Raw genomic sequence first — 53,215 nt, 5'->3', positions numbered from 1 at the left:
GTCTCGACGAGGGCCCGGCGCTGCGCGCCGACCACTCCCCCCACGAGCCAGCTGCCTCGGTCAGTTGCCATTTTGGGGGCCCCACAGGGCCGCTCAACCCCTCAAATTGGCAACTCACGAGCGGGCCCCGATCGAGGTGACCCGACCCGGGCCCCAGCCCGCCCGCAGGGCCCACAACGAGTCGCCTCGGCGAGCACGCCCGCGGCGACGACGACGAACGACGCCCCGCACACGGACCCCGCCGAAGCGGGGCCCGCGTGCGGGGCGCGGCTCGTGCAGCGCGGCGCAGCTACAGCTACAGCGTCGCGAGCGCCGCGTTGAACGTCGCCGACGGGCGCATCACGGCCGCCGTCTTCTCGGGGTCGGGGTGGAAGTAGCCGCCGATGTCGACCGCCGTGCCCTGGGGCGCGATCAGCTCGTCGACGATCGTCTGCTCCTGCTCGCCGAGCGAGGCGGCGAGGGCGGCGAACGCCTCCGCCAGCTCCGCGTCGACGGTCTGCGCGGCCAGCTCGTCGGCCCAGTACTTGGCCAGGTAGAAGTGGCTGCCCCGGTTGTCGATCGAGCCGAGCTTGCGGCCGGGCGACTTGTTCTCGGCGAGGAAGGTGCCGGTCGCACGGTCGAGGGTGTCGGCGAGGATCTGCGCGCGCGGGTTGTCGGTCGCCGTCGCGAGGTGCTCGAAGCTGACCGCGAGGGCGAGGAACTCGCCGAGGCTGTCCCAGCGGAGGTAGTCCTGGTCGACGAGCTGCTGCACGTGCTTCGGCGCCGAGCCCCCGGCGCCCGTCTCGAACAGGCCGCCGCCGTTGATCAGGGGCACGACCGACAGCATCTTGGCCGAGGTGCCGAGCTCCATGATCGGGAAGAGGTCGGTGAGGTAGTCACGCAGCACGTTGCCGGTCACCGAGATGGTGTCGGCACCGCGACGGATGCGCTCGAGCGAGAACGCCATGGCCTCGACCGGCGACAGCACCTCGATCTGCAGCCCGTCGGTGTCGAGCTCCGCCAGGTACGAGCGCACGAGGCCGATCAGCGTGGCGTCGTGGGCGCGGCTCTCGTCGAGCCAGAACACGGCGGGCGTCGCGCTGGCGCGGGCACGGGTCACGGCGAGCTTGACCCAGTCGCGGATCGCGACGTCCTTCGTCTGGCAGGCCCGCCAGATGTCGCCCTCGGCGACCGCGTGCTCGATCAGCGACTCACCGGCAGCGTTCACCACGCGGATCGTGCCCTCGGCCGGGGCCTGGAAGGTCTTGTCGTGCGAGCCGTACTCCTCCGCCGCCATGGCCATCAGGCCGACGTTCGGCACGGTGCCCATGGTCGCCGGGTCGAAAGCGCCGTGGGCGCGGCAGTCGTCGAGCACGGCCTGGTAGATGCCCGCGTAGCTCGAGTCGGGGATCACCGCGAGGGTGTCGTGCTCGGCGCCGTCGGGCCCCCACATGTGGCCCGAGCTGCGGATCATCGCCGGCATCGAGGCGTCGACGATGACGTCGCTCGGCACGTGCAGGTTCGTGATGCCCTTGTCGGAGTCGACCATGGCCAGGTCGGGGCCGGAGGCGATGCCGGCCTCGAACGCCGCCCTGATCTCGGCGCCCTGGGGGAGGCGGTCGAGACCCTGCAGGATCGCGTTCAGCCCGTCGGCGGGGTCGAGCCCGGCGGCGGCCAGCGCCTCGCCGTGCTGCTCGAAGACGTCGGGGAAGAAGGCGCGGATGACGTGGCCGAAGATCAGCGGGTCGGAGACCTTCATCATCGTCGCCTTGAGGTGCACCGAGAACAGGACGCCCTCGGCCTCGGCCCGGGCGATCTGCGCCGCGAGGAACTCGCGGAGCGCCGCGACGTGCAGCACCGTGCCGTCGACGACCTCGCCCGCGAGCACGGGGATCGACTGACGGAGCACCCGCGTGCTGCCGTCGGCGCCGACGAACTCGATGGTGAGGGTGTCGTCGGCGGGCATGACGACCGACTTCTCGTTGCTGCGGAAGTCGTCGACGCCCATCGTGGCGACGTTGGTCGCCGAGTCGCTGCTCCACTCGCCCATGCGGTGCGGGTGGTTGCGCGCGTACTGCTTGACGCTCGCCGGCGCGCGGCGGTCGGAGTTGCCCTGGCGCAGCACGGGGTTGACGGCGCTGCCCTTGACCTTGTCGTAGCGGGCCCGCGCCTCCTTCTCGGCGTCGGTCGAGGGGTCGTCGGGGTAGTCGGGCAGGTCGTAGCCCTGCGACTGCAGCTCGCGCACGGCGGCCTTGATCTGCGGGATCGAGGCCGAGATGTTCGGCAGCTTGATGATGTTCGCCTCGGGCGTCGTCGCCAGGGCGCCGAGCTCGGCGAGGGCGTCGTCGACGCGCTGCGCCTCGGTGAGCCGCTCCGGGAACTGGCTGATGATGCGGCCGGCGAGCGAGATGTCGCGGGTCTCGACGTCGACCCCCGCGGTGCTCGCGTACGCCTCGATGACGGGAAGGAACGAGTAGGTCGCCAGCATCGGCGCCTCGTCGGTGAGCGTGTAGATGATCTTGGCCATGCCGCTGGTACTCCCTCGTGTGGCTCTGCGTTCGTGGGCCCCACGCTACTCGCGCAGGTCTCTCGACATGAAGATACAGGCGGCGACCGACGGGCCGCGCCCGTCGCACGACGGAGGGAGCCGCGCGACAGGCCGGACGACGGAGGCGCGGTGCGCGTCGACCGCACACCGCGCCTCCCTGCACCGCGCCTCCCGCAGCGGCGAACCCCGCCTACCGGAGCCCGCGCACCGGCCCCGTCACCGGCCGGCGACGACGGCCGAACAGCACCAGCCCGAGCCCGGCGAGCATCACGAGCAGCGCGACGCCGAGGTCGGCGGCCACGTGGCCCGCCCCGGTGAACGCCAGGCCGAGGATCGCCGGGAAGCGCAGTGTGATCAGGCCCTCGAGGGTCTCGGCCGAGGTGTCGGCGACCCGGTACGCGATCGACGCGACGCCGGTGAAGCCGTCGACGGGGGTGAAGCGGACGCCGTCGGCGCCGACCGTCCAGGTGCCCTGGCCGGGCACGGTGACCGTGCTGGCCGCGACGCCGGTGGCCGGGTCGACGAGCACGAGCGTGCCGCGGTCGAGGGTCTGGCCGCCGCTCGCGACGTCGTTGGCGAGCGGGTCGATCGTGACCGGGCGGCCCGGCGTCGCGAGCTGCGTGTCGTCGGCGGCGACCGCGGCGCTGCGCACGGCGATGGTGACCGTCGCCGTGCTCGTGGCTCCGTCGACCGAGGTCACGAGGTAGGTGAACGAGTCGGTGCCGGTGAAGCCCTCGGCGGGCTTGTAGGTCCACGAGCCGTCGGCCGCGACCGTGGCGGTGCCGTGCGCCGGCTGCGTCGCGATCGACGCGACCAGGCCGGTGCCGAGGTCGTTCGCCAGCAGGCCCGCGTCGGCCGGGACGCGCAGGGCGCGGCCCGCGACGGTGCTCGCCGCGTCGTCGACGGCGACCGGGTCGGTCACGATCGTCAGCGTGCTGCTCGCCGGCAGGCCCTCGGCGTCGACGACGTCGTAGGTCACCTCGTCGCTGCCCGACCAGCCCGGGGCCGGCGTGTAGACGACGGCGCCGTCCGAGCCGATCGACAGGGTGCCGTGTGCTGCGGCGCCGTGGCCGACGACGACCAGGTCGCGGCCGAGGTCGTTGCCGAGCACCGCGGGCGCGGCGACCGCGAGCGTCGTGCCCGCGGCGACGTGCGCCCGGTCGGCCGCCGCGGTCGGCGTGACGGTGACGGTCACGAGCCCGGTGGTGACGCTGCCGCGGTCGTCGATGGCCGTGTAGGTGAACGTGTCGGTGCCGGAGAAGCCGTCGGCGGGCTCGTACGTGTACGACCCGTCGGCGGCGAGCGCCACGGTGCCGTGGCCCGGCTCGACGTCGACGCGGGCGGTGAGGCCCGTGCCGGCGTCGTTCGCGAGCACGCCCTGGGCGGCGGCGACCTCGAGGCGTCCGCCGGCGGCGACCGTCGCGGCGTCGGGCGTCGCGGTGGGGCCGACGAGCACGGTCACGACGGAGTCGGCGGTCAGGCCGTCCTCGTCGGTCACCGTGTAGTCGAAGGTCGCGGCGCCCGAGGTGCCGGGGGCCGGCACGAAGCGCACCGAGCCGTCGGGCAGCAGCGTCGCCGTGCCCGACGAGGGCGTGCCGACCCGGGTCACGGCGAGGCGCGAGCCCCGGTCGTTGCCGGTCAGCTGGGCGGCGCGCAGCACGAGCGGGGTGCCGGCGGGGGTGCTGGCGGAGTCGACCGTCGCGACGGGCGAGACGGTGACGGTGACGGTCGACTCACGCTCCTGGCCCGAGTCGTCGGCCACGCGGTAGCTGAACGTGTCGACGCCCGAGAACCCGGCGTCGGGCACGTAGGTGACCCAGCCGTCGGTCGTCGACGTGGCGGTGCCGTGCGCCGGGGCCGAGACCGAGAGCAGTCGCAGGCCACGGCCGCGGACGTCGGCCATCAGGCTGAACACGGTCTGCTGGCCCGAGACGGTGCGGCGCGCGTCGGGCGACGCGGTCGGCGTGACGGTGACCGAGACGGTCGTGCTGCTGGTCTGCCCGGCCGCGTCGACGACCGTGTAGCCGAAGGTCTCGACGCCCGAGAAGCCGTCGGCCGGCGTGTAGACGACCCGGCCGTCGGTGCCGAGGCGCGTGGTTCCGCCCTGGTCGCCGGCGGTGACGGACTGGATCCGCAGGGCCTTCCCGTGGTCGTTCGCCAGGAGGTCGGCGATGGTCAGGGCCGTGTCGGCGGGGGTGCTCCGCACGTCGGCGACGGCGGTCGGCACGACGGTGACGGTGACGACGGCGTCGGCCGTGCGGCCGGCCGCGTCGGTCGCGGTGTACCCGAAGGAGTCGGTGCCCGAGAATCCGGTGGCGGGCACGTACGTGACCTGGCCGGCCCGGTCGACCGACGCCGCGCCTCCCGCGGTGGTCGACCCGACGGCGGTGACGACGAGGGCCGTCCCGTGGTCGTCGGCGACGAGGTCGGTGAGCGACAGCGCCGTGTCGGCCGGCGTGCTGCGGGCGTCGTCGGCGGCGGTCGGGCGGATCGTCATGGTGACGACCGACGAGACGACCTGGCCGGAGGCGTCGGTCGCCGTGTACCCGAAGGTCTCGGTCCCCGAGAAGCCGGGCGCACCGGTGTGGGTGACGCGGCCGCGCTGGTCGACGGAGGTCGTGCCGCCCTGGTCGCCCGCGGTGACGGAGGTCACGACGAGGCGCTGGCCGCGGTCGTTGGCCGTGACGTCGACGAGGGTCGTCGCGGTCTCGGCCGGCACCTCGTAGGCGTCGGGCGCGGCGCGGGGCGTGACCGTGAGGGTGACGGTCGCGGTGCTCTCCTGCCCGTCGACGTCGGTGACGGTGTAGTCGAACTGCTCGGTGCCCGAGAAGCCGACGGCGGGGGTCACGACGACGGCGCCCGAGGCGTCGAGGGCCACGTCGACCCGGCCGCCCGTGCTGGCGGTGACGGCGGTGACGGTCAGGTCGCTGCCGCGGTCGTTCGCGAGCAGGTCGGCGAGCGTCGTGGCGGCCCCGGTCGGGACGCTGCGGGCGTCGTCGACGGCGGTCGGCGCGACGGTCATCGTGACGGTCGCGGAGCTCGTGCGCCCCGCGGCGTCGGTGACCGTGTAGCCGAAGGTCTCGGCCCCGCTGAAGCGGGCGGTGGGGGTGTACGTGACGGTGCCGTCCTGCTCGAGGCGCACCGCGCCTCCTGCACTGCCCGCCGTGACGGCGGTGACGGCGAGGCCGCGACCGAGGTCGTTCGCCCGGAGGTCGCGCAGCGTGGTCGACTCGCCCGGCGTCGCCGTCGCCCGGTCGTCGCGGGCCTGGGGCGTGACGGTGACCGTGACGGTCGCGGTCGAGGTGCGGCCCGAGGCGTCCTTCGCCGTGTAGGTGAAGGTCTCGGTGCCCGAGAAGTCGTCGCGGCTCGTGTAGGTGACCGAGCCGTCGCGGCCCAGCTCGACCTTCCCCCCGGCCGAGCCCTGGCTCACGCCGGTGACGGTCACGTCGGTGCCCACGTCGTTGCCGGCGAGGTCGGTGAAGGTGGTCGGCGTGCCCGCGACGACGGTCTTCGCGTCGGCGGCGGCGGCCGGGTCGACCGTGACGGTCAGCGTCGCGGTGCGCTCCGTGCCCGAGGCGTCGCGGACGGTGTACGTCACCACGATCGTGCCCCCCGAGGAGGCGGTGGCCGGGTCGAGCACGACGCCCCCGTCGCGGTCGACGGAGACCTTCCCGCCGCCGGAGACGACCTTCGCGCCGACGACCGTGAGGCCCGTGCCGAGGTCGTTGCTGAGCAGGTCGGTGAAGGTGGTGGTCTGGCCGGCCGGGGCACTGCGGGCGTCGTCGCCGGGGGTCGGGGCGACCGTCAGCGAGACCGTGGCGGTCGAGCGCACGCCGGCGGCGTCGGCGACCGTGTAGGTGATGCTCGCGGGGCCGGAGGTGCCGGGCTCGGGCGAGTAGACGAGGTCGCCGCCCGGGGCGACGGTGACGCTGCCGCCGCCGGAGACGACCGTGGCGTCGACGATCGTGAGGCCCGAGCCGGCGTCGTTGCCGAGCAGGGTGGTGGCCGGGATCGTCGTCGAGCTGCCGCTCGGCTGCGCGGGCACGGTGGCGTCGTCGTCGACGGCGTGCGGGGCCACGGTGACGGTGACGGTCGCCGTGGAGGAGGCGCCGCTCGCGTCGGTGACCGTGTAGGTGAAGGTCTCGGTGCCCGAGAAGCCGCGGTCGGCGGTGTAGCCGACGGTGCCGTCGGCGCGCAGCTCGACGACGCCGCGGGCGCTGCCCTGGGTGACGCCGGTGATCTTCAGGCCGGTGCCCGCGTCGTTCGCGCGCAGGTCGGTGAAGGTGGTGGCGACTCCGGAGACGGCCTCCTCGGCGTCGTCCTTCGCCGCGGCCGCGAGCACGTTGACGAAGGAGCAGGTGACCTCGGAGGAGGCCTCGCTCTTCGACGTCGGCTGGGTGTACGTGGCCTTGGTGCCCGTGCCCTCCGAGACGACCGTGCTGCCGTCGGCGCAGGTGTAGCTCGTGGCGTAGTCGGCGGGGAGCGTCGTCGAGTTGCCGGGCTTCTGCTCGACCGTGTACTGCGTGCCGCCGACCGCGAGGATCGGGCCCGCCGTGGCGGTGTCGGAGCCGGGCGCCGTCGTCGCGGTCGCGCTGGGGCTGCCGGCGGGGATGCCGCCGCCGGTGAGCGTGACGCCGAACTGGTCGGAGGGCTTGGCGCGGTCGACGATGGTCGTGCTGGCCGAGGTGGTGTTGGGGTAGTTGCAGGTCGCGAGGTCGACGGTCGCGAAGCCGGGCAGCACCGTCTCCTTGATCGTCGCGCCGGAGGCCGGGTCGACCTCGGTCAGCGTCGTCTGCGGGGCCTGGGCCGTGCCGGTGCTGCGGGAGAGGAACAGCGTGCCGTCGTGCGAGAACGCGATGCCGTTGTAGGCCGCGTTGGTGCCGCCGAGGGTCGCGATGTTCGTGGTCGGGATGGGGGTGTCGCCCGAGGTCGTCGGCACGGGCACGTCGGCGCGCTGCACGAGCGCGTTGGAGACGACGAACATCGTGCCGCTGCGGCTGAAGGCGAGGTCGCCGTTGCCCACGGTGGTGTTGCCCGTGATGCCGATGGTGCCGACGCGGCCGAGGGCGACGCCGGGCTCGGGGGGCTTCGGCGGCACGTAGGCGCTGAGCTGCGGCTGCGCCTGGGCGGCCGCGTAGTAGTAGCTGCCGCTCTGCGGGTTCACGCCGCCGCGGATGATGTTGAGGTTCGCCGCCTCCGGCCGGGTGGTCGGCGTCGAGGTCTCGCCCTCGCGGTCGTAGGTGATGATCTGCGGCACGCCGTTCGAGACGCCCGTGGCGTAGGCGCGGAGCCCGCCCGCGCCGATGCCGAGGCCGTTCGTCGCGCCGGTGAGCGTCGCGACCGAGGCGACGGTGCCCGTGGCCAGGTCGACCGAGCGGACCTGGCCGGTGTTCGTGATCGAGTACACGGTGTTCTGGTCGCAGGCGAGCGGGCTGGCGGCGAGCGCGGGGGCCGCAGGCGTGACGGTGGTGAGCAGGCCCGCCGCGAGCAGGGCGGTGAGCCCGACGGCGACGGTGCGGCGCCCGAGCGAGCGGGCAGACAGGGAGGAGGGCATGGTGGGGGCCTTCGGGTGGGGTGGGCGCGGGTCAGGAGGCGCGGAGCGGGCGGGAGGGAGCCGGTCCAGTCGCGCAGGTGGTGCTGTCGGGGGGGGTCGGGCTGCGCGCTCGGCGTCGCAGGGGTGTCGGGCGCCCTGCGGTCGGGCTCAGGTTATTGACAGGGAGGGGTCCCCCACATGCCCCACAACGGGCATCCCCCGCTCGGGTGCCACGGAACGAGCTGTCCTCTCGGCGCACCCTCGGCAGGGCGACTCGCCCCGACGGCCGGTCTGTGGTCCACTGGGGGCCGACGCGCCGACGGAGGGCGCGAGCAGGGGAGACGACCGTGACCGACGACCTCCTGCCGCCGACCCCCGCCAACCACCCCGACTCGATCAAGAAGCTCGCCGCCACGCTGCGACGGCTCGACGAGGCGCACCGGCGCTACCGGGTGCACGCCGCGAAGGTGGTCGGCATGGCCCCGACCGACCTCTCCGCCCTGCTCGTCGTGAGCGAGAACCCCGGCATCACCCCCGGCGCCCTCGCGAAGGAGCTCGTGCTCAGCACCGGCACGGTGACCGCCGTCGTCGACCGCCTCGAGGCGTCCGGCCGTGTGGCCCGGGTGGCCCACCCGGGCGACCGGCGCAGCCTCCACCTGCAGCTCACCGAGCAGGGCACCCAGATCGCCTCCGCGCTCGACGAGGCCTACTGGTACGTGCTGTCGACCACCGGCACCGACGAGACCATCGCGGGGGCGCTGCCCCAGCTCGACGGCATCACCGAGGCGCTCGACGCCGTCGCGAGCGAGGCCGTGGGCTGAGCCGCCCTCGTCGCCTCGTCATCGAGGTGCCCCGTCCTGGGCCCTCCCGGCTCGGCAGGCCCCAGATGGAGTCACCTCGGCGCGCACAGCAGGGACGCCGAGGAGGCGCGGGGCGCGACGCGCCCCGGCTCAGGGTGCGACGAAGGGGGCGAGCGCCGCGATCCAGGCGTCGTGAGCGTCGAGGTGCGCGTCGTGCGAGCCCCCGACGAGATCGACCCTGGTCACGGCCCGGCCGTGGGCGACGAAGGCGCCCTGCTGCTCGGCGGTGAACATGCCGCCCTCCGCCCACACGACGAGCGTGGGCGCCGTGACGCTCTCCCACTCCGCCCAGCGCGGCACCCCGACCGCCTCGATCGTGGCCTGGAGCACGTCGGCGTCGAAGCGGGGGCGCAGCCCGTCGCGCCCCTCCTCGAGGTCGTCGACCCAGGCCCGCTCGAGCGGCCCGTCGCCGAGCGCGGCGAGCGCGGCCGCCCGGTCGGCGAACGGGACCGCCCACGACCGGAAGAAGTCGCCGAGCGCCCGGTGCGACTCCGGCGTCCCTCCGCCCTGGTCGCCCTCGAGCAGCACCAGCCGGCGCACGAGGTCGGGGCGTGCCGCCGCGACGAGCATCGCCGTGTGGGCGCCCATCGACTGGCCCACGAGGTCGACCGGGCCGGTGGCCTCCGCCTCGACGACGCTGACGACGTCGGCCACGAAGGCCCGCCGGGAGAGGTCGACGGGGCGCCGCGTGCTGCGGCCGTGCCCGCGCTGGTCGACGAGCACCACGCGGCGCCCGACGAGCGCCCGGGCGGTCGGCAGCAGCTCGCGGCCGCTGCCGGCGAGGCCGTGCAGGAGCACGACGGTCGGTTCGGCGCCCTCCCGCACCGCGTACGCGACCCGGGTGCCGTCGACGGCCGTCACGGCCGCCTCCCGCAGCTCGCCGGGCTCCGCGGAGGCGGTGGTCACGCCGCCGAGGCGACGGACGCGGGGCCGCCGTCACGGAGTGCGGGGCAGTGCTCGGGCGTCGGGTGCAGCGAGACGTCGATGACGCGGTCGAGCTCGGCGCGGGCGGCGGTGAGCTCGGCGATGCTCGCCGTGATGCGGTCGCGCTCGCGGCGCAGCAGCGCGAGCGACTCGTGGGTGGCGACGCCCGCGTCGACGCAGGGCAGCAGCTCGACGATGGTGCGGCTCGCCAGGCCGGCGGCGAAGAGCTGCTGGATGAGCTGGACCCGCTCGACCGCGGCCTCGTCGTAGACGCGCTGGCCGCTGCCGGTGCGGGCGGCGGGCAGCAGGCCCTGCTCCTCGTAGTAGCGCAGGGCGCGGGGGCTGACCCCGGCGCGGGCAGCGACGTCTCCGATGCGCACGAGCGCTCCTCCCGGTGGGGCGTCGGGCGGGTGCACGGCGCGGGTCTGGTGGTCGATCTCGGGCAGGACTTGCCCTTGACGTCGACGTGAGGTCCTAGCGTAGCCGCGCAGGCCCGGACGCACCGCCCGGCCGCCCCGAGAAGGAAGAACGAACACCATGGACATCACCGACCAGGTCGCCCTCGTCACCGGCGCCAACCGCGGCATCGGCCGCCGCTTCGTCGACGAGCTGCTCGCCCGCGGGGCCCGGAAGGTCTACGCGACCGCCCGACGCGTCGACTCCCCCGAGGCCCTCGAGCTGGCCGCCCTCGACCGCGTCGAGGTGCTGGCCGTCGACATCACCGACCACGCGTCGGTCGTCGCCGCGGCCGGCGTCGCCACCGACGTCACCCTGCTGGTCAACAACGCCGGCATCGCGACCTCGACGCCGCTCGTCACGGGCGACCTCGCCGAGCTGCGCCGCGAGATGGACACGCACTACTGGGGCACGCTCGACGTGATCCGCGAGTTCGCGCCCGCCCTCGCCGCGAACGGCGGCGGGGCGATCGTCAACGTGCTCAGCGCGCTGTCGTGGTTCGCGTACCCCGGCAACGGCGGCTACGGGGCCGCGAAGGCGGCCGAGTGGAACATGACGAACGGCGTCCGCCAGGACCTCGCCGCGCAGGGCACCCTCGTGCAGGGCGTCCACCTCGGCGCCGCCGACACCGACATCATGGCCGGCTACGACGGCCCGATGATCGACCCGGCGGACGTTCCCCGCGCCTCCTTCGACGGCCTCGCCGCCGGAGCGATCGAGGTCGTCGTCGACGACTGGAGCGCGATGGTCAAGGCATCGCTCGCCCACGACCCTGCGCTGCTCTACGCGCAGATCAGCCCCGCGAGCTGAGGCGGGTGCGGGCCGGGTCCGGCCCGGGCAGGGCGGCGCCGGACCCGGCGGGTCCGTGTCCTCGCGGGCTGCCCGGGGCCCGGGGTGCGGCGGGTCCTCATCCTCCTGGGCGGGTCGGCGCCGACCCACCCAGGAGGACACCGACCCGCCGCACCCTGCGGGCTCCCGTCCGGCGACGGCGCCGGGCCGCTCAGACGCCGCGGCGGGGGCCGGCCTGCCCGGGCTCGGCGTCGTCGGGCTCGTCGGGCTCCTCGTCCCAGGTGACGCTGAGCGAGCTGCCCATCGCGGCCGAGCCGCTCGTCGACCACATCCCCTTCGTCATGACGACGTCCCCGCCGTGGTCGTGCTCGTGGTGCTCGTCGAAGCCGCCGTCGCCGAACCCGCCGGTCCCGTCGCCGTCGAAGCCGCCGTCGCCGTCGTCGCCGAAGCCGCCTCCGTCGAAGCCGTCGCCGTCCTCGCCCTCCTCGCCCGCGCCTCCGGCACCGCGACCGCCGAGCAGCAGGCGGGTCAGCGCCTCGCCCGACGAGAGCAGCGTCTCCAGGGCCGCCGCGAGGTCGTCGTCGTCGGGGGCCGTGCCGCGGAGGGCGGCACCGAGCACGCTGCGGCGCATCAGCTCCTTGGCGAAGGAGCCCGTGGTGCCCTCGGCCTGGTCGGCGGCCGCGTCGAGCGCCTCGTCGCTGAAGGGCAGCGCGGCCGCGTAGCGCCGGAAGAGACGGCGGCGCGCCTCGAGTCCCGGCAGCGGGATCTCGACCCCGAGGTCGACCCGGCCGGGCCGCGCGGCGAGGGCCCGCTCGAGCACCTGCACCCGGTTGGTCGTCATGACGAACGCCACGTCGGCGTCGCCGTCGAGCCCGTCGAGGGCGTCGAGCACCTCGAAGAGCAGCGGCTGGGGGCTGTAGCTGCGCTCCATCGCGACCAGGTCGATGTCCTCGAGCACGACGAGCGAGGGCTGGAAGGTGCGCGCGACCTCCGCCGCGGCCCGGACGAACTGGATGCTCGACCCGGTCAGCAGCACCGTCGTCACGCCCGGCGTCCGCGAGAGCAGGTGCCGCACGGTCAGCGTCTTGCCCGTGCCGGGAGGGCCGTAGAGCAGCAGCCCGCGCTTGAGGTGCTGCCCGGCCGCGAGCAGCTCGTCGCGGTGCTCGCCGATGCCGACCACGTGGTCGACGACGGCCTCGAGCACGCCCTCCTCGAGCACCACGTCGTCGGCGGAGACGGAGGGGCGGGGCAGGAAGGCGGCACCCGCCTCCTGCCCGTACTCGGTCGCGGTGAACGAGAGCACGTGGCCGCGCAGCACGCTGTGCTCGACCATGAGGGCCCTGAGGCGATCGAGGAAGGCGGGCACGGCCGACTCGTCGGCGGCGAGCACGTCGAGGCTCGCCGACGAGCGCCCGAACTGCGGCGCGGCGTCGCGCTGCAGGACGACGAAGGGCACCCCGTCGACCTGCAGGAGGCGCACCCCGAACGCGACGACCCGACGACTCGTGTCGGGCCCCGTGGCCCGGCTCGCGTACGAGACCGGCCCGGCCGCGAAGGGGGTGTGCGGGTTCGCCATCAGCTCGCTGACCGACGAGTGGAAGCGCTGCTCGCCGCCGCTGACGCCGACAACGCGGCCGGCGGCGGGAGCGTCGAGGCCCGCGAGCACGTCGAGCGCGATGTCGGCGTCGACCAGCCGGTGCGGCGCGACCTCCTCGGTGATCGTCGCGAGCGTGGTCGCGTCGACCTCGAGGTGGTCGGTCATCAGGTCGCCGAGCGGGGTGCGCCGCCTCGCGTGCTCGGAGCTGGAGAGCTCCTCGACCCGGCGCAGGTAACGGGCGACGGCCCTCATCAGCTCGTGGTCGGTCTCGTCCAGCGACACGGCGCCTCCTCAGCTCGCGCGGCGACCTGCCGCTCGCCAGACGCTAGCGGTGCGCGGCCTGCACGTCGACGACCCAGGTCACCCCGAAGCGGTCGGTGAGCATGCCGAAGCCGGGGCTCCAGGCCGACGCGGCGAGGGGCTCGACCACGTCGGCGCCCTCGGCGAGACGCTGCCAGAGGGCCTCGACCTCCTCCAGCGTCTCGCCCTGGAGCGACTGGAAGAAGGTGCGGTCGGTGACGGTCGCGCCGTCGACGCGGCGGGTGGTGCCCGCGACGGCGGCGGGGTTGGTCGTGTCCAGCCCCGGCACGTCGTAGGCGAGCAGCCGGAAGCCGTCGGCCGCGTCGACCCGGCCGAAGACGACCTTGTCGGCGCCCGGCAGGTCGCGGGGCATGCCGACGTCGCCGTAGGTGGCGGCCGCGGTCACCTCGCCGTCGAAGACCGAGGCGTAGAAGTCGAGGGCGGCCCGGGCCGTGCCGGGGAAGTTCAGGTGGGTGGTCGTGGTGACGGTCATGGAAGGGTCCTCCGGTCGTGGTGGTGCGCGGCGACCTGCCGCACGCTCACCGTCCCGCCCGATGCGGACAGCGGCGGTCCGCTCCTCACGGCAGACTCGGCACATGGTCGGGAACTCGTCGCGGATGCTGTCGCTCCTCTCGCTGCTGCAGACGCGGCGCGACTGGCCGGGGCCGCTGCTCGCCGACCGGCTGGGGGTCACCGCGCGCACCGTCCGGCGCGACGTCGACCGGCTCCGCGAGCTCGGCTACTCCGTCGTCGCCACGCGCGGGCCCGAGGGCGGCTACCGCCTCGCCCCCGGCACCGACCTGCCGCCGCTCCTCTTCGACGACGAGCAGGCGGTCGCGATCGCGGTCGCCCTGCAGGGCGTGACGGCGAGCGGCGTCGACCTCGACGAGGCCGCGTCGCGCGCGCTCGCGACGGTGCGGCAGGTGATGCCGTCGCGTCTGCGGCACCGGGTCGACGGGATCCGCTTCACCGCGCCTCCCCCCGTCGACCCGGTCGACCCGGCCGTGCTCGAGGCCGTCAGCGCCGCGACGCGTGACGCTCGGGTGCTGCGCTTCCGCTACGACCGGGTCGCGGTGCCCGGGGCCGACCCGGCGCCGGGCGACGAGACGGCCGGCACGACGGCCGTCCCGTCAGCCGGCGACCTGCCCGCCCTGCCCCGCCGGGTCGAGCCGCACGGCGTCGTGCTGCGCGGCGGGCGCTGGTACCTGCTCGCCTGGGACCTCGACCGCGACGACTGGCGCGTCTTCCGCCTCGACCGCGTGCACCCCCGGAGCCCGGGAGGCGCCCCCTTCGCCCGCAGACCGCTGCCGGGCCCCGACGCGGCCGCGGTCGTCGCCGCGCGCGCCAAGGGCTCGGCCGACGCCGACCGCTGGCCCTGCGAGGGCGTCGTCGACCTCGAGCTGCCGCCCGGCGAGGTCGCCCCCTGGGTCGCGGACGGCCTGCTGGAGGCGCGGGGCGAGCACCGCAGCCGCCTCACGATCGGCTCGTGGTCGTGGGCGGGGGTGCTCGCCGCGGCGCTGCGCTTCGACGCACCGTTCACGGTGGTGGGCCCGCCGGAGCTGCGGTCGGCGGCCGAGGTCGCGGCGGCGCGGCTGCGCGGCGGCTCCGCGTGAGGGCCGCCAAGTGGTGCGCGGGCGGGCCCGGGGTGCGGCGGGTCCCCGTCCTCCTGGGGGGGTCGGCGCCGACCCGCCCAGGAGGACACCGACCCGCCGCACCAGGCCTCAGCCCGAGACCGGAGCCCCGGGTCAGCCGCAGGTGACGACCAGCCCGAGCCCCACGACGGAGACCACGCTGATGCGCACCGCGTTCGGGACGGGCTTCGTCCACTGCCCCACGAGCTGGGTCGTGACCGTGAGCTGCTGCGACCCGAGCACGAGCACGCCGCCCGGCTTGAAGTCGACGGCGCGGTCCGTCGACGCCGTGGTCGTCGCGGTCGTCGTCCCCGACGACACGCTGAAGCGCAGCGTGGACGGGGTCTCGCCCGCGTAGCTCCAGCCGATGCGGACGCCCCCGGCGATCGGGGCGCAGGTGAAGGCGGAGGCCGCGTCCACCGTCCCCGCCGTCAACGACGCCGACGTCGCCGTCCGGGCGAAGAACGGCGCCGCCGCCGCCTCGGTGGGCAGCGTCGCGAGCGGGGCCGTGACGAGCATCGCGAGCGCGAGGGCGGACGACGCGGTGCGCAGGCGCCGCAGCCTCCGCGCCCGGTGGCGGATCGACCGCCGGCTCGGCCAGGCGACGAGCGCGGGCAGACCCGGGCCGTCCCGCGACTCCCCGGTGCCGGCCGCGGCCGCGGCCTCGGCCTCCACCTGGGCGCAGATCCGCCGCTGCTCGCGGTCGACCGTCGTCAGCGCCAGCAGCACGAGCACCCCGAGGGCGACCATCGCGAGCGGCACCCACCTGCCCTCGCGGGCCCAGACGACGGGCATGCCGATCGACGGCACGCGGAGGAACCCGACCCCGTGCACCGCCGACGCCCCGATCGGCGTCGAGTCGGCGGCGGCGTTGGCGTCGCCCTTGGTCACCATCAGGCCGCCGGCCAGCGCCTCCGCGTAGCGGTGCAGGCGCAGGTGCCCCGGCTGGTCGGGGTCGTCGGCGAGCAGCACGTGCCCGGTCTGGACGAGGTCCATCGGCACGGGGCGCGAGACGACGACGTCGCCGACGCGGATGCGCGGCTCCATCGATCCGGTCACGACCGTCGTCGGGTGCCAGCCGAGCACCGCGGGCGCCGCGGCCCAGAAGGCGAGCCCCAGCAGCGCGACGATCACGCCGCGGGCGACCGTGGCGACGACGATCCGCGACCAGTCCTCGACGCCGGTCCGCGCCGTCGGCAGGGTCGACAGGGTCGGCGAGGAGGCGCGGGTCGAGCCCTGCAGCGGGCTCGCGACGTGCTGTGCCGTCGCCGACATGGCGGCCTCCCCTCTCGACGTGGGGTCCGTGACGCGGGGCGGGCGGCGGCGCGGGACGAGCCGCGCAGCCGCCCGGGGACTGGCTAGTTGTTCTGGGCTTCCCAGGTGAAGCCCTGCTTGACGTTCAGGCCCTGCGACGCGTTCAGCAGGTCCGGCGCGACGGTGTAGGTGAACTTGTACAGGCGGTTCTCGGCGGTGGAGTCGGCCCCCGTCGGGTTGCCCGTCGTCACCCACGCGTCGGCGCCGTTCGCGTAGCTGGAGCGCGCCGTCTGGAACGCGGCGAGCGTGCCGTCGTAGACGGTGCCGCCCGTGCCCGCGGCGACGAACGCCTGGCAGGTGCCGGTGCCCTGCTCGATCTTGAGCGTGGTCTTGAGGCCGAGGTCGCTGCTGACGTTGACGGCACCGGTGCCGTAGAGCTTCACGGTCGAGGGCAGGCTGCCGGTCGAGGTGACGGTGATGCAGTTCGTGCCGGTCGAGCCGGGCTTGAGGTTGACGGCGCTGAACAGGGCGACGTCGGCGTCGTTGTCGGTGAGCTTCACCGAGCCGGTGGTCCAGTTGCTCGTGGGGTTGCTCGTCTGCGCGCTGAACGCCGAGTACGACGCGTTCGAGACGACGAGCCCGGAGGCGACGAGGGCGAGCGGGACGCCGATGACGGCGGCGAGGCGGGCAGCACGGGGCGTGGCGGTGCGCATGACGGGGTGTCCTGATCCTTGGGTGCAGCATGTCCGGTCGACGGAGTGCCACGGAGGGGCGCGGGAGGCGGCTGGTGAGACCGCGGTGCGCCGACCGCACGGGCGTGGTGAGGGCCCGACGTCGTCCGGTTGTTACGGTCACCAAGATAAACCTGTGAGCCCTCCTCAGCAAGGTCGCGGGCGACCCCCGAGGGAGGGGGGCTCGCGCATCGGCCAGGGCCCCGGGGAGGCGCGTGCCTGGGCGTCGGCAGCGCCCGCGTCGGTACCGTGGCGGGCATGCAGCAGCCCGACGCCCCCGCCCCGTCCGACGCCCCGAGCCCGGGCGTGGCCCCCCCGTCGAGCGGCGCCCCGGCCTGGACGGAGCACGTCGTGTGGTGGCACGTGTACCCCCTCGGGTTCGTGGGGGCCGACACGACCGGGGCGGACCGCTCGCCGGCACCGCGCCTCCTCGACCTCGTGCCCTGGCTCGACCACCTCGTCGCGCTCGGCGCCAACGGGCTCGCGCTCGGGCCCGTGTTCGCGTCGTCGACGCACGGCTACGACACCATCGACTGGATGCACGTCGACCCGCGGCTCGGCAGCGACGACGACCTCGTCACGCTGATCGACGCGGCGCACGGGAAGGGCGTCCGCGTGATGCTCGACGGCGTCTTCAACCACGTCGGCCCCGAGTTCCCGCCGCTGGTCGAGGCCCGCGCCGACCCGTCGTCGCCGGCGGCCGCGCTGTTCCGCCGTGACGGGTCGGGCGACCTGGCGACCTTCGAGGGCCACGGCGGGCTGATCGCCCTCGACCACTCGTCGCCCGAGGTGGCACGGCTCGTCACCGACGTGATGACGCACTGGAGCGACCGCGGCGCCGACGCCTGGCGCCTCGACGCCGCCTACTCGGTGCCGACCTCGTTCTGGGCGACGGTGCTGCCCGCCGTCCGCGAGCGCCACCCCGACGTGTGGGTGGTCGGCGAGGTGCTGCACGGCGACTACGCCGCGATCGTGCGCGAGGCCGGCCTCGACGCGGTCACCCAGTACGAGCTCTGGCAGGGCGTCTGGCACGCGCTGCAGAGCGTCAACCTGCACGAGCTGGCGTGGGCCCTCACCCGGCACGACGAGTTCCTCGACGCGTTCGTGCCGCTGACCTTCGTCGGCAACCACGACGTCACCCGCATCGCCAGCCAGGTCGACGACGAGCGCCACCACGCGCACGCGACCGTGCTGCTGTTCACCCTCGGCGGGGTGCCGTCGGTCTACTACGGCGACGAGCTCGGGCTGCGGGCCGTGAAGGAGGAGCGGGTCGGCGGCGACGACGCGGTGCGCCCGGCCTTCCCCCGCTGGTCGGGCGACGACGTCGTGTCGCTCGTGCCCGACGCCGACCCCGTCGCCCTGGCGCTGCACCAGCAGATGATCGGGCTCCGTCGCCGTCACCCGTGGCTGCACACGGCCCGGTCGCGGACGGTGTCGGTGACGAACGAGTCGCTCGTGCTCGAGCTGCGGCCCGGCGCGGGCGGGGACGCGGGTGCGGGCTCGGGTGCGGGCGCGGGCGACGTCGCGCTGGTCGTCGCCCTCTCGCTCGGCGACGAGCCGCTGCGGGTGGCCGACCCGGCGCCGGGCGAGTTCCTCGCCGGGCGCGACGCGGGGCTCGACGGCGACGAGCTCGTCGTCGGCGCCCACGGCTGGGCGGTCGTCGCGCGACGGTAGGCGCGGCGGGCCGAGTGGTCACGAACTGTTCGTCCCCCGCCTCGGGAGCAGCAGTTCGTGACCACTCGACCACTGCGCGCGGGAGGCGCGCGCGTGGTGGACTGGCTCCGTGCTCGACCCCTTCACCACGCCCCTGCCCGACCGGCACTTCGAGGACTACCCGCCCGGCCTCCACGCCGAGTACGGCCCCACCACGGTCACGGCCGACGAGATCGTCGCCTTCGCGACCGCCTTCGACCCGCAGCCGATGCACGTCGACGCCGAGTGGGCCGCCGCCGGCCCGTTCGGCGGGCTCATCGCCAGCGGCTGGCACACGACCGCGATCATGATGCGGCTGCTCGTCGACCACTGGCTGAACGGCGAGACGAGCCTGTCGTCGCCCGGCGTCGACGAGCTGCGCTGGCACCGCCCGGTGCGCCCCGGCGACCAGCTGACCGCCCGGTTCACGGTGCTCGAGGCGCGGCCGTCGGCCTCGCGGCCCGACCGGGGCATCCTCCGCACGCGCATCGAGCTGGTCGATGCCGACGAGCGGCTCGTCATGTCACAGGTGATGACGAACTTCGTCCTGCGTCGCCCGTAGCGCGCGCCACGAGCCCGGGCGTCAGCCCTGCAGGTCGCCCGCGTGCCGCACGACGTCGTCGGCGGTGAGCCGTTCGGCGTCCGACTCGGCGACCCCGGTCACCCGGAACGTCGCCGACTCCCCCGCGAGCAGCGTCACCATGCCCGTGTCGACCACGGCCCCGGGGTCGACACGGTCGACGAGCAGGGTCACGTCGCGGGCGTAGCTGCGGGCGGTGACGGTGACCAGCGCGACGCCGGGAGCGGTCTCGGCGAGGGCGACCACCGCCTCCACCGCACCGGGGTCGAGCTGCTGGTCGACGACCTCGGCGGCGTCCCACCGGGCGCGGCCGGCGCCGAAGCCGGGCAGGTCGGCGACGAGCAGCTCGGCGGCGGGGTCGAGGCCGTCGACGAGCGCGGCCGGCAGCGCGACCGTGGTGCTGCCCCGCGCCTCCACCGTGACCGGCAGCGCGACCTCGTCGCGGCGCCCGCCGTCGAACGCGGCGGCCGCGACCGTGGCGGTGCCGCTCCACGCGTCGTCGGTGTCGTTGAGCAGCACCAGGGCCAGGCCGGAGGCGCGGGGCTGGATCGTCGCCAGCCGCGCCTCGTAGACGGCCCGGAGCACGTGCCAGAGCGGCTTGCGGTGCCCCGCGAAGTCGACCGCCGCCCACGACACGACGGGCCAGTCGTCGTTCAGCTGCCAGACGACGACGCCGGTGTTCCGCGGCGCCAGCGAGCGGAAGTGCTCGACGCCGAAGCGGATCGCCGCGGCCTGGTTGAGCTGGGTCGCCCAGTGCCAGTCCTCGATCGTCGAGGGCGCGGGCAGGTGGCCGTCGAGGCCCCGCTCGAGCTTGAGGTTGCCGTCCTCGGCCTTCTGGTGCACGAGCATCTCGTGGCCGTACGGGTCGAGCGGCTCGTCGTGCACGACCGAGGTCAGCGTCGACCAGGCGGGCGGCCCCTGGAAGCCGAACTCGGGGACGAAGCGCGGCTCGTGGTCGCGGTAGGCCGTGTAGTCGAGGCGGTTCCAGACGTCCCAGATGTGCATGGTGCCGTTCGCGGCGTCGTTCGGGTGCAGGTACTCGCCGAACGACCACGGGCTGCCCGGCGAGTACGGCCGGGTGCCGTCCAGCTCGGCGACGACGCGCGGCAGCAGGTCGAAGTAGTAGCCCTCGCCCCAGGTGCGGCCGGCGAGCTGGCGACGCCAGTCCCAGTCGACGTAGCCCCAGATGGCCTCGTTGTTCCCGTTCCAGATCACGAGGCTCGCGTGGCGGCTGAGGCGGGTGACGGCCTCCCGGGCCTCGGCCTCGACCTCGTCGGCGAGCCAGGGCTCCTCGGCGTAGGCGCCGCAGGCGAAGAGGAAGTCCTGCCAGACGAGCACGCCGGCCTCGTCGCACGCGTCGTAGAGGTCGTGCGACTCGTAGACGCCGCCGCCCCACACGCGCAGCAGGTTCATGTTCGCGTCGGTCGCGTCGGCGACGCGGAGGCGGTAGCGCTCGGGCGTCATCTCGGTGAGGAAGGCGTGGTCGGGGATCCAGTTCGCGCCCCGCACCTGCACCGGCTGGCCGTTGACGCTCAGCACGAAGGGCGCTCCGTGCTCGTCGGGGGCGGTGTCGAGGGCGACGGTGCGGAAGCCGACCCGCGCCTCCCACGGCTCGGTCTCGCTGCTGCTGCCGACCGTGACGGTGACGGGGTAGAGCGGCTGGGCGCCGTGGCCGCGGGGCCACCAGAGCTCGGCGTCGGGAACGACGACCGTGAGCCGCACCTGCGTCGTGCCGGGGGCGACCGCCGAGGAGGCGCGGTGCCCGTCGACGAGGACGGTCACCTCGGTCTCGGCGGCGGTGGTGGTGTCGGCGCCGCCGTCGGCCGGGGCGACGGGGGTCGCCCACTCGAGCTCGACGTGGGCGTCGAGCACCCCGCCCTCGTCGGTGACGTCGACGAGCGGCCGGACGGACGCGATGCGCACGCCCGACCAGCTGTCGAGCCCGATCGGTCGCCAGATGCCGCTCGTGGCGACGTCGACGCCCCAGTCCCAGCCGAAGTTGCTGGCCGACTTCCGCAGCATCGTGAAGGGGTGGTGGTTGACGTGCGGGAGCGCTCCGTGGCGCTCGACCCGCGACTCCACCTCGGGCACGGGCGCGGCGAACGTCACGACCAGGTGGTTGTCGCCGTCGGTCAGCGCGTGGCGCACGTCGACGCGGTACGAGCGGTGCTGGTTCTCGGTCTCGGCGACGACGACGCCGTTCAGCTCGACGCGGGCGACGGTGTCGAGCCCCTCGGCGACGAGGTCGTGGCGGTCGGAGCCGTCGTCGTGCCACTCGAACGTCGTCCGCCAGCGCCAGACGGTGTCGCCGATCCACTGCTGAGCGGCCTCGGCGTCGCCGTCGAACGGGTCGGTGACCATCCCCGCGGCGAGCAGGTCGGTGTGGGCGACGCCGGGCACGGTGGCCGGGACGAGCCGGCCCGCGACCTCGGCGGGCACCGGGCCGCTCACGGCCTCGAGGGTCCAGTCGTCGTGGAGGGGTCGGAGAGCCATGCGTGCGTGTCCTCGTCGTCGAGATGCGGGTGGGCCTCGCACCACGCTAGCGGGAGGCGCGGGGCCGCGGGCGCCCGGCGGGTGCGGCGGGTTCCCGTCCTCCTGGGCGGGTCGGCGCGGGCCCGCCCAGGAGGACACGGACCCGCCGCACCGGCGTGACCTCCCCCGGCGGGCCGACCCGCGCCTCCCCGGGCCCTCAGAACTGGCGGGCGGCGACGTCCGCGCGGTGCGACGCGGCGACCAGCTCGCGGAGGCGCTCCGCCGTCACGGGCGCGCCCGGGTCGGCGAGGTGGTCGACGGCGAGGGCCGCGGCGTCGGCCGCGTAGATCGGGGTGTACGCGCCCGACTCGGGCTCCGTGCGCCACGACTCGGCGAGCGAGCCCGCGTCGACCGGCTCGAAGCCGAGCAGGTCGACGAGCTCCGAGACCCGGGCCTTGGCCGTCGCGTCGTCGCCCTGGACGGCGAGCGCCGTGCGCGGGGTCGAGCCGGTGAGCGCCGGGATGTGGTGGGCGAGGATCCCGTTGAACGCCTTCACGACGAGCGCGCCGGGCAGCAGCCGCTGCTCGAGCTCGGCGGTGGCGAGCTCGAGGCTGTCGAGCTCGGGGATGCGCCCGTCGCGGTGCGGGTAGTAGTTGCCGGTGGAGAGCACGACGCGGTCGGCGAGGGCGTCGACGGGCAGCGCCGGGTAGGCGCCGAGCGGGACGGCGAGCACGACGAGGTCGCCGGCCTCCGCCGCCTCGCGGGGAGCGGCGGCGCGGGCGCGGGGGCCGAGCTCCGCGACGAGGCCTGCGAGCGACTCCGGCCCGCGCGAGTTCGCGACGACGACGTCGAGGCCGGCCGCCACGGCGAGGCGGGCGAGACCGCTGCCGATGTCACCGCTGCCGATGACGCCGATGCGGGTGAGGGGTGTGGTGGTGGGGGTGGGGGTGGTGGTGTCGGTCATGGTGCCTCCTGGTCGTGGTCTTGGTCTTGGTCTTGGGGGCCGGCGGCCGCCGTCAGGCGTCGTCGCCCGCGGCGGCCGGACGTGCCTGCCACCCCCGGCGGGCGAGCGCCGCGAGCCCGTCGGCCGAGTCGTCGTCGGCGAGCGCGGCGCCCCGGACCCAGCTCGTGGCCAGGGCGGCGAGGAAGAGGTCGCGGGCGCGCACGTCGCTCCGGGCGGCGCCGTCGCGGCGGGCGGCGTCGAGGAACTCCTCGGTCACGGTGACGAATCCCTGGCAGGTCGTCGCGAGGGGCGAGTCGCTCGTGAGCGTGGCGGCGCGCAGGGGCCCGGGCAGGCCGTCGAACGCCCCCGCCCAGTCGATCACCGCGTCGAGCCAGCCGTGCAGGGCGTCGCCCGCGTCGACGGTGCCGTCGTCGCGGCCGGCCCTGAGGGAGTCGCGGCGTGCGACGAGCGCGTCGTCGCGGGCCGTCAGCAGGGCCGCGAGCAGGGCCTCACGCGTCGGGAAGTGGCGGTACAGGGTGCCGGCGCCGACGCCCGCCCGCTTCGCGATCGCGTCGAGGGAGCCGCCGACGCCGTGCTCGGCGAAGTGCTGCTCGGCGGTGGCGAGGAGGTGCTCGCGGTTGCGGAGCGCGTCGGCGCGGGGAGCCCGAGCTCCGCGGGTGGTCGTACCGGGCACGGCGTCCTCCTCGTCGCGATGCGGAGGACCTCTCCGCATCGCGAAGAGGAGACTATCTCCGTTCGCGCGGGAGCGCACCCCCGAGCACGGCCAGCGCCTTGGCGTGTCTCACCGCCGGCGCGGCTCAGCGCTCGCGCGGCTCAGCGCTGGCGAGGCGCGACGACGAAGGCCGCCGCGGCGTCGAGCACCGGGTCGGCGCGGTCGCTCACGACCGTGCAGACGCCGAGGCCGAACGAGCGGCAGAGCGAGACGACGCCGAACTTGCTGCTGTCGGCGAGCACGACGGTCTCGCGGCTGTGCGCCTGCACGAGGCGCTTCTTGTTGGCCTCGCGGATGTCGAAGGTGGTGACCCCGGCCTCGGCGTCGATGCCGGTGACGCCGATGAAGGCCCGGTCGAAGTAGAGGTCCTCGAGCTGCCGGTCGGTCATCGTGCCGGCGACGGAGCCGATGTCGGGCAGGTAGTCGCCGCCGAGCGCCGTCACGGTCACCCGGGGCCGGGGCACCATGCCGAGCACCTGCGTGTTCGAGGTGATGACGTGCACGTCGATGTTCGGCAGAGCCACCATGAACTCGGTCAGCGACGTGCCCGAGTCGACGTAGATCGTCTCGCCCTCGACCACCATGGCGGCGGCGGCGCGGGCGATCGCGACCTTCTCGTCGCGGTTGATCTGCGACTTCATCGCCGCCGGCAGCTCGGCCGAGCGCTCCTCGGCACGGATCGCCCCTCCGCGCAGGCTCACGACGTGCCCGGACTGCTCCAGCTCGCGGATGTCGCGGCGCACGGTCGAGGGCGACGCCCCCGTGGCCGTGACGAGGTCGTCGATCAGGATCGAGTCGCCCGAGGCGACACGGTCGAGGATCAGCTGGTGCCTGGCGAACGATCTCACGCCTCGAGGTCCTCCCGGGTCGGCATGCTGGACTGTGCCCCCATCCCCGCGACGGTGATCGAGGCGACGAGCGCGGCGGTGCGGGCGGCCGAGAACGGGTCGACCCCGTCGGCCAGCGCGACGGCGAAGGCCCCGATGAACGAGTCGCCGGCGCCGGTCGTGTCGACCGCGCGGGCGGGCACCGCCCCCACGAACTCCACCCGTCGGCCCTCGAGAACATAGCAGCCGCGACTGCCGAGGGTCAGGACGACGGAGTCGCAGAACGCCGCCAGCTCGGCGACCGCGGCCCGCATCGCCGCGTCGTCGGCGACGTCGCCGAGGGGGCGCCCGAGGTACTCGGCCGCCTCGTCCTCGTTGACGACGAACCAGGCGCAGGCGCGAGTCACCTCGAGCGGCACGGGCCGGGCGGGCGCGGCGTTGTAGACGACCGGGACGCCCGCGGCCGCGGCGAGCGCCACCGCCCGCTCGTTCGCCGACGCGGGCACCTCGTTCTGCAGCACGACGACCGCCGACGACGCGACGAGGTCGGCGTTCTCGTCGACCCACTCGCCGGTCACGACGGCGTTCGCCCCCTCGACGATCGTCGCGTGCACCTCGCCGTCGCCGACGACGTGCACGATGCCGAGGCCGGCCGCCGCGCCGGTGGGCCGCAGCCGGCACTCGATGCCCTCGCGCTCGAGGGCGGCGCGGCAGATCTCGCCGTGCTGGTCCGCCCCCGCGGCGCCGACGAAGCGGACGGAGGCGCCGAGGCGGGCTGCCTGGACGGCCTGGTTCGCGCCCTTGCCGCCGGGGTCGGCGCGGAACCCGGTGGAGACGAGCGTCTCGCCCCGCCGCGGCAGCCGCTCCTGGCTGACGATCAGGTCGTAGTTGATGCTGCCGACCACCAGGATGGCGTGCGCCGTCATGCGGTCCTCCACTTCGTCGTGTCGACGACGTGCCGCCGCCAGGCCCGACAGTAGGCGGCGATGACGACGGTTGTCAAAGACGATCAGCATTCTGGTGCGGCGAACGCGCTCATCCGGCCGCTGAGCGTGACTAAGAATGACACTGCTTGACAATCCCGGTCATGCTCCGTACGGTCGCCACCATGAAGTTCGCCACGCGCCTCAACTCGTTCATCGCCGGTGGAGACACCGCCGCAGCCCTCCGCCGCATCAGCGCGACGAAGGGCATCGACCACGTCGACCTCAACTACCCCGAGCACTTCGTCGGCATCGAGCCCGCCGACATGAAGCCCCTCCTCGACGAGCTCGGGCTCTCGCTCAACAGCGTCGCCATGCGCTTCCGCAAGGACTTCGTCCACGGCGAGTACAGCAACCGCGACGAGGCGGTCCGCCGCGAGGCGATCGAGCTGACGAAGGCCGGCATCGACGCCGCGGCCCTCGGCGGCAGCGACCTCGTGACGGTCTGGCTCGGCTACGACGGCTTCGACTACACGTTCCAGAAGGACTACGCGCGTGACCTCGGCCGCATCGTCGAGGCCTTCCAGGAGCTCGCCGACCACCGCCCCGACGTCCGCATCAGCATCGAGTACAAGCCCTACGAGGAGCGCGTGCACTCGGTCATCCGCAGCGTCGGGCAGACCCTGCACGTCCTCCAGCTGATCGACCGGCCCAACGTCGGCGCGACGCTCGACTTCGCGCACATGCTGATGGCCGGCGACGCACCCGGCTTCGGCGCCGCGCTGCTGCTCGCCGAGGGCAAGCTGTGGGGCGTCCACCTCAACGACGGCAACAACGACCACGACGACGGGCTCATGATCGGCTCGATCCACCCCTTCGAGACGATCGAGTTCCTCTACTACCTGCTCCGCCACGACTACGACGGCGTCATCTACTTCGACACGTTCCCCATCCGGGAGGACGCACAGGAGGAGGCGGAGACCAACCGGGCCACCGTCGAGCTGCTCATCGCGAAGATCGAGGCGGTCGGCGTCGACCACATCACCTCGGTCATCGACCAGGCCGACGGCATCGCCTCGCAGCGCCTCCGCAACGAGCTGATGAGCGTCGCCGTCCCGGCTCCCGGCGCCTGACCCCTCGTCGAGGGCGTCCCGAGACTCCTCGGACCCCGGCCGGTGCCTCCCCGCGACCCGCGCGTGCGGAGGCACCCGGCCCGCGACTCCCCCGGGCCCCCGCCCGACCCCGCACGACCCGACCGACCCGCACCACCCCGCACGACGAACACCCCCCGACCCCTTCTCACACACAGGTGGACACGCAATGGCGCGATCTAGAACAGTCTTCTCCCTCTCCCTCGTGGCGACCATCGCCCTCGTCGCCCTCGTCGGCGGCGTCGTCGGCGGCAGGGCCACGGTCTCCGAGGCGGCATCGAGCGGAGGGGGTGAGGGAGGCGCGGCGTCCGGAGTCAAGGTCGACGTCATCATCCGGGCCAGCGACTCCGCCTACTGGCAGACCCTGCTCGCCGGCTCCGAGGCCGCCGCGGCCGACTACGGCATCGAGGTCGCGACCTTCGGACCGACCTCCGAGACCGACATCGCCGGGCAGGTGCAGCTCGTCGAGAACTCCGTCTCGCGCGGCGCCGACGCCATCCTCATCGCGCCCAGCTCGAGCGAGGCCCTGAACGCCTCCATCGACCAGGCGCGGGCGGCCGGCATCAAGGTCATCACGGCCGACACGAAGGTCACCGCCGACATCGAGGGCCACATCGGCACGAACAACGTCCTCGCCGGCACGGCCGCCGGCGAGCGCATGTGCCAGCTGCTCACCGACGCGGGCACGACCACCGGCAAGGTGCTCGTCGAGGCCCCGATCGCGGGCATCGAGGCCAACCAGGACCGCGACGCGGGCTTCCGTGCCGGGCTCGCGGCCGGCTGCCCCGACATCGACTCCAGCCTGCAGAGCTACAACAACAACGACATCGGCACGGCGGCCTCGCAGGTGAACGACGCCATCTCGGCGAACTCCGACCTCGTGGGCGTCTTCGCCGACAACAACAGCTCCGGCGTCGGCGCGGCCACCGCCATCAAGGACAACGACGCGTCCGACGACATCGTCGTCGTCGCCTTCGACTCCGACCCGGCGGAGAACGCCGCCCTGGCCGACGGCAGCATCGACGCACTGGTCGTGCAGAACCCCTGGTTCCTCGGCTACCAGGGCGTCGTCGAGGCCGCGATGGCGACGCAGGGGCGCATCCCGCCCGCGAGCCTCGACCCCGGCGTCGCGGTTGCCGACCGCGACAACATGGAGAGCCCCGAGATCAAGTCGCTCCTCGAGCCGCAGACTGCCGAGACCAACGGATGACCGTCCGCGAGCCCGAGGGCGCTGCCGTGCTGCAGCTCACCGACGTCTCGAAGGCGTTCGGCGCCGTCCAGGCCCTCAGCGGCGTCTCGCTCAAGCTCGTGGCGGGGCAGGTGCACTGCCTCGCCGGCGAGAACGGCGCCGGCAAGTCGACGCTGATCAAGGTGCTCACGGGGGCGCTGCCCCGCGACTCGGGCGACTACGACATCGACGGCCGCACGGTCACGACGGCCACCCCGGCCGCCCTCCGCGGCGCGGGCGTGCAGGCCGTCTACCAGGAGCTCAGCCTCCTGCCGCACCTCTCGGTGGGCGAGAACATGTTCATGGGCCGCCTGCCGGCGCGCTCGGGCGTGATCCGCTCCCGAGACCTGCACGACCGCTGCCGGTTCGTGCTCGACTCGCTCGGCCTCGCCGACGTCGACCCCGACGTCGTCGTCGAGCGGCTGCCCGCCGCGACGAAGCAGCTCGTCGAGGTCGCGAAGGTCGTCACCGCCGACTCCGTCAAGGTGATCGTCTTCGACGAGCCGACGACGGCGCTGACCGAGGCCGAGTCCGACCGACTGCTCGACCAGATCCGGAAGTTCAAGGCGGAGGGCGTCGCGATCCTCTACGTGACCCACCGCCTGGAGGAGATGTTCGCCGTCGGCGACTGGGTCACGGTGCTCCGCGACGGCGAGCTGTCACAGAGCGGGCCGATGAGCGACTACACGGAGGACACGCTGATCAACGCCATGGTCGGCCGTGAGGTGTCGAGCCTGTACCCGGACGAGGCGCGCGAGGTCCACCCGGCGCGCCTCAGCCTCCGGGGCCTGCGGCGCACGCCGGACAGCCCGACCATCGACCTCGAGGCCCGGGGCGGCGAGATCCTCGGCATCGGGGGCCTGCTCGGCTCGGGGCGCAGCGAGCTGCTGCTCAGCGTCTTCGGCTCGGAGCCGGTCGCGGAGGGCGAGATCCTCGTCGACGGCGTCGTGGTCCGGCCCGACGGGCCGCGCACGATGATGGACGCGGGCGTGGCCCTGCTCACCGAGGACCGCAAGGTGCTCGGCCTGCTGCCGGAGCTGTCCATCCGCGAGAACGTGACGATCGCGAGCCTGCGCGTCGGCTCCCGACGGGGGCTGCTGCCCGGCCGGGCACAGTCCGACGAGGCCGACGCCCTGCTCGACAGCCTCCGCATCCGCGCCGGCTCGTACGACCAGCCGGTCTCGACGCTCTCCGGGGGCAACCAGCAGAAGGTGCTGCTCGCCCGCTGGCTGCTGACGAAGCCCGGGGTCATCATGTTCGACGAGCCGACGAAGGGCATCGACGTCGGCGCCAAGGGCGAGCTCTACGACGTGATCAACGACCTGGCCCGCCGCGGCCTCGCGGTCGTCGTCGTCTCGTCGTACCTGCCCGAGCTGCTCGGCCTCGCCGATCGCGTGGTGGTGCTCCGCGAGGGCGCCGTCGCGGGCGAGCTGCCGGGCGGCGCCTCCGAGGAGGACGTGCTCCGCCTCGCCAGCGGCGGGGTCGACGACCCCGCCGACCACCTGCACGGCGTCCCGCCGCTCAGGCACGACCCCCGCACCGACCCGGTCACCCGACAGAACATCGAGGAAGTCCCCCATGCCTAAGTTGATGTGGCGCGAACCCATCGAGACGACGACCATCCGGGTGGTGCGGAACGGCGACGACGCCGCGGCCGCGGCCGCCCGGGCGTCCACGAAGCCGCGGGTCACGACCCTCGGCAGCATCGCCGGCCGCGAGAGCGGGGTGCTGATCGTCCTGCTCGTCGTGTTCGGAGCGCTGACGCTCGCGAGCGACGACTTCCTGACCGGCAACAACCTCGCGAACCTGGCCCGCCAGGTGTCGATCTTCGGGATCCTCGCCATCGGGCAGCTGATGGTCATCCTCACCGGGGGCATCGACCTCTCGGTCGGGTCGATCCTCGGCCTCGCCGGGGCGGTCACCGCGCAGCTGCTCGTCGCGGGCGTGCCGATCCCGCTCGCGCTGATCCTGGGCGCGCTCGTCGGGGCGGTGCTGGGCATCATCACGGGGCTGCTGGTGACGAGGTTCAAGCTCCCCCCGTTCATCGCGACCCTCGGCATGCTCGGCATCGCCCGGGGCGTGGTGCTCGTGATCACCGACGCGAACACGATCCAGGGCCTGCCCGAGGGCTTCCAGACGATCGCCAACGGCTCGGTGGTCGGCGTGCCGAACCTGCTGATCCTGTTCGTCGTCATCGCGGCGATCGCGGCCTTCGTGCTGAAGCGCACCGTCTTCGGCCGGTACGTCTACGCCGTCGGCTCGAACCCGGAGGCGGCGCGCCTGGCCGGAGTGCCGGTACGGCTGGTGACCATCACGGTCTACGGCATCGCGGGGCTGCTGTCGGCGGTCGGCGGCGTGCTGCTGACCTCGCGGCTCGGGGCCGGCGTGCCCACGGCGGGCACCGGCTTCGAGCTGCAGGCGATCGCGGCGTGCGTGATCGGCGGCGCGAGCCTCTCCGGAGCACGGGGCAGCGCGATCGGCGCGGCCTGCGGGGCGCTGCTGATCGGCGTGCTGAACAACGGCGGCAACCTGCTGGCCGTGAACTCGTTCTACCTCCAGATCGCGATCGGCCTGCTGATCCTCGTGGCCGTCGCGTTCGACCAGCTGAACACCCGGGCCGCCGCCCGGGAGTGAGGCACGGCGACGGCCGGGCCGGTGCCTCCTGCGGGAGGTGGCCGGCCCGGTCGTCGTGCACCGCGACTCCCCCCGTCCCCTCCCTTCCTGAAGGAGCCCCTCGTGCTCAAGGGCATCGACCCCGTCCTCACCGCCGAGCTGCTGTCGGTGCTCATGTCGATGGGGCACGGCGACCAGCTGCTGCTCTGCGACGTGAACCACCCGGCCGCGTCGATCGCGGCCCACACCACCCACGGCACCGTCGTCGACCTCGCGGGCTGCGACCTGCCGCGGGCCGTGGGCGCCGTCCTGTCGCTGATGCCGCTCGACACGTTCGTCGAGGCACCCGTGACGCGGATGGCGGTGGTGGGCGACCCCGACCGGCTCGTGCCGGTGCACCACGCCGTGCAGGCCGCGGTCGACGCCGCCGTCGGCGGGGCCGTGCCGGTGGAGGCGCTGGAGCGGTTCGACTTCTACGCCGCGGCCCGCGGGGCGTTCGCGGTCGTGCGGACCAGCGACTGGGGGCCGTACGGGTGCTTCCTGCTGCGGAAGGGCGTGGTGGAGGGCAGGGCGTCGGGCGGGGCAGAGGCCGCCGCAGGGGCGTGAGCCTCCGGGCTCGTCACCCGATGCGGGTGGCGTGCTCCAGCACCGACTCGGCGAGCGCGGCGCGGGCTCCGACGACCTCGATCCCGAGCAGGCGCCCCTCGGCGTCGAAGTCGAGCACGACGGTGGCGCGGTCACCGGGGGCCTCGACGACCTCCTGGGCGACGGCGGCGCCGCGGCCGACGCGCGGCACGAGCTGGATGTAGGCGCAGTCGGCGGACGCGTCGTAGGTCACGGGGAGGTCCATCGCGCCACGCTAGCGCGCGGGTGACGTGCCGGAGTCGGCCCTGCGCGCCGCGGCCAGGGCCTTCCAGAGGTCGTCGGCGACGAGGTGCGCCTCGGTGCTGACGACGGGCAGGGGCTCGCGCCCCACGATCTCGAGCACGACCCACCGACCGCCTCGGAGCCGCCGACGGTGGTCGACCGGCTGCACGCTGACGGTGCCGACGGCGTCGAGCGGCCACTCCTCGGGGCGGGAGCCCCGCCACCGGGCGGAGGCGCGGGGCACCCACCGCAGGCGCGTGGTCGAGAGTGCGAGCACGCCGGTCAGCCCGGCACCGCCGGTCGGCCGGACGATCTGGGCCGTGGTGCCCCAGACCAGGCGCTCACCCGCATCGACCGGGAGGCGACGCCACGCCCCCGGGGCCCGCAGGTCGATGACGACGGCGACCAGCGCCAGCAGCCCGATCACGACTCCGGCGATCAGGGTCATGACCCAGAACCACCCCCGGTCCCGGTCGTGATCGAGGAGCTGCAGGGCGACGACGCCGCCGAGGACGACCGGCGGCGCGGCACCCCACCACGCCCGTGAGCGCAGCGCTCGCTCGGAGGGAGAGGCGGGAGGGTCGAGGGCTGCGGCCATGTGCCCATCCTGGTCGAGAGCGGTGCGGTGCGGACGTTGGCGGAGGCCTGGAGCCCGATCAGCTCAGGCGGCGGCGGCCACGATCGGCACGATGATCGTGGCCGAGATGATGCCGGCACCGAGCCCGGCCAGGACGGTGACCGACCACCACTCTCGACTCAGGACAGCTGCGCCGCCTCGCCGGCGTACAGCCAGGGCGGCGAGTACGCCCGCAGCCAGGAGCAGCGTTCCGATGATGAGCAGGACGATGCTGGCTGGACCCATGCCCGAACTGTAGTCAGCTGGTCACGAGCGAGGTCCGCCCCCGGCGGCAAGTACGGTCGAGCAGCGCTGATCCACTCCGGAGTGGATCAGCGATGCTGCACCATGACTCCCGTCCCTGCCGCACCGAGGCGAGCCCCCCGACCCCCGACCGCGGCGCTGCGTAGGCTCGCGGCGGGGGCAAGCTCACTGCCGTGCCCGAGGGGGGAAGCGCGATGGGGAAGAGAACGCCGTTCATCAAGGGCCAGGGGGTCCGGTTCGTCAGCGTCGGGGTCGGCATGTTCGTTGGAGTGGGCGTCGTCCTGCTCCTCTGGGCCGTCGACGACGACCCACTGCCGGTCGGGATCCTCGTGGCCATCATCGCCGTCGTCCTCGTCATCGGCCTGGCGGCCACCGTCGTCGGGCTGCTCATCGCCCGCTCGGTGTTCGGTGACCGCGTCGAGGTGGCGCTCCGACGAGCAGGTGAGCGGAAGTGGCGGCACGGACGGCTCGAGCTGGCGCCCGGCCGCCTGACGTTCACGCCCTACCGCTGGCAGATGCGGTTAGTCTCCGGTGATCCGCTCGACTTCGAGGTGCGCGAGGTGGGGGCCGACACGGGCCGTCGCCCGTCTCCGACGCAGAGCCTGACCGTGAACCCGGCCCTCCACCTCGTCGACGTCGAGACCGACCAGGGCACGCTGGAGCTCGGGGTGCAGGCCCACCAGGTCGACGACCTGCGCGGGCGGCTGCAGCCGACCCGCGCCTCCTCGTGACCGGCTCCTCCTCGTGACCGGCACCGACGGAGGTCGCGATCCGGCGAGCGGCCAGGTGCGGGAGGCCCGTCGGCTGATGGTCGCCGGGGCCGTGTGCGTGGTCGTCGCGATCGTGCTGCTGTTGCAGCCCCAGGACGAGCTGCCCGTGCTGGGCGACATGTCGTCCGCCGCACGCATCATCGGCGGTCTCGGGGCTGTCTTCGTGATCCGAGCTGGCATCGGCCTCTGGCTCGTGCGCCGGGACCGACGGAGGCGCGGGCCCGACGAGCAGACCTGACCGGGATCGTGCGGAGCACTGGACTCGCGGGGGGTACGGTCCACGGACGCTGATCCACTCCAGAGTGGAGGAGCGATGCGGGGGCGCACTCCCGGAGCCGCCCGCCGCGGGCTCACGTCGCGACCGACCTGACCCGACCTGACATGACCTGACCTGACCCGACACGAGGAGCACGACATGGACGCCCGAGACACGACGAAGCGCGGAGCACCCGGCGGCCTCCTCGGGGCGTGGTTCAACGTCGCCGTCTGCACCGCCATCGTGGTCGGCGCGGTCGTCTACACCGTGACCGGACCGGACGTCCTCTCCGACCGGCTCATCGGCGGAGGCGTCGCCCTCATCGGCGTCGGCATGCTCGTCTTCTTCATCTCGGTGCTCCGCCGCGAGCTCGCCCGCCGTCGGGACCGCTGAGTCCCCGATCCGCGCGAGCCGGCACCGGCACCGGCACCGGCACCGCCCCCGGCACGCGAGCCCGACGCCTGCCGTGAGCGTCGCGGGTGGCACGGTCGCCGTCCCGGCCGCTAGCCTGCCCGGATGAGCACCGACGAGTGGGAAGACCGCGTCGCCGCCCTCTGGGCCGACGAGACCGTCGACGACGAGCGGCGGATCGCGCTGATGCGCGACCTCGCCGCCGACGCGCCGCACCCCGCCCTCGGAGCGTTCGAGCTCGGCGGGGCGCACGACTCCGGCGGCCGGGAGGCCGACGCCGACGTCTCGTACGCGGCCGCGACCGCCGCCGGGCTCGCCGCGGTCGACCCCGACCGGGCGGCCCGCATGGTCGTGCAGCACGCCTCGACCCTCCGCAACCTCGGCCGCATCGACGAGGCGATCACGATGCTCCACGACGCCCCTCCGCACCCCGCGACCGGTGCGGCACCGAGGGTGTTCCTCGCGCTCGCACTCCACAGCGCCAGCCGTGTCGACGAGGCGCTGCGCGTCGCGATCGAGGCCGTCGAGCCGACGCTGCCGCGGTACCACCGCTCGGTCCGCGCCTACGCGGCGGCCCTCACCGGCGACTGAGCGCGGGCGCGACCTCCCTCGCGGGCCCGCACCGCGACTCCTGCCCGCCCCGGGCTCGACGACTCGGTCGGCCGACGGAGGAGGCAGCGGAGGAAGACGGTCGCGGACCGCTGATCCACTCCGGAGTGGATCGAGCTCCTCAGCGACCGTCTCCCCGGCGACGACGAGCGAGCAGCCCCGCGGCGAGCGACCAGCCCCGCGGCGAGCGCGACCGCGAGCGCCGCGCCGCGCCGCGCCAGCGACCCTCAGCCGCGCGGCAGCCCCACTCCCGTCTCGCGCTCGAGCGCCGCGAGCACCTCGCCCTGGAAGCCCTCGTCGGCGACGGAGGCGTGCGGCTGCTGCTGCTCCTCGTGGAACCAGTAGGCCCCGCTGACGTCGCCGAGCTCGCCGAGGGCGAGCAGCCGCTGCGTGCGGTGGCCGAGCTCGAAGTCGTCGGGCGCGCCCGCGCCTCCCATCTTCGTGGCGACCCAGCCCGGGTCGACCGCGTTGCTCCGCAGGTCGGGCCGGAGTCGCGCGACGGCCGCCGAGAACGCCGTCACGAACAGCTTGCTGTCGGAGTACGACCCGGTCTCCCGCGACCCCGACCAGTCGACGTCGCCCAGCACCGAGGCCGTGCCGCTCTTGTGCATGCCGCTGCTGAGGTACACGTGCCGCGTCGGCGCCGTCACGAGGGCGGTGAGCAGGTACGGGGCGACGACGTTGACGGGCATCATCGCCGCGCCGCGGATCAGGCCCGCGTTGTGGATCACCGCGTCGAGCGGGGCGTCGAGCCCGTTCAGCTCGTCGGCGAGCGCCGTCACCGCGTCGCGGTCGCCGAGGTCGGCGACGACGAGCCGGGCACCGCGGTCGACGAGCGGCTGCAGCACCTCCCCGCGCGAGTCGCTGCGGGCGTGGACGACGACGTGGTGCCCCTGCTCGAGCAGGGCTTCGGCGGCGCCGCGGCCGAGGCCGTCGGTCGAGCCGGTGACGAGGATGTGTGCCATGCCCCGATCCTGGCCCCGAGGGCCTGTGACCGACCGCACCGCCCCCCTAGCGTGGAGGGCATGACCTCCTCGCCCGCGACTCCCGCCCGACCTGAGCGCCCCGCCGACCCCGACCGCCCCTCCCAGCCCGGCGTCGACGTCCCGGATCACCGGGGCCGCACCGACCTCGACCAGGTCGGCCGCGACCTGGCGCGCAACCCGGACGTCGTCGTGCGCGACGTCGAGCTCACGAGCACCGGCTGGCACGTGCTGCGCCGCACGACCTTCGACCTGCGGGGCCGCGACGGGCGCTGGACGACCCAGCAGCGCGAGACCTACGACCGCGGCGACGGCGCGACGATCCTGCTCTACGACGCCGAGCGCGGCACCGTGCTGCTGACGCGGCAGTTCCGCTTCCCCGCCTACGTCAACGGGCACCCCGACGGCATGCTCGTCGAGACGGGCGGCGGCCTGCTCGACCCCGACGACGCGGGCGACGCGACGGCGGCGATCCGTCGCGAGGCCGAGGAGGAGCTCGGCGTCCGCGTCGGCGAGGTCACCCCCGTCTTCGCCGTCTACATGAGCCCCGGCTCGGTGACCGAGCGGGTGCACTTCTTCGCCGCGCCGTACACGGTCGACGACCGTGTCGGCCCGGGCGGCGGCCTCGAGGAGGAGGGCGAGGACATCGAGGTGCTCGAGGTCGACCACGAGGAGGCGCGCCAGATGATCCGTGACGGTCGCGTCGTCGACGGCAAGACGATCATGCTGCTGCAGTGGGCGGCCCTCGACGGCCCGTTCGCGCCGCGCGGCCCCGAGCGCGACACGCCCGCTGGGTAGGATCGCGCCGTGCCCACCTCCCTCTACGAGCAGATCGCCGACGACCTGCGCCGGCGGATCCTCGGCGGCGAGCTCTCGGTGGGCGACGACGTGCCGAGCGAGGGCGAGCTCGCCGAGCAGTGGCGCACCTCGCGGGGCCCCGTCCGCAACGCCCTCGCCGCCCTCCGGTCGGAGGGCCTCGTCGAGACGCGGCGCGGCCGGCCCGCCCGCGTCGTGGCGCGCAAGGCGCACCACCCGGTCGACGTGTCGATCCCGTTCACGAAGTGGGTGCACGACGTCGGCGGCGAGCCCGGTGCCCGCACGCAGGAGGTCTCGCTGCGACGGGCCGGCGAGGAGAAGGCGCGGTCGCTCGGCATCGAGCCCGGCGACCTCGTGGTCGACGTCGTGCGGCTGCGCCTGGTCGACGGGCGCCCGACGATGCTCGAGCGGCTCACCTTCATCGAGGAGGTCGGCCGCGTGCTCTTCGACGTCGACCTCGACACCGTGTCGATCACGGAGTACCTCGACTCGCGCGGCTTCGGCTACGCCGACGTCGACCACGAGATCGACGCCGTCGCCGCCGACGACCTCGACGCCGAGCTGCTCGACGTCGAGCCCGGCACCCCGATCCTGCGCCTGCACCGCGTGACGCGCGGGGCCGACGGGCGCACCTTCGAGGCCTCCGACGACCGCTACCGCAGCGACATCGTGCGCTTCACGGTCGCCGCGTCGGGGCGGGCCCGCGAGGGCGGGCACTTCATCCGGGCGCTCGGCGCCTGAGCCGCCGCGCCGACCGTCGACGCCCCGCAGCGGACGAGCGCGGGAGGCGCGGGAGGCGCGGGAGGCGCGGAGAGCGCACCACCGGAGGCTCGGCGGGTGCAGCGCGGGAGGCGCGGTCCAGGATCGCTGATCCACTCCGGAGTGGATCAGCGATGACGGCGTGCTCTTCCCGGCCGGTCGACGTCCGGCCCGGCGCCCCTCGGTAGGCTCGCGCCGTGCCCGACCCCACCTCGCCCGACGCCCCCAGCCCTCGCCCCCGCACCCCCCGCCGCCCCGACGTGACCGCCCTCGAGCTGATCGGCGGCCCCGAGCGCGTCACCGTCACGCTGCACGAGCCCGACGAGGCCTGGGCGGCGACCTACCTCGAGCACCGGGCGCGCATCCTCGACGCGATCCGCGCCTCCCCGGCTGCCGGCTCCGACGACGACGGCGACGACGAGAACGACGGCACCACCCCGTCCGTCGACGTCGAGCACATCGGCTCGACCTCGGTGCCCGGGCTCGCGGCGAAGCCGATCGTCGACGTCGTCGTCGCGGTCGACGACATCACCGCCGAGGAGGACCACGTCGAGCGCCTGATCGCCGCCGGCTACGAGCTGCGCGTCCGCGAGCCCGGACACCGGCTGGTGCGCACGCCCGAGCGCGACGTGCACGTGCACCTCTACGAGCGCGGCCACCCCGCGGTCGACGACTACCTGCTGCTGCGCGACCGGCTCCGGTCCGACGACGCCGACCGCGCCCTCTACGAGAGCACGAAGCGCGAGCTGCTCGACCGCGACTGGAGCGACATGAACGACTACGCCGACGCCAAGACCGCCGTCGTCGAGGCCATCAAGGCGCGAGCGAGAGAGGCGCGAGAGGCGCGGGAGGCGCGGGCCGGGTCGCCCGCACCGGCCCCGCACCCCGGGGGCGCCGAGTAGCTCGTACCCCATCTCGGGGCAACCCCGGGCACGACGTGACCCGACGCGCCTACCGTCGACGTCACCCGCACCGCACGACCGCCACCCGAGAGGCACCCGCATGGCCCTGCACGACCCGAACGTCGCCCTGACCGCTCCGATCCATCCCGAGACGCGCCTCCCGCTGCCCGCGACCGAGAAGGTCGACATGGCGCCGCTGCTCGCCGAGCGCGACTGACCCGTGCCCCGCTGACGCACCGCCGGGCTGACCCACTGCCGAGCTGACCCGCCGACCGGCGCGGAGAGCCCGGGAGGCGCGGCTCAGCGCAGCCGGTGCCCCTCAGTGTCGAGGTGGTCGCGCCACGAGCGCGTGGCCGTCCAGCCCAGCAGGCGCCGGGCCTTCTCGGTCGAGATGCCGGAGGCGTCGACGCGGTCGATCGCCCGCAGCTCGACCTGGTCGCCGTGGTGCTCGCGCAGCGTCGCCGCGAAGTCGTGGCCGCCGGCGTTGTCGGCGGCGGCGATGTAGAACACCTCGTGGCCGGGCAGGTCGCTCTCGGCGGCGAGCAGGAGCGCGTCGGCGAGGTCGTCGGAGTCGATGTAGCTGCCGAAGTTCGCGCTCGTCGGCGACGCCTCGCGCACCTGCGGCCCGAGGTTCTCCTCGTAGTTGCTCTCGTCGTGCACCGTGCTCGGCCGGATCGAGATCGCCCGCAGGTCGGAGCGGCGGACGGCCGCGTCCATCAGCTGCTCGCCGAAGGCCTTCGAGAGGGCGTACGGGTCCTGCGGGTGCAGCGGGTGCTCCTCGTCGACGGGCACGTAGTCGGGCAGGAAGGGTCGTTCGGGGAAGAAGTTGCCGACGATGCTCTCGCTCGACACGTTGACGAAGCGGGGCACGCCGAACCGGACCGCCGCCTCCACCAGGTTGAACGTCGACATCAGGTTCGTCTGGAAGACGACGTGCGCGGGGTTCGCGGTCGGCTGCGGGATGGCCGCGACGTGCACCACGGCGTCGGCCCCGGCCACCGCGGCGTACGCGGACCCCGCGTCGGTGAGGTCGGCCATCATGTACCGGCCGGGCGCGACGGAGCCGGCGTCGAAGACGGGCCGCACGAGGTCGACGCCGAGCACGTCGTGCCCCGCGTCGACGAAGCGACGTACGGCGGCGCGGCCGACCTTGCCGCGTGACCCGGTGATGACGACCTTCATGCAGTGCTCCCTCGACGGGCGACGGTGTCGCCACCGGCCGTCAGGCCGACCAGCGCGACGCTACGCCGCCGCGGACCTGTGGGCATGCTCGCCGTGGCCCGGGCGGCGCCGTGGGTCAGGCGGGCGGACGACCGAGGCCGCCCGCTAGCCCTCCGTGCGAGCCGCCGTGCCGAGGTGAGCGGCGAGCACGTCGCGCACGGTGGTCCACTCGTGGGCCCCGAAGCGGTCGTTGTCGACGTGCCGCAGCTGCGCCTGGCCGCTGAACATGTTGACGAAGTACTGCATGCCCTGCCACGCGGGGAAGGCCTCGTCCGGGTCCCTCGAGAGGCGTCGGCCGACCTTGCTCATCGCCGACAGGGTCGCCGTCGTGCCGGCCCACTGCAGGCCGAAGGGCTCACCGGTCAGCTCGGTCATCGTGCTCGCGATCTCGCGGGCCGTCATGCGCGACCCCGCGACCTCGACCACCCGCGGGGCGTCGGGGTCGAGCGCCACGAGGGCGGCGACGCGGGCGACGTCGTCCTTCGTGGTGAAGTCGAGGACCTGGTCGGGGCTCGACCAGTACAGGACCTTGTGGCGCCCGAACAGGATGAGCGGCGCGTCACCGGTGAGCAGCTCGGTGAACATGCCGTTCAGCACCGACGTCGCCCGCACGGGCGCCGCGTCGACGTCGGCGGCGAACTCGCGGCGGAGCTCGAAGTTGCGGTTGCTGCCCACGTCGATCGAGCGGTAGTCGGCCGACCAGTCCGAGGGCACGAAGCGCGGCACGCCGGCCGCCACGGTCGCGGCGAGCAGGGCACGCTGCGCGTCGACGATCACCGACCGGGTGCCGCTCACCGCCGAGACGACGACGTCGACGCCGCGGGCCGCCTCGGTGAGGGCGGCGTGGTCGCCGTACGCCGCGACGACGACGTCGACCCGGTCGTCGGTGCCGAGCGCCGCAGCGCTCCGGCTGCCCGGGCGGGTCAGCACCCGCACGCGGGCGTCGTGCGTCAGGAGTTCACGGAGGATGCGCTGGCCGAGGTCGCCGGTGGCGCCGGCGAGGAGGACGGTGGTGGTCATGACCTCGAGTCTCTCCCTGTCGCGGCGCGGCCGCGCACTCGCCGCGGCCGGTCAGGGGCGGTGAGGGGCTGGTCCTGTCCGGAGCCTGTCGGTGGCGGCGGTCGCGGCCTCGACCATCCGCCCGAGGAAGACGGCCGACGTGGCGAGGTCCGGGAGGTCCGTCTCGTGGAGGGCTCCGGCGATCTCCGTGACCGACGCCTCCGTGAAGGCCCGCGCCCGCTCCTGCGCCGCGGGCGTCGGGCGGAGCGTGACGCGTCGGCGGTCGGCGTGCTCGCGGCTGCGCTCGATCAGGCCGGCTGCCTCGAGCCTGTTGACGAGCACGGTCACCGACCCCGACGTCATCCCGATGCGCTGACCGAGGCGGGCCGGCGACAGCGGGTCACCGTCGGACGCGGCCCACAGCACCTGCCCGAGGGCTTGCGCATCCGTCGTCGGCAGGTCCATCCAGGTCGCCATGTGCTGGTTCAGCTCGGCGAAGGCCACGGCCCAGCCGCGCAGCGCCTCCATCACCTCGATCTCGGGAGCCCGCCAGGCGCCCTCGAACACGTCGGTCATCATTCTCCTTCACTGTGCAGTAGCTTTACTGTAAAGCTCATCCGGACCGAGGAGAACTATGAAGAACCGCACTGCCGTCATCTCAGGAGCCAGCATCGCAGGCTTGTCCACGGCGTGGTGGCTGCGGCGGACGGGGTGGGACGTCACCGTGATCGAGCGGGCCCCCGCCTTCCGCGACGGCGGCCAGAACGTCGACGTCCGAGGAGCGGCCCGCGACGTCCTCCGGGAGATGCACCTGTTCGACGCCGTGGCGGCACGGAACACCACGGAGACCGGCACCGTCCTCGTCGACGCCTGCGGCGTCGTCACCGCCGAGCTGCCCTCCGACGGGAGCGGCGGAGCGACCGCCGAGCTCGAGATCCTCCGCGGCGACCTCGCGCGCACCCTCCTCGACCACCTCCCCGACGACGTCGAGTTCGTCTACGGCGACACGATCGCCCGCGTCGACGACGAGGTCGACGGCGTCACGATCACCACCGCGGGCGGCCGGCGCCTCCACGCCGACCTGCTGGTGGTGGCGGAAGGGGTCCGGTCGAGGACGAGGGCCCTGGTCTTCGACGAGAGCGAGGTCGAGGAGCGGGACCTCGGCGTGACGATGGTGTTCGGCACCATCCCGCGCCTCGACCGGGACGACGACCGGTGGCGGTGGCACACCGCCGTCCGAGGCCGCCAGATCCACCTCCGCCCCGACCCCTACGGCACCATCCGGGCGATCCTGGCCTACTCGCCGGGCGACGACGTCCTCGGCACGACCCGCGACGAGACGCTGGAGCTGGTGCGGGCGCGCTACGCCGACGCCGGGTGGGAGGCCCCGCGGATCCTGGACGCCCTCGCGACGTCGCCCGACGTCTACGTCGACCAGCTCCAGCAGGTCCGCATGACGACCTGGCACCGAGGCCACGTGGTGATGGCGGGCGACGCGGCGTGGTGCGTCACGCCCATGGGAGGAGGGGGCGCCTCCCTCGCCCTCCTCGCCGGGCGCGTCCTCGCCGCCGAGCTCGCGAGCACCGACGACCACGACGCGGCCCTCGCCGCGTACGACGCCTGGATGCGCCCGCTCGTCGACGACGTCCAGGACCTGCCCCGCGGCCTCACGGCGTTCGCCTACCCCCAGACCCGTGCCGGCCTCGCCCTCCGCAGGGTCGTCGACAGAGTGATGACGTCGCGAGCGTTCCGGCCCCTGACGGCGAAGCTCACCGCGGTCGCCGAGACCGACCGCAGCCTGCCGCCGCTCACCGTGCGCTGACCGGATCGGAGATCGCCGACGACCACGATCGCGAGGACGGCGGCGTCACTTGCTGTCGACGTGCCCGATCGGGTCGGCGGCTCGGCGGAGGGCGTCCCGGGCCGCGGGCCAGGCGCCCCCGTCGACGCGGAGGGCGGTGCGGAGGTAGGCGGTGCTCAGGCGCTGGACGACGGCGACCCGCTCCGGGTCCTCGTCGGTCGTCTCGGCGACCTCGTAGCCGACGATCCCGCCCAGGGAGTGCTCCGCGCCGTGCAGGGTGAGGAGGTCGCTGGCGCCGGGGCCGTGCGCGTAGGCGTCGGTGAACCAGTCCGGTCCGCGGCTGGACATCCGCGACTGGTCGTGGTCGCCCGCGACGACGAGCGTCGGGGTGGCGAGCTCGCCGAACGAGGGGCGCATGAAGGGGAAGTTCGCCTGCGCGAAGGGGTGCAGGTCGTCTCCGCCGAGGCCGGTGGCGGCGAGGAGGACGCCCGCGGTGACGCGGCCGTCGGACATGTCGTCTCCGACGTGGCCCTCCTCGTCGACGATGCGCGCGCCGAGCAGCGCCTGCGCCGTCTGGCCGCCCCAGGAGTGGCCCGTCGCGGCGATCCGGTCGCGGTCGACCCGGCCGGCGAGACCGGGGACGGCCGCCTCGACGGTGTCGAGCTGGTCGAGCACGCGGGTGAGGTCGGCGATGCGCTCGGTCCAGATCGAGGGGAAGACCGGGTGGTCGAACCCGAACCCGTTCCGCCTCGAGTCGAGGTGCGTGGGCTGGACGACGACGAAGCCGCGCGAGGCCCAGAACGCCGCCAGGGGCGCGTACCCGTCGAGGTTCCAGCCGTTGCCGTGCGAGAACACGACGACAGGCAGGTCGCCTCCCGTGGCGGGTGCCGACACGCGGACCTCGAGCGGGACGGCCCGCCCCGGGGCCGACAGGGTCACCGGCGCGACGGAGACGACCGGGTCGCCGTCGCCGACGATGTCGTCCAGGGCGATGACGAGTGATGAGGGCATGGAGGGTTCCTTCCGTGAGGAGTCGCGCTCTGCGATACTGGTTATCGGAGCGCCGCTCCGCAACGTTACGGAACGTTGTTCCGTTAAGCAAGCACCGGTTCGACCCGATCGAGGAGGCGCCATGCCCGACACGCAGGGAGGCGACGCCCCAGCCGCGCCGTCACGGCCGGTGGGCCGCCCCCGCCGCAGCCAGCAGGCTCTCCTGGACGCGGCGGCGGAGGTGTTCGTGGAGTCCGGCGTCGACGCCCCCGTGCGCGAGATCGCGGCGAGGGCGGGCGTGGGAGTCGGGACCGTCTACCGGCACTTCCCGACGCGGCCCGAGCTGGTCGTCGCCGTCTACCGCCACCAGGTCGAGGCCTGCGCCGAGGCCGGGCCGCGACTCCTCGCCGAGAGCGCGACCCCGGAAGGAGCCCTCCGCGCGTGGGTGGCGCTGTTCGTGGACTTCCTCGTGACGAAGCACGGCCTCGCCACCGCCCTCCAGGGTGACGCCGCCGGCTCGGACGCACTCCACGCGTACTTCGTGGGCCGGCTCGTGCCGGTCTGCGGGTCGCTCCTCGCCGCGGCCCGCGCCGATCTCGGCCCCGCGGGCGAGGAGGCGGCCCTGGACGGGTACAGCCTCCTGAAGGGCGTCGGCAACCTCTGCATCGGCGCCGCGAGCGACCCGGGCTACGACGCCGAGCGGCTGGTGCAGGCCCTCGTCTCCGGTGCGCTCGCCCCCGGCCGGTCCCCGGGCACGAGCCCGGGGTAGTTCGTCCCCGACCGGACGACCGCCGCGGCGGCAGCGCTCCCGGGCTTCCGTCCGGGGCGGCGATCCGTGTACGGTGTCGTCCACTGAGGTAAAAGGCGTCGCGCTCTGCGACGCACCCGCACGCGGCATCGAACGAGTCGCCACTTCTTCCCAGAAGGAGTGCGCCCCTCGTGCTACCCAGTCCCTCTCTCACCCGCGGTCGGCTGCGTGCCAGCGACGCGCCTCCCCGGCTGTCCGACGCGGGGATCGCCCTGGCCGGGCTCTCCGCGGTCTTCCTGTTCGAGATGCTCGACACCTCGGTGCTGAACGTCGCCCTGCCGACGATCGGTCGCGAGCTGGGCTCGTCGACGACGGGGCTGCCGTGGGTGTCCGGCGCCTACGCGGTCGCCTTCGGCGGGCTCATGCTGCTCTTCGGCGCCGTCGCCGACCGCGTGGGTCGTCGGCGCGTCATGCTCGCGGGCCTCGTGCTGCTGGCCGTGGCGAGCCTCGCCACCGTGGCGGTCACGACGACCGAGCAGCTCATCGCCGTCCGGGTGCTGACGGGCGTCGCCGCGGCGATGACCACGCCCGGGTCGATGGCGCTGGCGTTCCGGCTGTTCGACGACGAGGGCCTGCGCGTCCGGGCCCTCACGGTCATCTCGACCGCGGGGCTCGTCGGCCTGGCCGTCGGCCCGACCGTCGGCGGGTTCGTGCTCGCCGTCGCCCCGTGGCAGGTGCTGCTGCTGGCCGACGTGCCGATCGCGGCGCTGGCGTTCGTCGGTGTCCTCGTCGGCGTCGGCCGCGACGACGCGGCGGGGCTGCGACGCGACCCGGTCGACGTGGGCGGAGCGCTGCTCGGCACCGCGACCGTGGCGGGGCTGCTCGTGACGCCGACCGTCCTCGTCGGGCCGGCCACCGCCTCCTCGTGGGGGTGGGCCGCCGTCGCCCTGACCGTCGCGTGCGGCACCGGGTTCGTCGTGCGCCTGCGGACGGCGCGGCACCCGGTGGTCGACCTGCACCTGCTCGCCCGCCCCCTGGTGTCGAGCGGCCTGGCGTTCAAGGCCGCGTCGGGCCTGGCCGTCGCCGGACTGTCGTACCTCGTGACGCTGCAGCTGCAGTTCGCCTGGGGCTGGCCGCCGGCCCTCGCCGCCGTGGGCACGCTGCCGCAGGTCGTCGTGCTCCTGGCCGGGGGCCGCCTCGTGGGGCCGTTCGTGCAGCGGGTCGGCCTGGGCCGGGCGGCGTGGGTCAGCGCGGCCGCGGTCGTGTCGGGCCTCGCGGTCTTCGGAGCCCTGAGCCGTCACGGGTACGTCTGGGTGCTCGTCGCCCTCGTGCTCGTGGCCGCCGGCATGCGCGTCGTCGGCGTCGTCGCCGGAGCCTCCGTGCTGACGGGCCTCCCGGCCGACCGCACCTCGGTCGGCGCGGCCCTCGTCGACACGTCGAGCGAGCTCGCGGGAGGAGCCGCGGTCGCCGCCGCGGGCACGATCGTCGCGGCCTTCGTCACCGGCAGCATCACCACCACCCCGTGGACGCCCCCGCGGCTCGCGGGCTTCGAGGACGCCCTCACCGTCGCCGGGCTCGGCCTCGCCACCGTCGCCGCCGCGCTCGTCGTGGTCGGGATGCTCCGGGCACGAGCCGCCGACCCGGCCCCCGATGTCACCACTCCCGCCCCCTCGACCACCCTCACCGCTTCGACCACCATCACCGTCTCGACCCAGGAGTCTTCCCGTGCCTGACACCACCGCCCTGCCCCGCCCCCCGTTCGACCCCGAGTTCGTGCCCTTCCTGGAGGCGATGGACGCCCGCGGCCGCTTCCGCCTCGAGACCGCGATGCTGCCGCAGATGCGACAGCTGGACACGACGGAGGCGCGGCTCGACGAAGGGCTGCGCGCCCGCGGCCTCGAGAGGCGCAGCATCACCGTCCCCGGGCACCTCGGCGACCCGATCACGCTCGCGGTCGTGCAGCGCGTCGGCCGCACCGGGACGGCGGCCTGCGCGTACGCGATCCACGGCGGCGGGATGATGTTCGGCCACCACCTCGGCAACCTCGACGCGTACGACGACTGGCTGCTCGTGCACGACGTCGTCCTGGTCAGCCCCGACTACCGTCTCGCCCCCGAGCACCCCGACCCGTACCCGGTCGAGGACTGCTGGGCCGGCCTGGCCTGGGTCGCGGAGCACGCCGACGAGCTCGGCGTCGACCCCGGGCGCATCGTGCTCGTCGGCCAGAGCGCCGGGGCCGGGCTCGCGGCGGGCACGGCGCTCCTCGCCCGGGACCGGCAGGGGCCGGCCGTCATCGGGCAGGTGCTCGTCAGCCCCATGCTCGACGACCGTGACGCGACGCACTCCGCGCGGCAGTTCGACGGGGTGGGCGTCGCCGACCGCGAGATGACCCGGTTCGGCTGGGACGCCTACCTCGGCGACCGTCGCGGCGGCGACGACGTGTCGATCTACGCGGCCCCCGGCCGGGCGACCGACCTGACCGGCCTGCCGCCGGCCTACGTCGACTGTGGCAGCACCGAGGTGTTCCGCGACGAGACCGTCGCCTACGCGAGCGCGCTCTGGGCGGCGGGCGTGCAGGCGGAGCTGCACGTGTGGCCGGGGGCGTTCCACGGGTCGACGAGCATGGTGCCGGGGGCGACGCTGTCGCGGCGGGCCGTCACCGCCCTGCGGGACTGGACCGGGCGCCTCCTCGGCTCCACGCCCTGACGGCTAGTCGGTGATCGGTGTGCTGAAGAGGTTGACGACGTTGCCGTCGGGGTCACGGACGAGTGCGGAGCGGTTGCCCCAGGGCATCGTGGTCGGCTCGAGGACGACGTCCTCGCCGCGGAGCGCGAGCGTGCGCACGAGCTCGGCGAACTCGTGGTCGACGTCGGCGACCTCGAACTCGATCACCACGGAGCGGTTCGTCGCGGGGGCGAGGGCGCCGCCGAGCATCGCGACGGTCGCGGTGCTGGCGATCGCGAGGGTCGCGCCGGGGCCGGTGAACTGCGCGAAGACCGGGGCGGGGCGCTCGGCCTGCTGGCCGGTGACCTGCTCGTAGAACGCGACGAGGCCTTCGAGGTCGTCGGTGACGATGCGGACGGATGCGAACGACATGGGGCTCCTTCAGGGGCGCTGGTGAGGCTGGAGCACCAGCGTCGCTGGTCGTCGCGACGACGTCCTGTCGGTGTTCGACGAAGACGTCGCCGCCGATCAGTCATCGACGACGGACCGGAGTCGCCCGTACGGGATCGCGAGGTCCTCGGCGCGGAGCACGCGTCGCGGGGGCCGTTCGTCGGTGACCCTGACCGCGAGCATCCGGTCGGCGCGGAACGCCCGCACCCCCTGTCGGAGGCGGCACCACGCGATCAGGTACCACTGGCCTCCGTTCTCGATCGACCCCAGCGGCTCGACGTCCCGCACGGACTCCGCGCCGCCGGCGTCCTGGTAGCGCAGCTGCACGACGCGGTCCGCCCGCAGGGCCTCGGCGAAGTCGACCGGGGCGGGCACGCGAGCGGTGCTCTCGTCGCCCTTCGCGCCTCCCTCGCTCTCGTCGCTCTCGAGGAAGTGCACGCGGGACGCGAAGGCGCTGGCCCGGGCGGCGTCCCGCTCGGGCATGACCGCGAGCAGCTTCCGCTCGGCGGTCTGGGCTGGCTGCCGGAACGGGCTGCGGCGGAGCCCGCCGAGCCCGATCAGCACCGCGAGGGCCTCGTCGAGGGTGAACCCCGCCGGGCCGAGCGTCGCCGACGCGTCGATGACGTACCCGCCGGCCCGGCCGGGCTCCGCCCAGATCGGCAGCCCCGACTGCTGCAGCGCTGCGAGATCCCGCTCGATGGTCCGCATCGACACCTCGAAGCGCGCGGCGAGGCGGCGCGCGCTCCGTGGACGCGGTGACGCAGCTCGCAGCTCCTCCACGAGACCGTAGAGACGATCGGTCCGGTTCACCGACCCATCATGCCCCGGGGCGAGGTCGGCTCTTCCGGTCGGGGCCATCCCCACTCCGGCAGCAGATCGCGGAGCGGCGCGGCCCGGCCGTGGCCGAGCACGACGGTCGCCCCGAGGTTGGAGTCGTCGATCTGCCTGATGAACTCGCGGCAGCGACCGCACGGTGGGAGGACGGTCACGCGGTCGTCGTCGTCCAGCCAGACAGCCACGATGCGTGCGATCTCGTACTGGCCGCTGGTCACCATGGAGGCGATGGCAGCGTGCTCGGCGCAGAAACCGGTCCCGGAACCGGTGTCGATGCAGACACCCGTGTGGATCGTTCCGGTGGTCGTCTCGAGAGCAGCGCCGACGTCACCGAAGAGACGATCGCCCACGCGGTGCGGGTTGACGACAGCTCGGGCGGCCTCGATGAGATCGGCGTGTTCGCTCATCGGCCAAGGATAGGCAGACGCGCGCGCGCCGTCGTCCGCGGACGCAGTTCGCCGTCAGCGCGGAGACGGCCGGAGCCCCGGACCGATCGGCCCGGGGCTCCGGCTGTGACGACGGCGTCCGCGTCAGTAGGTGACGGTGAGGGTGTTGGTCACGGACACGAGCGTCACCACCGCGGCGCTGATGAAGCCGCCGACGTACGGGTTCCCCGTCACGCGGTAGAGCTTGCGCGACAGGACGGCCGTGGCCGCGAGGATGACGATGACCGGGAACAGCCAGATGCTGAAGATGCCGCCGAAACCGGGGATCGTCTCGCCCGTGATGAAGAACGTCGTGTACTGAGCCACGACCAGCACGATCGGTGCCGACGCGTTCACGAGTGCCAGCACCGCCGTGTTGACCCACTCCCGACCTCGGAACGTGAACCGGTTGAAGACGTTGATCGCCACCGAGTTCGCGACGAAGTACACCAGGAAGAAGGGCAGGTAGAGCAGAGCCACCCACAGCTTGTCGGGCTCGAAGTCCTTCACCGCGACCACCCAGAAGCGGTAGTCGGTGTGCAGCAGCCAGTCGGACAGGAAGACCAGCCCGAACGCCGCGGCGACAGTGACCGGGGCGAGGCCGACGCTCTTCAGGAGCTTCTTCCCGCCGGGGAGCAGCCCGAGCTCGCGCACCTTCACCCCGTTCTTCCGACCGAAGAGCAGGTAGGAGATCACCATGATCACGATCGCCGCGACACCGTTGACCGCCGCCCAGAAGGCGATGAAGAAGGTGGCGCCTTGCGTGAACGGGGTGGGTGCGGCGTTGAACGCGATGCTGTTGATCCACGGCGCCTGGCTGAGGGCGACGTAGCTGACGCCCGAGACGACGGCGGAGACGATCATGCCGCCCCAGAACCATCCGAGGCCCCTGCGGGTGTTCGCGGCGACGGGCACGGCGTCGGTGCGCAGCTCCGCGAACGCCCGCGTGGTGAGCAGTGCTCGCGCGAACGCGAGCAGGAAGATCATGAACCCGATCAGGCCGAGAGCGGTGAAGGCCTCCTTGACCTGCCAGATCTGCGAGCCGGAGTCGGTGGGCTCAGGAGCACCGAACGACGCCTCCCAGAACTCGAGCTGGTCAGACACCGTCTGCTTCGAGATCGTGCCCCACGGGTGGGTCTGCGCGGGGGTGTAGACCACGCGGAGGGAGTCGTCGTCGTAGAGGGTGTTCGCCTCCCGCACGTCGCCGTCCTCGGCGGGGTCGACCCCGTGGTTGAGGAACGACTGAGCGTTGGGCGTGCCGATGTAGTCGCGAGGCGCCGTCAGGGCGACACCGTCCGCGTCGTAGCTGCGGAAGAAGAACTCGTCGTACTGGTCGGCCACGAGGCCGGTGTCGCGGTCGCCGTAGATGTTCGTGTACGCGCCGTCCGCGTCGGCGTAGACGGGGTCGTTGTCGACGAGGAAGACGGCGTCGATGAGCTGCTCGTCGGCCTCGTTGTCGAGGGCGACCGAGAAGTTGGCCGCGCGTGCACCGTTGGAGTGGCCCGAGACGCCGATCTTGTCGGGGTCGACGTAGGGCAGGTCGGCGACGAGCTTCACGGCGTCGTACATGCCGGTGCCGCCGAGCTCGAGGTTCGTAGCCGGCAGGTAGTCGGAGTCGCCGTGACCGTACATGTCGATCGACACAACGACGTAGCCGCGACGGGCCAGTTCGACGTAGTTGGCGTCCTGCATCTCCTTGTTGTTCCACCAGCCGTGGGAGACGACGATGGCCGGCGCCTGGTCGTCCGCGGAGACGCCGTTCGGCTTGTACAACAGGGCGCTCATCGATTGGCCGGACGCCGTCTCCCAGTTCATGTCCTTGACGGACACGGCGTAGCCGGACGTCTGCACCGCAGACGACACGATCGACGACATCGCCATCAGTACGAGCGACAAAGCTAGCCAGAAGCCATTGCGCCTGATCAGTGTCGGTTTCATCTTCACTCCTTCGTGAGAACGCAAGCCCAGTTACTGCGGTCGATCTAAGAGCGTAAGCACAGCGATAGCGCTGAACTGCAGTCAGTGCACGTATGCACACATGTGCAGAGGCAGGCGTTAATGTCGCCGATGAAATGCGGTAGCGGCGCGCAGATGTGCATTGCCCGTCTTGCATGGACATCCAGTAGCGCCTGTCGTCGCGCGGTGCCTCCTCGGTCGGGAAGCGATCACCCCCCGGGGCGTTGCTCGTCGAGACCTAGAGACCGCGTCTGCGCTGCCAGCGATTGATGAAGAACACGGCCACCCCGAGAACAGCAAGACCCGAACCAACGTAGATGAGCAGGGGATCGCCACCACCCGCGAGCCCCGCGACGGCACGTACGGCCAGGAACACCCCGACGATGACAGCGACGATGGGCAGGACGTCTCGCAGCGGGTTGAACTTCAGCTTCTGGAATCGCTTCGGGACTCGCCTGTCTCCGGCGCCATCTTCGGTCATGCTTCCAGCGTCTCAGACCAGGGGGAACAGTGGCCGATGCCCGCTGGTCGAGCGGCTACCGGACGCCCCGGAGGGACCTGGTCGACGCTCGCCTTTTTCGACGGATGGAAAAGATTGGAAACGAGCGCTGCACCCAGCATCCTGGTCCCATGACCACAACACCGGACGCTGACAGCAGCGTCGTGCTCTGGCGGCCCACCGGCCCGGAGGAGCTCGAGCTCGTAGAGGCGAGTGGCTGGTCAGCATGGCCGCCGAGACTGCCGGACCAGCCGATCTTCTACCCGGTACTGAACGAGGACTACGCCGTGCGCATCGCCCGCGACTGGAACGTGAAGGCATCGGGCGTTGGCCATGTCACCCGGTTCTCGGTGCGGCGGAGCTTCCTCGAGCGCTTCGATGTCCAACAGGTGGGTGGTCGGAGCATCCTGGAGTACTGGATCCCAGCGGAACGCCTCGACGAACTCAACGCCAATCTCGTGGGGCCCATCACGCTCGTCAGCACGTTCCGTCGCGACGACGCCAGCGGCCGGATCACGCAGTTCCGCGAGGAGCGGCCCGCCCCTAGTGCCCCGTGAGGCTGGGGCCGGTAGTCGATCTCCTACTGAGGCTCCTGATCACACCCTTCTGCACCGAGGTGCCGTCGGCCGCGCCACAACCCCGAACGCAGCAGTGAGAAGGTGATGCATGAGCTCTGAGGAAGAGGCCTTCGCCCCGGACCCCTCGGAACAGACACGAGCCATGCAGGAACTCCTGCCGTACCTGTACGACCTCGTCGGCGGTACCGCAGAGATCACGACCGAGGACTACTGGTCATCCGAGCGCGACGGCAGCGTGGACTACGACGAGCCGCCGTCCATCCGCTCCGTCTACATCAGGACCCACAACGCAGCAGCCCTGCCCATGGACGTCACATGCGAACAATGGATCGTCATCGAGCTGGGCCGGATCGGCGGTCGATGGGAACTGGGCTACGACAGCGGCGACCTGGGCCGCGCCAAGGCACTCCTCGGCGCTGCTGTCGCCGGCCGCGTCACGGAGACCACGGCACTGGGGAGGTCCAAGGTCGACGTGACGTTGACGGACGGGACCATCGTCACCGAGGCCGGGTACGACGGCTGCCTGACTATCCTCATCCCGCTTCCCGGCTGGACGACGTGGGGATGCACGAGGCAGTACGAGCCGTACCGCACGAAGGCGGCCGACTAGCCAAAGCCCGTGCCAGGCTCCCCTGTCGGGCGTGAATAGGCTCTCGAGCGGGAGGCTTGCTCGAGGACAGCGCACACGACAGAGTTGCCGTCGTGAGCGACATCATCTTGGAGATCCATGTTCCCCTCTCGGCGTCACCGCAGGACGATCCGGAGGACCTGTCGTGGATCGACACTGTGGACGATCACCTCGCGAGCCTGGCCGGCCCCGCCGAAGCACTCGACGACAGCGAGGAATGGCACACTAAAGAAGGCCAGCCCGAATACCTCTTCTTCCTCAGCAACACCTCGGAGCAGGACCTCATCTCAGTGGCACGTCATGTCTCGCACCTTCCCGGGGTCCCTTCGGGGGTCTACGTAACGCTGAACACACCTGACGGCGACATGGGCGAGGGCCGACGCCTCGACCTCGCTACTTCCTAGCCAGGCAGCCCCGGAGCCGCTAGCCGAGCCCCCATCGGACAGGCGCTTGCTCTTCGTTCGCAGCTAGACACGACTGTGGGCCAGAATCAACGCATGGTCGACGCTCAACGTGACGCATGGTCAGAGTTGACGGAACTCATCGCAGCCTCGTCTCTGAATGTCGTGGCGTGCCCACCACACGAAGACTCATCCACCGCGGCGACGCTGGGACTCGGCACGGGTTCGTACCTCGGCGCGGTCGCGCGCAACACCTCCGGCGTCATCATGGACGACGGGTGGCTGCGCCTCCTCGGTGGTAGCTCCACCCCCGAAGGCCTGCCTGGTCTCGACCAGGCCAGTTCTGGCACCACCGGGTTGCTCGTCATCGCGTACGACGTACTGGGCGGCGTCTTCGCCCTGGACGGAGGTGCCCTCGGCACAGGCGACGGCTCCGTCCACCATTTCTCGGTCGACTCCCTGTGTTGGGAGGACCTAGAGCTGGGCCACGCCGCCTTCGTGACCAGGATGCTCGCTGGTGCGACCGCGAGCTTCTACGAATCCCTCCGGTGGCCGGGGTGGCAGGACGACATCGCCACTCTGCAACCGAGGCGGGGCTTGTCGCTCTACCCTCATCCGTTCACGGCAGAGGGCAAGGACGTCGGCAGCGCCAGCAAGCGGGCCGTGCCCATGGCGGAGTTACTCGCCATGCACAACGACGTCGCCATCCAGCTCGGAATTGATGACGGGCCCGCCTGCTCCGTGGTCCTGAGTGGTCCGTACCGTTCCGGAGGCCGATGGGCTATCGAGACAGCGGCGGCCTGAACTGGTCGAGGGATGCTGCCGTTCGCGTTGCGCTAGCTACTTCCCCCTGCGTAGCTGACGAACATGCTCGCGCGTGTGAGCAGACGAATTCGACCCAAGGCCTGAGGTGGCCAGTAAACGATCCTTCTCCGGGCGCAGGCAGCCACCTAGGCGCTGCGACGGAAGACGCACTCGGTCGAACACCGCTCAGACCCGTCAGGACACTCGGCCAGGTCGTGCTCGGCACGACCAAGGCGCGACCGGAGCCGGTCGAGCCGGGCCTGCTTCTCCTCGATCTGACGCACCTGCTCTGCCAAGAGCGGCCGCAAGGCCTCCCGGACATCGGTGCAGGACGTCGACTCCATGGCGCTGAGGTGCGCGCCGACCTGATCAAGAGGTAACCCGAGTTCCTTGCTGGCTTCAATCAGGTCGAGCCGGCTGAGAACGTCCGGGGTGTAGTCCCGGTACCCGTTCGAGGTCCTGGCAGGGGTCAGGAGCCCGATGGACTCGTAGTACCGGAGCGCCGTGGCGGAGACGCCGCTGCGTTTACTGACCTCGGAGATTCGCACACCGCGACCCTAGAGCCGCCGCTGCCGCTTGACCTTCAAGCGGCTTGAACCTCTACGGTCGCTGACGTGCCCTTCTTCTCCACACCGGTCCAGCCGTGAACGCGGTCGTCTCCTGGCTCGAACACCGGCAGATCGGCCTCTACCTGGTCGCTATCCTGGCTGCCGGCCTGGTCGGCCTCACCGTGCCAGGGGCACATCACCTAGAGGGAGCGATCGAGCCTGTGCTCGCGCTGCTGCTGTTCGCGACGTTCCTCGGGGTGCCGTTCGCGGCGATCGGGAGGTCCCTCCGAGACGGGCGGTTCCTCGCCGCGGTCGGGGTGCTGAACTTCATCGTCGTCCCCCTCGTCGCGTACGGGCTGTCCCGGTTCGTCGCGGACGAGCCGGCACTGCTGTTCGGGGTGCTGCTGGTGCTGTTGACCCCGTGCATCGACTACGTCATCGTGTTCGCCGGCCTTGCCGGCGGCGCGTCAGAACGGCTCCTCGCTGCGGCACCGCTGCTGATGCTGGCGCAGATCCTTCTCCTGCCGCTGTACCTGCTGCTGTTCATCGGCCCCGAGGGCGTCGCCGTGGTCGAGGTCGGCCCCTTCGCCCGGGCGTTCCTGCTCCTGATCGTCGTCCCGCTCACCGCGGCCGCGCTCGTGCAGGCACTCGC

Annotated in this window: 52 protein-coding genes and 1 pseudogene; 26 read left to right on the top strand and 27 right to left on the bottom strand. The window is 73.4% G+C overall.

The features are described 5' to 3' along the window. Positions 1-295 precede the first annotated feature (295 nt). Both IFT45_RS15295 and IFT45_RS15290 read right to left on the bottom strand, forming a co-directional pair. A complete protein-coding gene (locus tag IFT45_RS15295) occupies positions 296-2,506 on the bottom strand; it encodes an NADP-dependent isocitrate dehydrogenase (protein WP_192129184.1) in 2,211 nt (736 codons plus the stop codon). Between the two features lie 211 nt (positions 2,507-2,717). Next, on the bottom strand, positions 2,718-8,081 hold the full coding sequence (locus tag IFT45_RS15290; RefSeq protein ID WP_192129182.1) for an S-layer family protein: 5,364 nt from the start codon (positions 8,079-8,081) through the stop codon (positions 2,718-2,720). 326 nt (positions 8,082-8,407) lie between these two features. Here IFT45_RS15290 and IFT45_RS15285 point away from each other — a divergent pair, with 326 nt between their 5' ends. Continuing rightward, a complete protein-coding gene (locus tag IFT45_RS15285) occupies positions 8,408-8,881 on the top strand; it encodes a MarR family winged helix-turn-helix transcriptional regulator (RefSeq protein ID WP_156370141.1) in 474 nt (157 codons plus the stop codon). A gap of 129 nt (positions 8,882-9,010) precedes the next feature. Here the strand turns inward: IFT45_RS15285 and IFT45_RS15280 are convergent, their stop codons facing one another. Both IFT45_RS15280 and IFT45_RS17560 read right to left on the bottom strand, forming a co-directional pair. Then, positions 9,011-9,826: an alpha/beta fold hydrolase gene (locus tag IFT45_RS15280; protein WP_371811048.1), complete on the bottom strand. Its 816-nt coding sequence runs from the start codon at positions 9,824-9,826 to the stop codon at positions 9,011-9,013. Continuing rightward, positions 9,823-10,224, bottom strand: coding sequence for a MerR family transcriptional regulator (locus IFT45_RS17560; protein WP_056057755.1), 402 nt, complete (start codon positions 10,222-10,224; stop codon positions 9,823-9,825). The genes IFT45_RS15280 and IFT45_RS17560 overlap by 4 nt, the downstream gene beginning before the upstream one ends. 157 nt (positions 10,225-10,381) lie before the next feature. Between IFT45_RS17560 and IFT45_RS15270 the strand changes: the two genes are divergently transcribed. Beyond that, the gene (locus IFT45_RS15270; RefSeq protein WP_192129180.1) at positions 10,382-11,110 is read left to right on the top strand and encodes an SDR family oxidoreductase; all 729 of its coding nucleotides are present in this window, start codon (positions 10,382-10,384) and stop codon (positions 11,108-11,110) included. Between the two features lie 190 nt (positions 11,111-11,300). On the opposite strand, the gene IFT45_RS15265 is transcribed toward IFT45_RS15270, so the two are convergent. Both IFT45_RS15265 and IFT45_RS15260 read right to left on the bottom strand, forming a co-directional pair. Beyond that, on the bottom strand, positions 11,301-12,968 hold the full coding sequence (locus IFT45_RS15265; RefSeq protein ID WP_371811047.1) for an AAA family ATPase: 1,668 nt from the start codon (positions 12,966-12,968) through the stop codon (positions 11,301-11,303). A gap of 43 nt (positions 12,969-13,011) precedes the next feature. Further along, positions 13,012-13,479: a VOC family protein gene (locus IFT45_RS15260; RefSeq protein ID WP_192129178.1), complete on the bottom strand. Its 468-nt coding sequence runs from the start codon at positions 13,477-13,479 to the stop codon at positions 13,012-13,014. 103 nt (positions 13,480-13,582) lie between these two features. Here IFT45_RS15260 and IFT45_RS15255 point away from each other — a divergent pair, with 103 nt between their 5' ends. Then, a complete protein-coding gene (locus IFT45_RS15255) occupies positions 13,583-14,599 on the top strand; it encodes a YafY family protein (RefSeq protein ID WP_192129176.1) in 1,017 nt (338 codons plus the stop codon). Between the two features lie 132 nt (positions 14,600-14,731). Here IFT45_RS15255 and IFT45_RS15250 read toward each other — a convergent pair whose 3' ends face one another. Both IFT45_RS15250 and IFT45_RS15245 read right to left on the bottom strand, forming a co-directional pair. After that, complete coding sequence (locus IFT45_RS15250) at positions 14,732-15,892, bottom strand: hypothetical protein (protein WP_192129173.1); 1,161 nt, start codon at positions 15,890-15,892, stop codon at positions 14,732-14,734. Positions 15,893-15,975: 83 nt separating this feature from the next. After that, positions 15,976-16,584, bottom strand: a complete 609-nt coding sequence (locus IFT45_RS15245) for a hypothetical protein (protein WP_192129171.1) — start codon at positions 16,582-16,584, stop codon at positions 15,976-15,978. Between the two features lie 276 nt (positions 16,585-16,860). Between IFT45_RS15245 and IFT45_RS15240 the strand changes: the two genes are divergently transcribed. Then, positions 16,861-18,276 (top strand): alpha-amylase family glycosyl hydrolase, encoded by a 1,416-nt coding sequence (locus tag IFT45_RS15240; RefSeq protein WP_192129169.1) that lies wholly within the window; start codon positions 16,861-16,863, stop codon positions 18,274-18,276. 109 nt (positions 18,277-18,385) lie between these two features. Further along, positions 18,386-18,856 (top strand): MaoC family dehydratase, encoded by a 471-nt coding sequence (locus tag IFT45_RS15235; protein WP_185230559.1) that lies wholly within the window; start codon positions 18,386-18,388, stop codon positions 18,854-18,856. A 21-nt stretch (positions 18,857-18,877) separates the two neighbouring features. On the opposite strand, the gene IFT45_RS15230 is transcribed toward IFT45_RS15235, so the two are convergent. The 5 genes from IFT45_RS15230 to IFT45_RS15210 all read right to left on the bottom strand — a co-directional run bounded on the left by IFT45_RS15230 (position 18,878) and on the right by IFT45_RS15210 (position 24,775). Continuing rightward, positions 18,878-21,367, bottom strand: a complete 2,490-nt coding sequence (locus IFT45_RS15230; RefSeq protein WP_192129167.1) for a glycoside hydrolase family 2 protein — start codon at positions 21,365-21,367, stop codon at positions 18,878-18,880. Positions 21,368-21,563: 196 nt separating this feature from the next. Then, on the bottom strand, positions 21,564-22,310 hold the full coding sequence (locus tag IFT45_RS15225) for an NADPH-dependent F420 reductase (RefSeq protein WP_192129165.1): 747 nt from the start codon (positions 22,308-22,310) through the stop codon (positions 21,564-21,566). Between the two features lie 52 nt (positions 22,311-22,362). Continuing rightward, on the bottom strand, positions 22,363-22,983 hold the full coding sequence (locus IFT45_RS15220) for a TetR/AcrR family transcriptional regulator (RefSeq protein ID WP_371811046.1): 621 nt from the start codon (positions 22,981-22,983) through the stop codon (positions 22,363-22,365). Positions 22,984-23,123: 140 nt separating this feature from the next. After that, entirely contained in the window at positions 23,124-23,870 is a 747-nt protein-coding gene (locus tag IFT45_RS15215) for a DeoR/GlpR family DNA-binding transcription regulator (protein WP_167260621.1), read from the bottom strand. After that, positions 23,867-24,775 (bottom strand): ribokinase, encoded by a 909-nt coding sequence (locus tag IFT45_RS15210; protein ID WP_192129161.1) that lies wholly within the window; start codon positions 24,773-24,775, stop codon positions 23,867-23,869. Before IFT45_RS15210 ends, IFT45_RS15215 begins: the two co-directional genes overlap by 4 nt. 182 nt (positions 24,776-24,957) lie before the next feature. Here IFT45_RS15210 and IFT45_RS15205 point away from each other — a divergent pair, with 182 nt between their 5' ends. From IFT45_RS15205 to IFT45_RS15185, 5 genes are all read left to right on the top strand, one after another. Further along, positions 24,958-25,905 (top strand): sugar phosphate isomerase/epimerase, encoded by a 948-nt coding sequence (locus IFT45_RS15205; protein ID WP_056059192.1) that lies wholly within the window; start codon positions 24,958-24,960, stop codon positions 25,903-25,905. 223 nt (positions 25,906-26,128) lie between these two features. After that, a complete protein-coding gene (locus IFT45_RS15200; RefSeq protein WP_197981568.1) occupies positions 26,129-27,133 on the top strand; it encodes an ABC transporter substrate-binding protein in 1,005 nt (334 codons plus the stop codon). Then, positions 27,130-28,737, top strand: coding sequence for a sugar ABC transporter ATP-binding protein (locus IFT45_RS15195; protein ID WP_167260625.1), 1,608 nt, complete (start codon positions 27,130-27,132; stop codon positions 28,735-28,737). The genes IFT45_RS15200 and IFT45_RS15195 overlap by 4 nt, the downstream gene beginning before the upstream one ends. Then, on the top strand, positions 28,730-29,785 hold the full coding sequence (locus IFT45_RS15190) for an ABC transporter permease (protein ID WP_056057786.1): 1,056 nt from the start codon (positions 28,730-28,732) through the stop codon (positions 29,783-29,785). The genes IFT45_RS15195 and IFT45_RS15190 overlap by 8 nt, the downstream gene beginning before the upstream one ends. Positions 29,786-29,887: 102 nt before the next feature. Beyond that, on the top strand, positions 29,888-30,370 hold the full coding sequence (locus tag IFT45_RS15185; RefSeq protein ID WP_056057789.1) for an RbsD/FucU family protein: 483 nt from the start codon (positions 29,888-29,890) through the stop codon (positions 30,368-30,370). Positions 30,371-30,383: 13 nt separating this feature from the next. Here IFT45_RS15185 and IFT45_RS15180 read toward each other — a convergent pair whose 3' ends face one another. From IFT45_RS15180 to IFT45_RS15170, 3 genes are all read right to left on the bottom strand, one after another. Next, complete coding sequence (locus IFT45_RS15180) at positions 30,384-30,614, bottom strand: DUF2283 domain-containing protein (RefSeq protein WP_056057792.1); 231 nt, start codon at positions 30,612-30,614, stop codon at positions 30,384-30,386. A gap of 9 nt (positions 30,615-30,623) precedes the next feature. Further along, on the bottom strand, positions 30,624-31,229 hold the full coding sequence (locus IFT45_RS15175; RefSeq protein ID WP_192129159.1) for a hypothetical protein: 606 nt from the start codon (positions 31,227-31,229) through the stop codon (positions 30,624-30,626). Between the two features lie 63 nt (positions 31,230-31,292). Continuing rightward, positions 31,293-31,493, bottom strand: coding sequence for a hypothetical protein (locus tag IFT45_RS15170; RefSeq protein ID WP_192129158.1), 201 nt, complete (start codon positions 31,491-31,493; stop codon positions 31,293-31,295). Between the two features lie 212 nt (positions 31,494-31,705). Between IFT45_RS15170 and IFT45_RS15165 the strand changes: the two genes are divergently transcribed. From IFT45_RS15165 to IFT45_RS15150, 4 genes are all read left to right on the top strand, one after another. Beyond that, positions 31,706-32,242 (top strand): hypothetical protein, encoded by a 537-nt coding sequence (locus IFT45_RS15165; protein ID WP_192129156.1) that lies wholly within the window; start codon positions 31,706-31,708, stop codon positions 32,240-32,242. A 13-nt stretch (positions 32,243-32,255) separates the two neighbouring features. Continuing rightward, complete coding sequence (locus tag IFT45_RS15160) at positions 32,256-32,519, top strand: hypothetical protein (protein WP_192129154.1); 264 nt, start codon at positions 32,256-32,258, stop codon at positions 32,517-32,519. A gap of 177 nt (positions 32,520-32,696) precedes the next feature. Beyond that, positions 32,697-32,930, top strand: a complete 234-nt coding sequence (locus IFT45_RS15155; RefSeq protein WP_192129152.1) for a hypothetical protein — start codon at positions 32,697-32,699, stop codon at positions 32,928-32,930. A 123-nt stretch (positions 32,931-33,053) separates the two neighbouring features. Further along, positions 33,054-33,539, top strand: a complete 486-nt coding sequence (locus IFT45_RS15150; RefSeq protein ID WP_192129150.1) for a tetratricopeptide repeat protein — start codon at positions 33,054-33,056, stop codon at positions 33,537-33,539. Between the two features lie 245 nt (positions 33,540-33,784). On the opposite strand, the gene IFT45_RS15145 is transcribed toward IFT45_RS15150, so the two are convergent. Continuing rightward, complete coding sequence (locus IFT45_RS15145) at positions 33,785-34,522, bottom strand: SDR family NAD(P)-dependent oxidoreductase (protein WP_192129148.1); 738 nt, start codon at positions 34,520-34,522, stop codon at positions 33,785-33,787. Positions 34,523-34,582: 60 nt separating this feature from the next. Between IFT45_RS15145 and IFT45_RS15140 the strand changes: the two genes are divergently transcribed. The 3 genes from IFT45_RS15140 to IFT45_RS15130 all read left to right on the top strand — a co-directional run bounded on the left by IFT45_RS15140 (position 34,583) and on the right by IFT45_RS15130 (position 37,017). Beyond that, positions 34,583-35,338: an NUDIX domain-containing protein gene (locus IFT45_RS15140; protein WP_192129146.1), complete on the top strand. Its 756-nt coding sequence runs from the start codon at positions 34,583-34,585 to the stop codon at positions 35,336-35,338. Positions 35,339-35,347: 9 nt separating this feature from the next. After that, positions 35,348-36,097: a UTRA domain-containing protein gene (locus IFT45_RS15135; protein ID WP_192046875.1), complete on the top strand. Its 750-nt coding sequence runs from the start codon at positions 35,348-35,350 to the stop codon at positions 36,095-36,097. A 215-nt stretch (positions 36,098-36,312) separates the two neighbouring features. Continuing rightward, the gene (locus IFT45_RS15130) at positions 36,313-37,017 is read left to right on the top strand and encodes a GrpB family protein (protein WP_192129144.1); all 705 of its coding nucleotides are present in this window, start codon (positions 36,313-36,315) and stop codon (positions 37,015-37,017) included. 300 nt (positions 37,018-37,317) lie between these two features. On the opposite strand, the gene IFT45_RS15125 is transcribed toward IFT45_RS15130, so the two are convergent. From IFT45_RS15125 to IFT45_RS15115, 3 genes are all read right to left on the bottom strand, one after another. Next, complete coding sequence (locus IFT45_RS15125) at positions 37,318-38,199, bottom strand: NAD(P)-dependent oxidoreductase (RefSeq protein WP_192129142.1); 882 nt, start codon at positions 38,197-38,199, stop codon at positions 37,318-37,320. A 144-nt stretch (positions 38,200-38,343) separates the two neighbouring features. After that, a complete protein-coding gene (locus IFT45_RS15120) occupies positions 38,344-39,258 on the bottom strand; it encodes an NmrA family NAD(P)-binding protein (protein ID WP_192129140.1) in 915 nt (304 codons plus the stop codon). A 51-nt stretch (positions 39,259-39,309) separates the two neighbouring features. Beyond that, positions 39,310-39,813: a MarR family winged helix-turn-helix transcriptional regulator gene (locus IFT45_RS15115; RefSeq protein WP_192129138.1), complete on the bottom strand. Its 504-nt coding sequence runs from the start codon at positions 39,811-39,813 to the stop codon at positions 39,310-39,312. A gap of 58 nt (positions 39,814-39,871) precedes the next feature. Between IFT45_RS15115 and IFT45_RS15110 the strand changes: the two genes are divergently transcribed. Then, positions 39,872-41,059, top strand: coding sequence for an FAD-dependent monooxygenase (locus IFT45_RS15110; protein ID WP_192129136.1), 1,188 nt, complete (start codon positions 39,872-39,874; stop codon positions 41,057-41,059). Positions 41,060-41,104: 45 nt separating this feature from the next. Here the strand turns inward: IFT45_RS15110 and IFT45_RS15105 are convergent, their stop codons facing one another. After that, positions 41,105-42,049, bottom strand: a complete 945-nt coding sequence (locus IFT45_RS15105) for a chlorophyllase (RefSeq protein ID WP_192129134.1) — start codon at positions 42,047-42,049, stop codon at positions 41,105-41,107. A 121-nt stretch (positions 42,050-42,170) separates the two neighbouring features. Here IFT45_RS15105 and IFT45_RS15100 point away from each other — a divergent pair, with 121 nt between their 5' ends. The 3 genes from IFT45_RS15100 to IFT45_RS15090 all read left to right on the top strand — a co-directional run bounded on the left by IFT45_RS15100 (position 42,171) and on the right by IFT45_RS15090 (position 45,482). Further along, a complete protein-coding gene (locus tag IFT45_RS15100; RefSeq protein WP_192129132.1) occupies positions 42,171-42,797 on the top strand; it encodes a TetR/AcrR family transcriptional regulator in 627 nt (208 codons plus the stop codon). Positions 42,798-42,967: 170 nt separating this feature from the next. Then, positions 42,968-44,509 carry an MFS transporter gene (locus tag IFT45_RS15095; RefSeq protein WP_371811043.1) on the top strand — a complete coding sequence of 514 codons (1,542 nt, stop codon included), beginning with the start codon at positions 42,968-42,970 and terminating at the stop codon, positions 44,507-44,509. Beyond that, positions 44,502-45,482: an alpha/beta hydrolase gene (locus tag IFT45_RS15090; RefSeq protein WP_371811042.1), complete on the top strand. Its 981-nt coding sequence runs from the start codon at positions 44,502-44,504 to the stop codon at positions 45,480-45,482. The genes IFT45_RS15095 and IFT45_RS15090 overlap by 8 nt, the downstream gene beginning before the upstream one ends. 3 nt (positions 45,483-45,485) lie before the next feature. On the opposite strand, the gene IFT45_RS15085 is transcribed toward IFT45_RS15090, so the two are convergent. The 5 genes from IFT45_RS15085 to IFT45_RS15065 form a co-directional block, all read right to left on the bottom strand. Then, a complete protein-coding gene (locus IFT45_RS15085; RefSeq protein ID WP_192046869.1) occupies positions 45,486-45,872 on the bottom strand; it encodes a VOC family protein in 387 nt (128 codons plus the stop codon). A gap of 96 nt (positions 45,873-45,968) precedes the next feature. Next, positions 45,969-46,700 (bottom strand): WYL domain-containing protein, encoded by a 732-nt coding sequence (locus IFT45_RS15080; protein ID WP_192046868.1) that lies wholly within the window; start codon positions 46,698-46,700, stop codon positions 45,969-45,971. Next, on the bottom strand, positions 46,697-47,131 hold the full coding sequence (locus IFT45_RS15075; protein WP_192046867.1) for a cytidine deaminase: 435 nt from the start codon (positions 47,129-47,131) through the stop codon (positions 46,697-46,699). Before IFT45_RS15075 ends, IFT45_RS15080 begins: the two co-directional genes overlap by 4 nt. A gap of 123 nt (positions 47,132-47,254) precedes the next feature. Then, positions 47,255-49,087 carry a S9 family peptidase gene (locus tag IFT45_RS15070; protein WP_192129128.1) on the bottom strand — a complete coding sequence of 611 codons (1,833 nt, stop codon included), beginning with the start codon at positions 49,085-49,087 and terminating at the stop codon, positions 47,255-47,257. A gap of 256 nt (positions 49,088-49,343) precedes the next feature. Continuing rightward, complete coding sequence (locus tag IFT45_RS15065; protein ID WP_192046865.1) at positions 49,344-49,586, bottom strand: hypothetical protein; 243 nt, start codon at positions 49,584-49,586, stop codon at positions 49,344-49,346. Positions 49,587-49,735: 149 nt separating this feature from the next. Here IFT45_RS15065 and IFT45_RS15060 point away from each other — a divergent pair, with 149 nt between their 5' ends. The 4 genes from IFT45_RS15060 (at position 49,736) to IFT45_RS15045 (ending at position 52,015) form a co-directional block, all read left to right on the top strand. Further along, positions 49,736-50,161 (top strand): ADP-ribosylation/crystallin J1, encoded by a 426-nt coding sequence (locus tag IFT45_RS15060; RefSeq protein ID WP_192046864.1) that lies wholly within the window; start codon positions 49,736-49,738, stop codon positions 50,159-50,161. Positions 50,162-50,270: 109 nt separating this feature from the next. Beyond that, positions 50,271-50,792 (top strand): hypothetical protein, encoded by a 522-nt coding sequence (locus IFT45_RS15055; RefSeq protein WP_192129126.1) that lies wholly within the window; start codon positions 50,271-50,273, stop codon positions 50,790-50,792. Between the two features lie 92 nt (positions 50,793-50,884). Continuing rightward, a complete protein-coding gene (locus tag IFT45_RS15050; protein ID WP_192046862.1) occupies positions 50,885-51,214 on the top strand; it encodes a hypothetical protein in 330 nt (109 codons plus the stop codon). A 93-nt stretch (positions 51,215-51,307) separates the two neighbouring features. After that, positions 51,308-52,015, top strand: coding sequence for a DUF2625 family protein (locus tag IFT45_RS15045; RefSeq protein ID WP_192046861.1), 708 nt, complete (start codon positions 51,308-51,310; stop codon positions 52,013-52,015). A gap of 146 nt (positions 52,016-52,161) precedes the next feature. Here the strand turns inward: IFT45_RS15045 and IFT45_RS17340 are convergent, their stop codons facing one another. Next, complete coding sequence (locus IFT45_RS17340; protein WP_185230600.1) at positions 52,162-52,563, bottom strand: MerR family transcriptional regulator; 402 nt, start codon at positions 52,561-52,563, stop codon at positions 52,162-52,164. Between the two features lie 95 nt (positions 52,564-52,658). On the opposite strand from IFT45_RS17340, the pseudogene IFT45_RS15035 reads away from it, so the two are divergent. Further along, positions 52,659-53,215, top strand: a pseudogene (locus tag IFT45_RS15035) (arsenic resistance protein); the annotation flags it as partial.

It is taken from the genome of Frigoribacterium sp. CFBP 13707, assembly GCF_014842245.1.
GTDB classification, from domain to species: domain Bacteria; phylum Actinomycetota; class Actinomycetes; order Actinomycetales; family Microbacteriaceae; genus Frigoribacterium; species Frigoribacterium endophyticum.
This window is presented reverse-complemented; position numbering and strand designations above follow the sequence as displayed.

Bases quoted from the DNA above. Each gene is read 5' to 3' on its own strand.
- IFT45_RS15295 (WP_192129184.1), bottom strand. From the start codon at position 2,506: ATGGCCAAGATCATCTACACGCTCACCGACGAGGCGCCGATGCTGGCG.
- IFT45_RS15290 (WP_192129182.1), bottom strand. From the start codon at position 8,081: ATGCCCTCCTCCCTGTCTGCCCGCTCGCTCGGGCGCCGCACCGTCGCC.
- IFT45_RS15270 (WP_192129180.1), top strand. From the start codon at position 10,382: ATGGACATCACCGACCAGGTCGCCCTCGTCACCGGCGCCAACCGCGGC.
- IFT45_RS15260 (WP_192129178.1), bottom strand. From the start codon at position 13,479: ATGACCGTCACCACGACCACCCACCTGAACTTCCCCGGCACGGCCCGG.
- IFT45_RS15255 (WP_192129176.1), top strand. From the start codon at position 13,583: ATGGTCGGGAACTCGTCGCGGATGCTGTCGCTCCTCTCGCTGCTGCAG.
- IFT45_RS15250 (WP_192129173.1), bottom strand. From the start codon at position 15,892: ATGTCGGCGACGGCACAGCACGTCGCGAGCCCGCTGCAGGGCTCGACC.
- IFT45_RS15245 (WP_192129171.1), bottom strand. From the start codon at position 16,584: ATGCGCACCGCCACGCCCCGTGCTGCCCGCCTCGCCGCCGTCATCGGC.
- IFT45_RS15240 (WP_192129169.1), top strand. From the start codon at position 16,861: ATGCAGCAGCCCGACGCCCCCGCCCCGTCCGACGCCCCGAGCCCGGGC.
- IFT45_RS15230 (WP_192129167.1), bottom strand. From the start codon at position 21,367: ATGGCTCTCCGACCCCTCCACGACGACTGGACCCTCGAGGCCGTGAGC.
- IFT45_RS15225 (WP_192129165.1), bottom strand. From the start codon at position 22,310: ATGACCGACACCACCACCCCCACCCCCACCACCACACCCCTCACCCGC.
- IFT45_RS15210 (WP_192129161.1), bottom strand. From the start codon at position 24,775: ATGACGGCGCACGCCATCCTGGTGGTCGGCAGCATCAACTACGACCTG.
- IFT45_RS15205 (WP_056059192.1), top strand. From the start codon at position 24,958: ATGAAGTTCGCCACGCGCCTCAACTCGTTCATCGCCGGTGGAGACACC.
- IFT45_RS15195 (WP_167260625.1), top strand. From the start codon at position 27,130: ATGACCGTCCGCGAGCCCGAGGGCGCTGCCGTGCTGCAGCTCACCGAC.
- IFT45_RS15190 (WP_056057786.1), top strand. From the start codon at position 28,730: ATGCCTAAGTTGATGTGGCGCGAACCCATCGAGACGACGACCATCCGG.
- IFT45_RS15180 (WP_056057792.1), bottom strand. From the start codon at position 30,614: ATGGACCTCCCCGTGACCTACGACGCGTCCGCCGACTGCGCCTACATC.
- IFT45_RS15175 (WP_192129159.1), bottom strand. From the start codon at position 31,229: ATGGCCGCAGCCCTCGACCCTCCCGCCTCTCCCTCCGAGCGAGCGCTG.
- IFT45_RS15170 (WP_192129158.1), bottom strand. From the start codon at position 31,493: ATGGGTCCAGCCAGCATCGTCCTGCTCATCATCGGAACGCTGCTCCTG.
- IFT45_RS15165 (WP_192129156.1), top strand. From the start codon at position 31,706: ATGGGGAAGAGAACGCCGTTCATCAAGGGCCAGGGGGTCCGGTTCGTC.
- IFT45_RS15155 (WP_192129152.1), top strand. From the start codon at position 32,697: ATGGACGCCCGAGACACGACGAAGCGCGGAGCACCCGGCGGCCTCCTC.
- IFT45_RS15150 (WP_192129150.1), top strand. From the start codon at position 33,054: ATGAGCACCGACGAGTGGGAAGACCGCGTCGCCGCCCTCTGGGCCGAC.
- IFT45_RS15145 (WP_192129148.1), bottom strand. From the start codon at position 34,522: ATGGCACACATCCTCGTCACCGGCTCGACCGACGGCCTCGGCCGCGGC.
- IFT45_RS15140 (WP_192129146.1), top strand. From the start codon at position 34,583: ATGACCTCCTCGCCCGCGACTCCCGCCCGACCTGAGCGCCCCGCCGAC.
- IFT45_RS15125 (WP_192129142.1), bottom strand. From the start codon at position 38,199: ATGAAGGTCGTCATCACCGGGTCACGCGGCAAGGTCGGCCGCGCCGCC.
- IFT45_RS15120 (WP_192129140.1), bottom strand. From the start codon at position 39,258: ATGACCACCACCGTCCTCCTCGCCGGCGCCACCGGCGACCTCGGCCAG.
- IFT45_RS15115 (WP_192129138.1), bottom strand. From the start codon at position 39,813: ATGACCGACGTGTTCGAGGGCGCCTGGCGGGCTCCCGAGATCGAGGTG.
- IFT45_RS15110 (WP_192129136.1), top strand. From the start codon at position 39,872: ATGAAGAACCGCACTGCCGTCATCTCAGGAGCCAGCATCGCAGGCTTG.
- IFT45_RS15105 (WP_192129134.1), bottom strand. From the start codon at position 42,049: ATGCCCTCATCACTCGTCATCGCCCTGGACGACATCGTCGGCGACGGC.
- IFT45_RS15100 (WP_192129132.1), top strand. From the start codon at position 42,171: ATGCCCGACACGCAGGGAGGCGACGCCCCAGCCGCGCCGTCACGGCCG.
- IFT45_RS15085 (WP_192046869.1), bottom strand. From the start codon at position 45,872: ATGTCGTTCGCATCCGTCCGCATCGTCACCGACGACCTCGAAGGCCTC.
- IFT45_RS15075 (WP_192046867.1), bottom strand. From the start codon at position 47,131: ATGAGCGAACACGCCGATCTCATCGAGGCCGCCCGAGCTGTCGTCAAC.
- IFT45_RS15070 (WP_192129128.1), bottom strand. From the start codon at position 49,087: ATGAAACCGACACTGATCAGGCGCAATGGCTTCTGGCTAGCTTTGTCG.
- IFT45_RS15065 (WP_192046865.1), bottom strand. From the start codon at position 49,586: ATGACCGAAGATGGCGCCGGAGACAGGCGAGTCCCGAAGCGATTCCAG.
- IFT45_RS15060 (WP_192046864.1), top strand. From the start codon at position 49,736: ATGACCACAACACCGGACGCTGACAGCAGCGTCGTGCTCTGGCGGCCC.
- IFT45_RS15055 (WP_192129126.1), top strand. From the start codon at position 50,271: ATGAGCTCTGAGGAAGAGGCCTTCGCCCCGGACCCCTCGGAACAGACA.
- IFT45_RS15045 (WP_192046861.1), top strand. From the start codon at position 51,308: ATGGTCGACGCTCAACGTGACGCATGGTCAGAGTTGACGGAACTCATC.